Consider the following 57,671-nt stretch of genomic DNA (forward strand, 5'->3'; position numbering starts at 1 on the left):
TGCGCACCCGGTCCGACCCGTGTCGCTCGGCCAAGTCGGCGATCTTGCCCAGCGTGGCGCCGTCCACCCGGCCCACGCGCGGGGCGAAGCCGACGTAGAAGCCGCCGCCCTTTTGCGCACGCACGCCGACGTGGTCGCGCCACACCTGCGCGGGCGCGTCCGGCGCGGGGCCGTCGATCAGCTTGCGCTCCAGGTATTCGCTCTCCAGCACCTCGCGGAAGCGCTCCGGCCCCCAGTCGGCGACCAGGAACTTCAGTCGAGCGCGGTTGCGCAGCCGGCGGTAGCCGTAGTCGCGGAAGATCGAGATGACGCCCTCCCAGACCTGCGGCACCTCCTCCAGCGGCACCCAGGCGCCCAGTCGGACCGCGAGCTTGGGGTTGGTGGACAGCCCCCCGCCGACCCAGACGTCGAAGCCCGGACCGAACTCGGGGTGCACGACACCCACGAAGGAGACGTCGTTGATCTCGTGCGCGACGTCGAGCAGCGGCGATCCGGAGATGGCGGTCTTGAACTTGCGCGGCAGGTTGGAATATTCGGGCTTGCCGATGTAGAGCCGGTTGATCTCGTCGATGGCCCAGGTGCCGTCGATGATCTCTTCCTCGGCGATGCCCGCCACCGGGGAGCCGAGCACCACGCGCGGGGTGTCGCCGCACGCCTCGGTCGTGGACAGGCCGACGCCCTCCAGGATCCGCCAGATCTCCGGGACGTCCTCGATCCGGATCCAGTGGAACTGCACGTTCTGCCGGTCGGTGATGTCGGCCGTGCCGCGCGCGAACCGCTCGGAGACCTCCGCGATGGCGCGCAGTTGGGCCAGGTTCAGCCGGCCGCCGTCGACCCGCACGCGCAGCATGAAGTATTCGTCGTCCAGCTCGTGCGGTTCGAGCACGCCGGTCTTGCCGCCGTCGATCCCGGGCTTGCGCTGCGTGTACAGGCCCCACCACCGCATGCGTCCGCGCAGGTCGTTGGGATCGATCGAGGCGAAGCCCCGGTGGGCGTAGACGTTCTCGATGCGGGCTCGCACGTTGAGACCGTCGTCGTCCTTCTTGAACTGCTCGTTCCCGTTGAGCGGTTCGCGATGGCCGAGGGCCCACTGACCCTCGCCGCGATGGCGAGCGGTCTTGCGGGCGCGGGGACCGCTGCCGGCGGTGTCGGTAGTGGCGGCCATGGGGAGCGTCCTCCGGGCGGATCGGTGGGGGACGCACGGGGGAGCATCCGGCCGCACCCTCGCCGGACCGGCCGTGAGAGTCGTGGTGCCGGTGCGACCGCGCGCCCGGCAGGCTGATGCGGCGGGCGGGTCGTCAGACCGGCGAACAGACGGCGCTGGACATGCGTCCGAGGTCGACGTGGAGTCGACCTACGAGAGCAATACCGGCGCGAGACATGTCGCAAAGATTGACATGGAGCCAGATACCCGTCCATCGGTGTCCGGGATGCGAACAGCCATCTCATATGTCGAACACGCATGCCCATAATGTGGGATGAGATGATCTTTCGCGGTCGGCCGCGGCATGGATCGTCGCCGCGGTTGGTTACGGTACGGGTGGTCGGATCACGCACCCCCGGGCGGTATCACGACCCACGCACCACAGTGGACGAGGAGCTGATCGGTATGCCAGGCGAGATTCTGGGTGTGCCTCGGCGCAGAACGCGCTCCGTTTGTGTGGTCGAGGCCGGCGCCGCGCCCGCCGCCGAGCGGCCCGAGCCGCGGCGCGAGGAGGCGGTCGAGACGCTGCGCTACGCGCTCAACGGCTTCCTGTCCGCGATCCGCGCCGACCGCGCCGGGCGGGCCGATCCGGTCGACGCCGACGCCGCTCGCTATCGCCTGCTCGCGACGCTCGCCGACGAACTCGACCTGGACAACGAGCGGCTGGGCCGGGTGCTCGGGTTGGCCCCGGCCGCGGTGCGCGACCTGCTGGACGTACACGGGCGCGAGGGCCTGGTCGAGGCGGTGCGGGCCGGGCGCGGGCGGGGCGGCTCGGTGGCTCGGCTCACCCCGGCCGGGCGGCGCGAGCTGTACCGGCTCGACGCGCTGTTCCGGGAGAGCTGGGAGAGCGCTTTCGCCGACCTCCCGGCCGAGGAACTGCGGACCGCGGCCAGGGTGCTCAGCCGGCTTTCCGGGGTGCTGATCCCGAGTCGCTGACCAGCGCGGACCGGTCCGCGCGGCGGTCCGGCGCGACACCCCGCACCGGGGGTGGTTCACCCGGACGACGACTTGGCGAATGGCGGGCCCCGGGCCGGATACCTTAAAGGGGTGGCAGCGGACTACCAACAACGACCTCGCCTGCGAGGGGCCGGTCGCATCCGGTTGCGGAGCGCACTGTGGCGGATACTCCGCGAAACGGTGATCTCCTGCTTCAACCACCGGGTGACCGGCCTCGCCGCCGAGGCCGGGTTCTTCATGCTGCTGTCCCTGCCCCCGCTGCTGCTCGGTCTGGCCGGCACCGTCGGCTACCTGCACGGGCTGATCGGCGGCAGCACCGTCAACGACCTCAAGGCCGACATCATCAAGGCCTCCGGATCGGTGCTCTCCGACAAGAGCATCGACCAGGTGGTCGTCCCGCTGGTCAACGACGTCTTCGACTCCGGCCGCGCGGACATCATCTCGGCCGGCTTCCTGATCGCGCTGTGGTCCGGCTCGCGCGCGCTCAACGTCTACGTCGACACCATCACGATCATGTACGGCCTGTCCGGCAAGCGCGGCATCGTGCGCACCCGCCTGTTGTCCTTCACCCTCTATGTGGTCGGGCTGCTGCTCGGCATGTTCCTGATCCCGCTGCTGGTGGCCGGCCCGGAGTTGGTGGTCAAGGCGTTCCCGCACTTCGAGGGAACGGTGCACATCCTTTATTGGCCGGTCCTGGTGGTGCTCTCGGTCTGCTTCCTGACCTCGCTCTACCATGTGTCGGTACCGGTGCGGACGCCGTGGCGCGAGGACATACCGGGTGCGCTGGTCGCACTGCTGCTGTGCATCGTCGGCAGCTTCCTGCTCCGGGTATACCTGGCCACCACCATCGACGGGCCCACCGTCTACGGCTCGCTCGCGGCCCCGGTCGCGGTGATGGTGTGGATGTACTTCGCCGCCATGGCGGTATTGATCGGCGCCGCCGTCAACGCCGCGATCGACCAGGTGTGGCCGAGCCAGGAGACCGCGCAGGCTCGCGCGGAGCGGGACAAGGAGAAGGCCGCCGAGGAGATCGCCGCCGCGATGGAGCACCTGCGCTCGGGGCGGCATCGGGGCACCCCCGGCGACTGGACGCCCGCGGGCGAGCACGACGAGATGGAGGACACCGTCATCCACGGCGAACTCCCCGACCTCGGCGAGCCGCCGTCGGAGTTCCCCGAACGCTGGGCGATCCACGCCCGCGACGCCAAGCGCGGCGACGCGGGCACGGTCAACGGCCGGGCCAACGGCGCCCGGCGCGCGGCCGAGCCGCAGAACCGCATGCCGTCCCGCCCGCCCCGCCCACCGGGGCCGCCGCCCACCAACGGTCAGCCGCCCAGCCTGCACATGCCCGCCGGCCAGGAGTTGCCGGGCCTGCCGCTGGACGACACCGCGTGGCCGCCGCGCCCGACCCGACCGGTGCTCGGCGAGCAGGAACACGCTCGACGCGAGCGCCCGTGATGACCTAGGATTTTCCGAGCGGTCCGCGGGCCGTGAGAAGCGGTGCCCGGAGCGCGGCCCAGAGCCGCACGAGACAGGTGGGAGGTGGATGTCGTGACCACGACCTTGATGACGGTCGCCCGGACGGGCTGGACCTCATACCCCACCCCCATCCTCAGGGTCCGCACCGCGTAGTCGCGCCACGTCGTTCGTCGTGACGGCACGCAGGTCGGCGGATCCGCCCCTCGAAGGGCCACCGGCTTGTCTTCCCAGCAGCACCCCCGTTCCACCTCTTCCTCTTCTTCCTCCCTCCCGCCCTCCGACGTGCTCGCCGGCTACGGCTGGGATGCGGAGCGCGACACCGAATTCGCCCCCTACCGCGGGCACGGCCTGATCCCGGGCCGGATCGCCCGGGTGGACCGCTCGCTGTGCGAGGTGGTCACCGCCGACGGCACCGTGCGTGCCGCGCACGGCGGCGGCGACCTGCCCTGCACCGGCGACTGGGCGGTCCTGGAAACTCCCGACGACGGTCGCGAGCCGTTCGTCGCGGCGCTGTTGACCCGGCGCACATCCCTGGTGCGCTCGCAGGCGTCCGGGCGCTCGGCGGGTCAGGTCCTCGCGGTCAACGTCGACCTGATCGGCGCCGTCGTCCCGCTGGACACGCCCCCCGACCTCGGTCGGTTGGAGCGCTTGCTCACCCTCGCCTGGGAGAGCGGCGCCCGGCCGCTGGTCATCCTCACCAAGGCCGACCTCGCGGCCGACGCCGACGATCTGCGTGCGGACGTCGAGGCGGTCGCGATGGGCGTCGACGTGGTCGTCGCCAGCGCCGTCACCGGCGAGGGCCTGGACGTCCTGGACGCCTACACCGCCGGGCAGACGGTCGCTCTGATCGGCACCTCCGGCGCGGGCAAGTCCACCCTCACCAACGCGCTCGCGGGCACCGAGGTGACCGCGGTCCAGGCGGTGCGCGGCGACGGCAAGGGCCGACACACCACCACCTGGCGCGAGTTGGTACCGCTGCCCAACGGCGGCGTGCTCGTGGACACCCCCGGAATGCGCGGGGTGGGCATGTACGACGTCGGCGAGGGGCTGGATCGCACCTTCTCCGACATCGACGCGCTGGTGGCCGACTGCCGGTTCACCGACTGCACGCACGACAGCGAACCGGGGTGTGCGGTGCTCGCCGCGATCGAGTCGGGTGAACTCCCGCAGCGCCGCCTGGACAGCTATCGCAAGCTGCTCCGGGAGGCCCGGTGGATGGCCTCGCGCGAGGACCACCGCATCCGGGCCGAACGCGCCCGGGAGTGGAAGCTGATCCACAAGGAGATGCGCCGCTCGCCGTCGCCGAAGAAGTGACCCCGGGTCGGGGCGGGCGCGAGCCCGCCCCGACCACCGGTCAGCGCGGTCGCCGAGCCGGCCGTGCGGGCGGTACCGGGTCGAATCCGCCGTTGCCGGGCCGGCAGCGCAGCAGTCGGCGGGCGGTCAGGTACGTACCGCGAAGCGCGCCGTGGCGGTGCAGCGCCCGTTTGCCGTAGGTCGAACACGTGGGCGTGAAGGTACAACACGGCGCGGTCTTCGGGCTGATCTCGGTGCGGTAGCGGTCGACGGCGGCACCGAGGCGGCGGGCGGGGGCGCCTGCGCGCGGGCGGAGCAGGCTCGTGAGCGTGATCCACATCAGGCGGAGCGAGAGCAGGTTGAGCAGGCAGGGGTCGCAGCCGCCGCAGCCGTCGCCCCCGCCGCTGCCGCCGCGACCGCCGCCGCCTCCGCCTCCTCCGCCTCCTCCGCCGAAGCAACCGCCGTTGCCGTCGCGGCTGTCGCGGCTGCGGTCGCCTCCGCCTCGACCGAAGCAGCCCCCGCCCCCGCCCCCGCCGCCGGAGCCGCCTCCGCCGTCACCCCCGCCGCCGCCTCCGGGCAGGTCGCCCAGGCTCTCGCCGGCGCCCTCCGCGAGGTCCTCGCGCCGTTCGCGCCGGCGGCGGTCCTCCTCTTCCTGTTCGAGTCGGCGACGGCGCTCCTCGGGCGTCTCGTCGTTCGGCCCCGTCGCCCCCGCGAAGAGGGGATGCGGTTCGGGCGGCGGCTCGGTCATGGTGGTGCTCTCCCGTGTTCCGGATCTATGTTCGGGGCAATCTATCGAGGCCCGTCCGACACCGCTCGGGTCTCCCGAACAGCCCAGGAGGCACCCGCATGGCCAAGGCACCCGCGTTCGACCCGGCCGACCCGCTCGGCATCGACGACCTGCTCGATGCCGAGGACCGGGCGATCCGGGACACCGTGCGGCGGTTCTGCGCCGACCACGTCACGCCCTACGTGGCGGACTGGTTCGAGCGCGGCGAACTGCCGTCGGTGCGCGAACTGGCGCGCGGCCTCGGCGGCATCGGGGTGCTCGGGATGACCCTGGACGGTTACGGCTGCGCTGCCACCAGCGCCGTGCAGTACGGCCTGGCCTGTCTGGAGTTGGAGGCGTGCGACTCGGGGCTGCGTTCGCTGGTGTCGGTGCAGGGGTCGCTGGCGATGTACGCGATCCACCGCTTCGGGAGTGAGGAGCACCGGCAGACCTGGCTGCCCCGGATGGCCGCCGGCGAGGCACTCGGCTGCTTCGGCCTGACCGAGCCCGACCACGGCTCGGACCCGGCGTCGATGCGTACCCACGCCAAGCGCGACGGCGACGACTGGGTGCTCAACGGGCGCAAGATGTGGATCACCAACGGTTCGGTGGCCGAGGTCGCGGTGATCTGGGCGCGCACCGAGGAGGGCGTGCGCGGTTTTGTGGTGCCCACCGACACCCCCGGGTTCGCGGCCGTCGACATCCGGAACAAGATGTCCCTGCGGGCCTCGATCACCAGCGAGTTGACGCTGGACGACGTGCGGTTGCCGGCCGACGCGGTATTGCCCGACGTGGTGGGCCTGCGCGGTCCGCTGAGCTGTCTGGGCGAGGCCCGCTACGGCATCGTGTGGGGATCGGTCGGCGCGGCGCGCTCCTGCTTCGAGTCGGCGCTGGACTACGCCCGCACCCGGGAGCAGTTCGGCCGGCCGATCGGCGCGTTCCAGCTGACCCAGGCCAAGTTGGCGGACATGGCGGTGGAGATCGGCAAGGCGCAGTTGCTCGCGCTGCACCTGGGGCGGCGCAAGGACGCGGGCGGGGTACGGCCCGAGCAGATCAGTTTCGGCAAGCTCAACAACGTCCGCGAGGCGATCGCGATCGCCCGCAGCGCGCGCACCATCCTGGGCGCGAACGGCATCTCGCTGGAGTATCCGGTGATCCGGCACATGAACAACCTGGAATCCGTGTTGACCTACGAGGGCACCTCCGAGATGCACACGCTGGTGATCGGCAAGGCGCTGACCGGCCTGGACGCCTTCCACTGAGCCGTCGCGCGCGCCTAGGCGTGAGCGTCCGTGTCCAGGGTGACCCGGATGCTCTTGCCGGCGCCGCAGGGCACCACGTCGATTCGGCCGCCGAGTTCGGCCACCATCAGTTTCACGATCATCAGACCGCGCCCGTCCTCGGACTCCGGCCCCGTCTCCAGGAGCGCGTGCGGGCGGAAGGGGTGTCCGTCGGCGACCTCGAGGCGGATCTCGGCGCCGCCGTGGGCCGCGGTGATCCGGATCCGGTCGGTGCGGATCGCCGCGTGGCGCACCGCGTTGGACGTCAGTTCGGTGGCGATCAGAAGCAGGGTGTCGGTCAGCTCCTCGGCGACCCCCCAGCCGTGTAACAGGTCGCGCAGGCGGTGCCGGACCTCCGGTACGCCCGCGACGGTGGGTGCGATGGTCCAGCGCACGAACACCGGCCCGGGCGGGTGTTCGGGTTCGGGCTCGCGGTGGTGGTTCGTCGAGGTGCGCCGCTCGTACCGAGCGCGGGCACGGGCCCGCCCGACGGCGGTCACGGATGACTCCACGAGTGGTACGCGACGGGAGGGAGCGTGGGTCGCGGTGGGTGTGGCGCACGTGCGGGGGAGGGCATCCCGGAGTCCTTCGCTTCGTTCGCTGCGGTACGCGGCACTGGCCGGCGTTCGAAGTCTGCGATGGCGAATCGTGCTCATGCGCCGGTTTTCCGGGTGTGATCCGTAATGCTTCGGTAAGCGACGCTTCATCTCGACTTTGGGTCCGCTTCGGAGCCTGTTCGGACCCGGGATCAGTCTCCGGTCGAGCGGCGCAGTCGTTTGATCTCACTGCGATGGTGCTTGTTGCGCAGCCGGCGCTCGCGCATGCCGCGCGTGGGTTTGGTCGGTCGCCGGGGCGGCGGGGGCGGTGCCGTGGCCTCGACCAGAATGTCGGCCAGCCGCCGGGCGGCGGTTTGTCGGTTCATCAGTTGCGAGCGCTGCTCGGACGAGGCCACGGTGAGCACGCCGTCGACCAGACGCCCCTCCAGGCGGCGCAGCGCGCGCTGCTTGAGGACGTCGGGCAGCGCGGTGGTGGCGCCCAGGTCGAAGGACACCTCGGCGCGGCTGTCCGTGGTGTTCACCGACTGTCCGCCGGGGCCGGAGGAACGGGAGAACCGCCACGACAGCTCGGCGGCGGGTATCGGCACGCCGCGAATGTCGAGATCTGTCGTCATACGCACATGATCCCGCCTGCACCCGGCCGGGGTCGACCGGGTTTTCCGGGGTTTTCCCGGGGGTCGCCGGGTGCTTTCCCGGCGTGGGACGGCGAGGATCGTGGGATGAGTGCCGACATGAACGCGGAACAGACGCAGGCATACGGTTCCTGGCCCTCGCCGATCACGGCCGAGCGGTTGGTGGAGGGGGCGGCGAGTCCCGGGGAGATCCGGGCCGACGGGGAAGAGGTGTGGTGGGCCGAGGCGCGGCCGACGGAGGGCGGGCGCGTGCAATTGGTGCGCCTGCGTCCGGGCGGGGCGCCGGAGGACGTGCTGCCGGAGGGTTTCTCGGCGCGGACCCGGGTGCACGAGTACGGCGGCGCGGCCTGGACGGTGCGGGCCGGCGTGCTGGTCTTCGCGAACTGGACCGACCAGCGGTTGTACCGGCTGGGGCCCGGCGACGACACGCCGGTGGCGATCACCGCCGAGCCGCGGGAGCCGGCGGGGCTGCGCTATGCGGACTTCACCGTCGTGCCCGCGGGGCAGTGGGGGGCGGGGGAGTGGCTGGTCGCGGTGCGCGAGAGTCACGAGCCGGCCGCGATCGAGGCGCACGGCGAGGCGGTCAACGAGATCGTCGCCCTGCCGCTGGACGGTACGCAGCCGGCGCGGGTCCTGGTCACCGGGCCGGACTTCGTCTCCTCGCCGCGACCGGCCGCCGACGGCTCGGCGCTGGCCTGGACCCAGTGGTCGCACCCGGACATGCCGTGGGACGCGGCGGAGTTGATGGTGGCCGCGATCGAGGCGGGACCGCGCACGACCGGCGCGCAGGCGGTCGCGGGTGGTGGGCGCGAGTCGGTGGTGCAGCCCGAGTGGGGTCCCGACGGGGCGTTGTGGTTCGCGTCGGACCGCACCGGGTGGTGGAACCTGTACCGGGTCGGCGCGGGTGGTCAGGTGGAGGCGGTGGCGCCGGTCGAGGCCGAGATCGGCGGCCCGCAGTGGGTGTTCGGCGAGCGGTACTACGCCTTCCTCGACGACGGCCGGATCGCCTGCACGGTCAACGCGGGCGGTTTCGTGCACCTGGGCGTGCTCGATCCGACCCGTCCGGAGGAGGCGCCGACGCGGGTGGAGACCGGGCTGACCTGGTTGTCCGACCTGGCCGCGGTGTCCGGCGGGGTGCTGGTGATCGGGGGCGGTCCGGACGACGAGGATGCGCCGCGCCGGGTCCGGCTCGCGCCCACCGGGGGTACCGCGCTCCAGATCGAACGGTTGCGTCCGGCCCGGGACTTCGGCTTCGACGCCCGGTGGTTCAGCCCGCCGCGGCCGATCGAGTTCGACTCGCCGGCCGGGCGTACCGCACACGCGCTGTTGTACCTGCCGAAGAACCCGAATGCGCAGGCGCCCGCCGGCACGTTGCCGCCGCTGATCGTCTCCATCCACGGCGGCCCGACCGCGCAGGCGCCGGCGGTGCTCAACCTGCGGATCCAGTACTGGACCAGCCGCGGGTTCGCGGTGGCCGACGTGAACTACGGCGGCAGTACGGGATACGGCCGGGAGTACCGCAACCTGCTGTACGACTCGTGGGGCATCGTCGACGTCGAGGACTGCACGGCGGTGGCCCGGCACCTGGCGGACACGGGTGTCGTGGACGGCACGAAGCTGGCCATCCGGGGCGGTTCGGCGGGCGGGTACACCACGCTGGCCGCGCTGGTGGGCAACGACGTCTTCACCGCCGGCGCCAGCCACTTCGGCGTCGCCGACATCGCGGCGCTGGCCCGGCACACGCACAAGTTCGAGTCGCGCTACCTGGACCGCCTGGTCGGCCCGTATCCGGAGGCCGAGGCGGTGTACCGGGACCGTTCGCCGATCAACCACACCGATCGCCTGTCCAGCCCGCTGGCGGTCTTCCAGGGTCTGGAGGACGAGGTGGTGCCACCGGCGCAGGCCGAGATGATCGTGGCGGCCCTGAGGGAGAAGAAGCTCCCCTACGTCTACCTGGCGTTCGAGGGCGAACAACACGGGTTCCGTCGGGCGGAGAACATCATCCGCGCGCTGGAGGCCGAACTCTGGTTCTACGGACGGGTTTTCGACTTCGACCCGGCCGACCCGATCGAGCCGCCGCCGGGCGGCGGGTTCTGATCTCCACGCCGACGGCCCCCGCCGGACCGCGTGGTGCGGTTCGGCGGGGGCCGCTCGTGGGGGTTCGACGACTACCAGGTGCCCGGCGCTGTCTGCCAGGCGGGGAACGATCCGTCGAAGCCGCCGTCGGGGCGGGCCTTGAAGACGTATGCGGTGGTGGCGCCGTTGCCGTAGTTGTACATGATCGAGATGTCGGCGCGGCCGTCGTTGTCGTGGTCGCCCGAGACGGGTTGGCCGGCGTAGCCGCTCGCCCACCAGTTCTCGGGGGTGTCCCAGGATTTCACGTCGTTGCCGAATCCGCCGCTGCCGTCGGTCTTGGCGGCGAAGGTGAACAGCGCCGCGCGGTCGTTGTCGTAGCGGTACATGGCTGCGACGTCGGCTTTGCCGTCGCCGTTGTAGTCGCCGGCGGTGAGTTTGACCCGGGTCCAGTCCCAGTTGTACGGCGTCGCGCGCCAGGACTGGAGAGGCGCGGTGAATACGCCGGTGGGGTCGGTGAGCAGGGTGTGGAGGGTGACGCTGGCGTCGGACCAGCCGTACATGGCGGCGATGTCGGCGCGTCCGTCGCCGTTGAAGTCGCCGGTGACGTACTTGGCGGAGTTCGCGTCCCAGGTGTTGGGGGCGGCGCGCCAGCCGGTCAGCGGGTCGTTGAAGGTGCCGTCGGGTTTGGCGATCCAGGTGTAGGTGCCGATGGAGTTGCCGCCCTGGTCGTAGATCATGGCGGTGTCGGCGCGTCCGTCGCCGTTGAAGTCGCCGGAGAGAAAACGGGCGTTGTTCGCGGTCCAGTTGCCGGCGGCGACGTACGCACTGTCCAGGCCCTCGGTGAAGGTGCCGTCCGCTTTGCTGAGGAAGGTGAACAGGCGGTTGCTGCCGTTGGGGTAGCCGTAGAGGGCGGCGACGTCCGTTTTGCCGTCCCCGTTGAAGTCGCCGGTGGTCCACTTGGAGTGTTGGTAGCTGAACCAGCCGTGGTGCGCCGTCCACGCGTTGCGAGGCGGTTCGTATCCGCCGGTGGGCCGGGCGAGCAGGGTGTACAGCGCGCTGGTCTCCTCGCCGTGATCGTAGACGGTCAGCATGTCGGCGCGCCCGTCCCCGTTGAAGTCGCCGGTGAGGTCGGTGCGCAGGTGAGCGGTGCGGTCGTCGGGGTGGTGTTCCGCGGTGATGCCGGTGACCGCGTTGAAGCGCACGTAGCCGCCCTGGAAGCTCTCCCGGATGTCGCCGTTGGCGACGGTGAACTCGTCGGACGTGGGATAGCCGAGCCAACCCTGTTCCCAGCTCAGCTGCGACCAGCGGGTCCGGATCCAGCCTTTGACGGACCAGGCTTCGTTGGTGGTCCCGTTCCAGTAGATGGATGCCGAGTCGGCGGCGTCGGAGAGCTTGCGGAAGTGGTTGTAGCGGCCGGTGTTGCCGGGTACGTCGCTTTCGTCGGTGGTGGGGAAGCCGAGTGCGGCGGGGCCGCCGAGCGCGAGGTACTTGGTGTAGATGTTGCCGTGGATGGACCAGGTGCCGTACTCGGGTGTCCAGTAGATGGCGCCGTAGCCGCCGTCGCCCTGGAAGGTGTTGAACCATGCCTCGCCGATGCCGACGAGGGTGTCGTCGGCGGTGGGGTAGCCGAGGATGCTCGTCTCCCAGCCCAGTTCCGCCCACTTGAGACGGATGCCGCCGCCGATCAGGGTGGCGCCGGTGGCGGGGTGCCAGTAGATCGACCAGTCCAGGCGGTTCGGCGTCTTGAAGTGCGCGTAGCGGCCGATCCCGTCCGGGGCGATGCTCATGTCGATGGCGGGATAGCCGGTGGCCACGCCGCCCGCCGCGCGGAACTTGGCCAGGACCGGGCCGCACAACTCGTGCCGCCCGGTCGCCGCCGACTCGAACGACTCGCACTCGCTCCACGGCGTGCTGCCGAGGGCGAGTTGCCGTGCCGGGCCGAAGGCGGAGCCGTTGGACAGGGCCCGGCCGGGGAATTCGACGATCCTGCCTTCACCGTCGCGTGACCAGAGGTCGGCGAAGCCGTCCTTCTCCAGATCGCCGTCGCTGGTCAGGTGCGGGTAGGCGGTCCCGGTGAAGCCGGTGCCGATGGCGCCGGCGCGCACGGCCGGGTCGCCGTAGACGGTGAGGTCGAGTGCGGTGGGGTTGCCGTCGCCGTCCGGCCCCGGGGCGGGCTTGGCGCGGCTGGTGTACTGGTGGATCCTGCCCGAGGCGGTGTCCCGGGACCAGATCTCCGGCAGCTTGTCGCCGTTGAGGTCGCCCGGGGACATCAGGGTCATGTTCTGCCAGTCGGCGTTGCCCAGGGCGATGGCGTCGCCGCGCGTGTCGATGAAGCCGGTCGGGCTGCCCAGGTAGAGCCAGAGCGCGGAGCCGGTCTTGACGAGCAGATCCGGGTAGTCGGCCTCGTCGATGACGCCGTTGCCGTCGTCGTCGTTGACGCTGCCGATCGAGACGATCTGGTCGGCGTCGGCCCAGTGGTCGTTGGTCTCGCGGTCGCGTACCCGCAGCTCTCGGCGTTGGCTGTCGGCACTCTCCAGGGAGCCGTCGCCGCGTCCCGGGTAGACGTAGAGGCGGTTGCGCAGGCCGTCCGGCGCCGGGCGCAGGGTGACCAGGTCCTCGTAGTAGTCCGCGGTCCAGGTGCCCCGGTGGGTGAGCGAGCGCACGTCGGCGAAGGAGCCGGCGACCGGCAGGGTCGCGCCGAAGGTGCCGTTGCCCTGGCCGGGTCGGGTGAGCAGCTTGCCCGAGCCCGGGTCGATGTTCATCAGGTCGGTGTGGCCGTCGCCGTTGAGGTCACCCGGGTTGTCCCGGTTCGGGGAACGCTTCGCGTAGTAGAGGTAGTTGCGCACGTCGGAGCGGTTTCCGGCGGCGTCCAGGCTGCGTACGTAGAGGTAGTTCGAGCCGGCGACGGTGGGGGTGAAGGAGATGGTCGCCGGGCCGCCGACGCTCGTCGCCGGGACGTCCCGGACCTTGGGATCGCTCTCGGTCCACCACTGGTAGCGGGTGACGTCGGCGACGCCGTTGGCGGTGAAGGTGAAGTCACCGGGGGTGCGTACCTGGGCGGCCTGGTCGGGATTGCCCGCGGGGAACTGCGGCGAGGAGACGCCGGGGAGTTCGGCGGGGCGGCTGCCGTCGACGGTGAACAGGCACTGGCCGGCCCATGGGCTGAACACGCGGCCGTCGAAGATGCGGACGTCCCAGCGGTAGGTGCCGTCGAGCGCGCTCGCCGGGATCTCGGCCCGGGCCACGGTGCCGCGTGAGATGTCGCGGTACACCTTGGTGGGACCGTCGGTCGAACCGTCCTTCCAGTAGTGGAATTCGGCGGTGAGGTTGTTGTCCTCGGCGTCGTCGGCGCGCGCGAAGAGCACAACCTGGTCGGTCCGGCCGATGATGCCGCCGGTGCACGGCGTCGAGGGGTCGGTGGCACGGTTGGCCGGCGTTTGCGGCGGGGTGTTGTACTCGGTGCTGATCCGGACCGAGTCGGGCTTGAACTTGCGCCAGGACACGTCGATCGTGTCGTTCTGGCTCTTCAGGCCGAGCGTCCAGCTGCCCCAGTGGCTGCGTGCCGCCTGGTCGATCGCGGACGTCACGTTGATCTCGATGGTGTCGTTGGCGCCCGGGCAGTTTCGCCCGCCGTAGGACTCGTCGATGCTGCCGACCCTGCGGTCCCAGCTCGGCTGGTTGTTCCAGGTGGTCGCCTTGGAGATGCTTCCGGTGTCCCAGACCTCGAGTTCACCGGACCGGCAGTTCCAGGCACCCGCGTAGGACTGTTGGAGGCGCAGGACGGAGTTGATGATCTGCTTGTCCCACAGCTCCGTCATGCCGACCTGGAAGAACGTTTTGGCGCAGACGACCGCGCCGCCCCGGTCGCCGTCTTTGGCGCAGCCGACCCGGCCGACCTTCTCCTGCATGGTGCCGCCGTTCCAGTAACTGGTGGTGGCGGAGCCGGCGATGGCGTTGTGTTTGTAGGCGAGTGCCCAGGCGAACTTCCAGTCGTCGCGCCAGACCGGGTCGACGACGACCGGGAACTTGGTGTCGGGCGCGGTCAACAGGGCCTGGTCGGTGCTCAGTTCGAGGGTCTGACCGGTGAGCTTGACGCCGAGGTCGGCGTGCTTGGCGCCGGGGTCGTAGCCGTCCGTGGGGTCGGTGGGCGCCGTCGTCGTGGGGCCCTCCGCGGTGAGTGCGCGTGCCGCCGGATCCTGGCCGGCCGTCGGGTTTGCGCCGGCCTCCCACATCTGCGGTTTGGGCGCGGTGAACACCGCTTGACCGGTCGGGTCGAGGGCGCGCAGCTCGCCGCTCTCGTCCCTGGTGATGTCGAGCCCGGTGGTCTTCAGGCCGAACTTCAGCGTGGCCAGGGCCGGATTCCGGCCGGCCTCGGGGGTCTTGATGATGACGTAATGGGCGAAGTCGTCGACGTTGGCGACGACTTTGAGGTCCACGCCGGGCAGGACCTCGGGGTAGGTCGCGGAGTCGCCCTCGACGATCGGCTTCGGGAGCGTGCCGGGCCAGGTGAGGGCGATCCTGCGGTCGTTCTTGGCGAGTTCGGCCAAGGGGCCGTTGCCGCCGGCGGAGAACGACATCCCGATCCTCGCCGCCCTGGGCGCGAGCCGGCCGTCCTTGCGAGCCGCGAGGGTGTCGTCGGCCTTGACGAGTGTGCCGTCGCGCCAGACCCGGACGGGACTCAACGCGCGCTCCGAGGTGAACGTGCCCGAGGGGTTGGCCCAGACCTCGTCCGTCTCGGTGCGCAGGGACACCACCTCGACGCGGCGGCCGGTCTTCTTGGCTTCGGCGGCTGCCGCGGCTTGGTCGTCGGCCTGCTTGGCCGGGGCCGATTTCGCGCCGGCGGGAGTTTCTTTGTCGACCCTTGTGGCCGGAGTGGTGGATGCGGCGCCGGCCGGCATGGCGGTGATCAAACCGGCGGACAATGCCGCCGTAATCACCCAGATCGCTGCCCTTTTCGGGCGAAAATACGGTGTGGACAGGGGTTTTATCAAGGGTTTCACGGCGCTTCCGGGGGAGAGAAGGAATGGGCGCTTCGAGAACCGGCGCCGAAGGAGCGGATGCGGCACCGCCGTGGCTCGAAAACGACTGGTCGGTCCGGTGCAAAGCACCGCACATGGCGTGAGTTTTAGCAGGTCACAGACGTGCTTGGCGAGCATCGTGCCTTACGGACATTTCGACCAAGTAGTTGGTATATGGATTATAAATCCTGATTCCCGATCTGTGGGAGTTCGTTTTCGAATGCCCAATTGCCCGTCGATAAATAAAAATCGATAAAGTCGCCGGAACGGTTCTGCGACTGCTAGCTTCACCGCCATCATTGGGTGGCGTGGATCTTGGGGGCCCCACGTCCGAATTCCTTGGGTGGGGTTGTGCGCAGACGTAGAGCCCGTGCGATGAGCACGGTGATCAAACGCCCGTGGCGATGGCCGGCACCGCTGATCGCGGCGGTGCTGGTCGGATCGAGCCTGACCGTGATGCCGGCCGCCGCGGAGCCGGCCGCGAAGCCTTCGTTGCCGGAATTGCAGCAGCTGACCCGGGTGCCGGGTGAGCGGGCGTCGACGAAGCGAAACGATCCGCCGCCGGCGGAGTCGCAGCTGAAGACCTGGCGGGGCGCGCCCGGTGTCGCCTGGCCCGCACCCGGCTCGGCCGAGGTGGAAGTCCCGCGTGCGCAGCGGTTGTCGGCGACCAGGTCGGCCGGCGCCCCCGCAGGTGCGCCGGCCGGATCGTTGCCGATCCGGGTGAGTTCGCCGACGGTGCCCGGAGCGGCGAACCGTTCGACGCAGACGGCCGTGGACGCTCCGCCGGTCAAGGTCAAGGTCGATCTGCTCGACCGCGCGACCGCGACGAAGGCCGGCGTGGGCAACGGGCTGGTACTGGGCGTCAAGCGCACCGACGTTGGCGCCGAGGCGGCCCCGGTATCCGTCGAACTCGACTACAGCGCGTTCAAGAACGCGTACGGCGGCGGCTGGGGTTCCCGGTTGCAGTTCGTCGCGATGCCCGAATGTGCGGTGACCACACCGCAGCTGCCCGGGTGTCAGACCCGCACTCCGGTCGAGATGCGCAACGACTCGGGCACGGGGAAGCTGACCGCGACCGTGCAGCCCGCGGCCGCCGGCGTGGCGGGTCTCCAGGCCCGCACGGCCGGTGCGCCGGCGCAGGGCATGCTGCTCGCGGCCACCCCCTCGGCGAGCGGGCCGAACGGGACCTACAAGGCGACGTCGCTGAGCGCGTCCGGGTCCTGGCAGGCCGGTGGCGCCGCGGGTGACTTCTCGTGGTCGTACCCGCTGGAACTTCCCGGCTCGCTCGGCGGACCCGCCCCTTCGCTCGCGCTCGGCTACTCCTCGGCAAGCATCGACGGCCGCACCTCGGCCTCGTTGCAGCAGAGTTCGTGGGTCGGCGACGGCTGGGACCTCGGCTCGAACTTCATCGAGCGCACCTGGGTCCCGTGCAGTCAGGACAAGAAGGACGGGTCCGGCTTCAACAACCCCAAGGACGACACCGGCGACCTGTGCCACGGCGCGCCGATGATGACGATGTCGCTCAACGGCGGATCGACGCCGCTGGTGCAGGACGACGTCACCAAGGTGTGGCGCCCGGCCAAGGACGACGGCTCGCGGATCGAGCTGATCACCGGCGCCCAGGACCTCAACGGCGACAAGGAAGGCGTGCACTGGCGGGTGACCAACCCGCAGGGCGTGCAGTTCTGGTTCGGCCTGAACAAGGTCCCCGGATGGCAGCCGGGCAAGCCCGTCACCAACTCGGCGTGGCTGGTCCCGATCTACAACAACCAGCCCGGAGAGCCCTGCTACCAGCCGGACTTCGCCGACTCGGCCTGCGACCGGGCCTGGCGCTGGAACCTCGACTACGTCGTGGATCCGCGCGGCAATGCCATGACGTATTGGTACAACAAGGAGGTCAACCACTACGGCGCGAACTTCAAGTTCGCCGGTGGTTCGACCAACCGGGCCTACGACCGCGGTGGTTGGCTCGACCACGTCTCGTACGGTCTGCGCAGCGACAACCTCTTCACCAACGCACCGGCACAGGTCGACTTCACGGTGGCCGAGCGCTGCCTGACCTCGCCCACGTTCGACTGCGCCGAGGACAAGCTGAAGCCCGAAGTCGACTGGAACATCGCCAAGATGTGGCCGGACACCCCGGGTGACCAGCTGTGCGCGGCGAACGAGGAATGCAAGGCGCGGTTCACCCCGACGTTCTTCACCCGCAAACGCTTGACCGAGATCAACACCAAGGTCTGGACGGGCGCCGCCTACCAGCCGGTCGACACCTGGGCGCTGACCCAGGACTTCCCGATGACGGGCGACGGCACCGACTATCCGCTGTGGCTCGCGTCGATCCAGCGCACCGGCAAGAACGGCACGCCGATCACGCTGCCGCCGGTCACCTTCCGCGGCAAGCAACTGCCCAACCGCGTGGACAAGGACGGCGACGCGCTGCCGCCGTATCTTCGCTACCGGATCGAGAACATCGACACCGAGACCGGCTCGATCGTCTCGGTGAAGTTCAAGGACACCGAGTGCTCGGCGGTCGACCCGGTCAAACTGCCGACGGCGGCGGAGTCGAACGCGCTGCGGTGTTATCCGGTGGTCCAGGAGATCCCGGACCCGACCGACCCGGACCGCAAGCGCAAGCTCTACGTCACGGACTACTTCCACAAGCACGTGGTGGAGCGGGTCCAGGAGCAGGACGCGATCGCCGGTACCCCGACCCGGGTGACCTCGTACGACTACCTCGGTGCGCCGGCGTGGGCATATGACGAGGAGAACGAGCTCACCGAGCCGAAGACGCGTACGTGGTCGCAGTGGCGCGGCTACGAGCGGGTGCGCACGCTGATCGGGCAGGCCCCGGACCGGCGTACGCAGACCGAGACGTTGTTCTTCCGCGGCCTGGACGGCGATCGGGCGTCACCGACGTCGGATGCCCGGCGGAGCGTGAAGGTCAAGGACTCCGAGAACGGCGAGATCGCCGACCACAAGCTGTACGCAGGCCAGACGCGCGAGGTGTTGGTCTACGACGGCGAAGGCGGCCCGCTCCAGGCGGCCACCACGTACACGCCGTGGTTGTCGGGGCCGACCGCGACGCGCGTGCGGCCGAACGAGACGCCGCCGTTGCAGGCGTTCGTACAGCAGACGACGAAGACCGCTTCGCGGGTGCTGCTGACGGACGGGCGGGGCTGGCGCCGTACGGCGACGGAAAGCACGTTCAACGCGCGGGGTTTCATCGAGACGACGTCGTCGCTGGGTGATATCGCGGATCCGAACGACGACTCGTGCACCCGGTACTGGTACGCGCCGGACGAGACCAAGTGGATGATCGACCGCCAGTCGCGGATCGAGTCGGTCGCGAAGGCGTGTGACGCGCAGAACGTACAGCGGCCTGAGGATGTCACCTCCGACGCGAAGATGTTCTACGACGGGGTCGGCAACCTGGAGCGCACGGAGTCCCTTTCGGACTACGTGGGCGGTCAGCCGGTGTATGTGCTGGACGGCACGGCCACGTTCGACGCGTACGGTCGGCCGAAGTCGGTCACCGATGTGTTGGGCGCGGTCAACTCGACCGAATACTTCCCGGCCGCCGGGCAGATCCCGACCAAGACCACGATCACGAACCCGCTGGGTCACCGGCAGTCGGTCGAGACCGACCCGGGACGCGGCGCGACGCTGGTCCAGGAGGACGCCAACAAGCGGCGCAGCGTGATGCGGTACGACGCGCTGGGTCGTCTGGTCAAGGCGTGGTCGCCGGACCGCAACCCCGATCAGAAGTCGGCGGACGCCGAGTTCTCATACACGGTGCGTCGTGACGGGCCGGTCGTCATCACCAACAAGAACCTGTTGGACGACGGCAGTTACCGCACCAGCTACGACATCTACGACGGCAGCCTGCGCATCCGGCAGACCCAGATGGAGGCGCTGGGCGGCGGTCGCATGGTGACCGACACCTTCTACAACAGCCTGGGTCAGATCTGGAAGTCGAACGGCGGCTACTACGCCGACGGTGCGCCCGAGGGGGCGATGTTCGCGCCGTTGGACACCAAGGTCCCGGCGTCGACGTTGACCGAGTACAACTCGACGGGTCAGCCGACGGTCCAGATCTCGCGCAAGTTCGGGGTCGAGACCTCGCGCACGACGACCACCTACGGTGGCGACTTCGTCATGGTGGACCCGCCGACGGGTGAGACGCCGACGAAGGCGATCCTGGACGCGGTCGGTCGCAAGACGGAGTTGCAGTTCTTCAAGGGCACGGACCCCAGCGGCGCGCACGACACGACGCGCTACAGCTACAACCGGCGCGGCCAACTGTCGTCGGTGGTGGACGAGGCCGGCAACACGTGGGGCTTCGAGTACGACCTGCGGGGTCGTCAGGTCAAGGTGACGGACCCGGACAAGGGCACGTCGACGATGACCTACGGCGCGGGTGACCGACTGGCGACGACGACGGACGCGCGTGGGAAGACGGTCGCGCCGGAGTACGACGTGCTCGGCCGGGTCAAGGCCACGCACGAGGGGTCGATCACCGGCCCGAAGCTGACCGAGTCGGTGTTCGACACGCTGCCGAACGCGCTGGGGCTGCCGGTTTCGTCGACGCGGTTCGTGAACGGCAACGCGTACAAGCAGGAGGTCACGGGCTACGACACGGAGTACCGCCCGAAGGGTACGAAGATCACCATCCCGCCCTCCGAGGGCAAGTTGGCGAAGACGTACACCTTCTCCAGCACCTACTCCGAGACCAACGGTCTGCCCGAGACCAGCACGTTCCCGGCGGTGGCGGGTCTGCCGATCGAGGACATCACGATGTCCTACAACCGGTACGAGCTGCCCACCGTGATGGGCATCAACGGGGACACGTTCGTCGACCGGGTGGACTACTCGCCGCTGGGCGATGTGCTGCGCACGCATGCGGGTCCGGCGCCGAAGCAGGTCTGGTCGACGTACGAGTACGACGAGCAGACGCGGCGGCCGACGCGCACGGTGAACGACCGGGAGACCTCGCCGTCGCGGATCAACGACGCGCGGACCGAGTACGACACGGTCGGCAACATCACCAGGATCACGGACGCGTTCGGGCCGAACCCGACGCCGTCGACGACGGACACCCAGTGCTTCGTGTACGACTACATGCGCCGGATGACGGACGCGTGGTCGGCCACGGACGACTGCGCCACGAAGCCGGGCCAGGTCGGTCCGAGCGGCGGCCGGCCGAGCGTGGGCGGCCCCGACGCGTACTGGTCGTCCTACAGCTTCGACGCCGCGGGCAACCGCAAGACGGAAACGAAGCACGACCCGGCGGGCGTGGCGGGCCAGGACGCGAACCGGGCCTACACGTACGGCACTCCGGGCACGGCGGGCGCGAACTACCTGAAGAAGGTCGACACCACGGGCCCGGGCGGAAGCCGGACCGAGTCGTATTCCTACGACGCGGCGGGGAACACCGCCACGCGGACCATCCAGGGCGATACGCAGAATCTGGAATGGGACGTCGAGGGTCACGTCTCGAAGGTCACCGAGGGTACGAAGGTCACGTCGTTCCTGTACGACGCGGGCGGCGAGCGGCTGATCAAGCGTGACCCGTCGGGCACCACGTTGTATCTCCCGGGAACCGAGGTCCAACTCGACCCGGCGGGCAACATCGTCAAGGGCACGCGCTACTACGCGCACCCGGCCGGGCCGACGCTGGTCAAGACGGTGGAGAACGGTCAGACCAAACGTTCGTACCTGATGGCCGACCAGAACGGCACCGCGAACACGGCGGTGGACGCGGACACCCAGGAGGTGACGCGTCGAAAGTTCACCCCATTCGGTGATGTTCGCGGGGTCAAGCCGTCGATCTGGCCCGGTAATCAGGGCTTCGTAGGCGGGACGAACGACGAGTCCACAGGGCTCGTCCATCTCGGCGCCCGTGAATACGACCCGGCGGTAGGCCGGTTCCTGTCCGTCGACCCGGTGGTCGACTACAACGAACCGAAGCAGATGAACGCGTACGTGTACGCGGCCAACTCCCCGGTGACGTTCAGCGACCCGTCGGGTCTGGCCATCGGCATGCCGGTGATGCCGATCAAGGACTTCTCGGACGCCGAGTTGGCCTGGGCGCACTGGGCCAAGGGCCGCAGCCTGATCGACGTCGCGATGGAAGCCGCGATGTCGGCCCTCAAGGACGCGTCCGGCTACAACGACATCCGCGACTGCATCGGCGGCGACGGCTGGGCCTGCGCGGGCATCGCGGCGGACGCGGCCTTCTCCTTCTTCGGCGGCGGCGGCGCGGCCAAGCGAATAGCCAAGGGCCTCAAGCGCGCCTACGACGCGATGAAGAAGTGGGCCGGCGTCGTGCAACGCGCCCTCGACATCATCGCGAGGGCCGAGCGCTACCAGCAGGCAATGGCCAAGTACGCCGAGGACCTGGCGGCATGGCAACGAGAACAGGAAGCAGCGGCAGCGGCAGCCCGAAAACTCGAGGAGGAGGCCGCCGCAGCCAAGAAGGCTCAAGAGGAAGCAGCAGCGGCTGCGGCCAAGAAGGCCGACGAAGCCGCCGCATCGGCTGCACGGCAAGGGAAAGAGTCAGCAACAAAGGCGAAGAGCGCCGACGGCGACGGGAAGTCTTCGAAGTCTACCGAGGGAAGAAAGGCCGAGAAGCCAAGCGGTAAGGGTGGCGGGTCCTGCTCGGCGCAGGGCGGTCGGAACAGCTTCGTGCCGGGAACCGGGGTTCTCATGGCCGATGGCACGTCAAAGCCGATCGAGGAAATCGAGCTTGGTGACCAAGTCGAGACTACGGATCCGGATACGCAGACGACAACGACCGAACCGGTAGTTGCCCTGATTTCCGGAGAGGGCGAAAAGAAGCTCATTGACATCAGCGTCGATGTCGATGGTGACGCCGGGGATGCGCAAGCCGTGGTGACTGCGACGGATGGACATCCCTTTTGGCTCCCGGAAGCCGAAGCCTGGAAAGATGCAGTCGATCTTCGTGTCGGTGAGTGGGTGCAGAGTACTCGTGGTGAACGGGTACGCGTCGTTGCCGTGCACATTCGCATGGTTGAACAGCGCGTGCACAATCTCACTGTCGCCAATGTGCATACGTACTTCGTGCTCGCTGGCGACCTACCTGTCCTGGTCCACAACTGCGGAAACCTTGACAAAGACGAGGGTGTCGCCGGAGCCCATCCAAAGTCTCATGTAGGCAAAAGCGATCAAGACCTGATTGATCGAGTGGCCAACGACTCCACCGCGAGCGCGGCTTCTTCGCTGCATGCCGAGACTGCACAAGAAACAATCAATCAGGTTATCGCCGCTAAGCGTCAGCAGATCAACAAATGGGCCACAACGGCCCGATCCGGTCATGAAAAGAACTTCACGGTCACGATGCCTACAGCGGTCGGGAGGGTGGCAGATGGCTCTGGCGTGCGTGATGCATCCACCGTGACTCTGGTTCTGAAAAAAATAGAAAAAGGCTACATGGGGCATTCGAAATCGTGGGTACTCAAAACGATAAAACTCTCGTAGTGCCGATGTCGCGGTAGAATACACAGAAGTGGGAAACGTCGGCCGATCGTCAGTCGGTCGACGTTTCCTTTCTCTCGCCTTGAAAGGATGCGACCTTGGTACCCCTCGAGCAACGCATCGCGCATCTGTTTTTGGATCTCCATGCCTATCAGGAGAAATTGGCGAATTTCACGTCCGAGCTTTATGAAACTCACTGTCTCGGGCGGTCCAGTGAGCTCGTTCATTCGATTGACCTGGTGCGTGATAATGGCAGTGTCGGAGTCTCTCTACGACATTCGTTTCGATTTCTTGAGAGTGATTATGATGAAGATTTGAGCGAACTGGAAATAGTCGTTGAACTGAGATTTCTGGAGGAAAATTGCCTGGTAAAATCAGTGATCCATGCCGCACTTCAATGTCCGATGGGTGAATTCTCCAAAGGGTTTCATCTGCTTGACTTCATGGCGGAGGAGGTGGAGAATCTGGAAAAAGCGATGGTAATTTTTAAGGATAAGGTTCGTGGTATTTGTGAAATGTCGGATCTCATGCCTCGGCTGGGACTTTAGGTGGCTCCAATGGGTTGGGGTGCTGTGTTGAACGGGTCGGCGGCGTCTGCATCGACGCCGGGTAGCCGTTGTCGGGATGAGGCGGAGAACAATTTTGCCGGCGCACCGGTATCCTGAGTTGAGGAATTGGATACCTTGCGTTAACAAGCCGCGCTTCGTGGGGTAACGCGAAGCGGGGAGTCTGTGAGGGCAACGATCGGTTCGAGGGCTTGGGACGGTTGCCACATGTTGTTGACGCCGCATGAGCGGGAGCGGTTGATGGTGTCGTATGCGGCTGAGCTTGCGCAGCGGCGGAGAGCCAGAGGGCTGCGGCTCAATCATCCCGAGGCTACTGCTGTGTTGGCTTCTTTTTTGTTCGAAGGGGCTCGGGATGGGCGGTCTGTGGCGGATCTTCAGGAGGCCGGGCGGCATGTGCTCGGGCGGGACGATGTGATGGACGGGGTCCCGGAGTTGGTGGCCGAGGTGCAGGTGGAGGCGACCTTTCCGGATGGGACGAAGTTGGTCACCGTGCATCGGCCGATTCCGTGAGTGGGGGTAGGGCCCGGCGGTCGTTGGCTGCTGTGGTGCCCGGGGAGGTTTTGCTGGGCTCGGGGGAGATTGTGCTCAATCCCGGGCGGGCTGTGGTGACGGTGATGGTGCTGAACACCGGGGATCGGCCCGTGCAGGTGGGGTCGCACCTGCATTTTCCGGCGGCCAATGATGCGTTGGAGTTCGATCGGGACGTGGCCTGGGGGCATCGGTTGCATGTGCCGGCCGGGACTGCGGTGCGGTTCGAGCCGGGTGTCGGGCGCGAGGTGGAGTTGGTGCCGCTCGCGGGGGCTCGGGTGGTGCCCGGGCTTCGGGTCGGGCGGGGCGGGGTTCTCGACGAGTTGCCCGGGGAAGCGGTGCCGGGTGCGGCTTCGGGAGTGGCTGTTCCGGAGGAGGGCTCTTCGTGACGACCGTCGATCGGCATCGGTACGCGCTTCTGTATGGGCCGACCACCGGGGATCGGATTCGGCTGGCCGATACCGAGCTTTTGGTGGAGGTGACCGAGGATCTGACGCGTCCGCTGGGGGCTGCCGGGGACGAGGTGATCTTCGGTGGAGGGAAGGTGATTCGGGAGTCGATGGGGCAGTCGCTTCGGACTCGGGCCGAGGGGGCTCCCGATACCGTGATCACCGGGGCGGTGATCCTGGATCACTGGGGCGTCGTCAAGGCCGACGTCGGGATCCGGAACGGCCGGGTGTGCGGGATCGGGAAGGCCGGCAACCCCGACACGATGGACGGGGTGCATCCCGACCTGGTGATCGGGCCGTCCACCGAGATCATCGCGGGCAACGGGCGCATCCTGACCGCCGGGGCCGTGGACTGCCACGTGCATCTGATCTCGCCGACGCAGTTTCCCGAGGCGTTGTCCGCCGGGGTGACCACCATGGTCGCCGGCGGGACCGGTCCTGCCGAGGGGTCCAAGGCGACCACCGTCACGCCCGGTGCGTGGCATCTGGCCCGGATGCTGGAGGCGTTGGACGGCGTACCGATCAACTTCGTGCTTCTCGGCAAGGGCAACACCGTGTCCGAGGAGGCCCTGTGGGAGCAGATCCGGTCCGGCGCGGGCGGGCTCAAGCTGCACGAGGACTGGGGCTCGACCCCGGCCGTGATCGACGCCGCGCTGCGCGTGGCGGACGCGGCCGGCATCCAGGTCGCGCTGCACAGCGACACGCTCAACGAGACCGGCTTCGTGGAGGGCACGCTGGCCGCGATCGGCGGGCGCACCATCCACGCCTACCACACCGAGGGCGCCGGGGGCGGACACGCGCCCGACATCATCACCGTGGCCGGACTGCCCAACATCCTGCCCTCGTCCACCAATCCGACCCAGCCGCACACCGTCAACACGGTCGAGGAGCACCTCGACATGCTGATGGTCTGCCACCACCTGAACCCGGCCGTCGCCGAGGACCTGGCGTTCGCCGAATCGCGGATCCGCCCCTCGACCATCGCCGCCGAGGACGTGCTGCACGACCTCGGCGCCATCTCCATGATCGGCTCGGACAGCCAGGCGATGGGCCGGGTCGGCGAGACCGTGCTGCGCACCTGGCAGACCGCGCACGTGAACAAGGTCCGGCGCGGTTCGCTGCCCGGCGACGGGGCCGCGGACAATCTGCGGGCCCGGCGGTATGTGGCCAAGTACACGATCTGCCCGGCGGTCGCCCACGGCCTCGACGACGAGGTCGGCTCGGTGGCCGTCGGCAAGCTCGCCGACCTGGTGTTGTGGGACCCGAGATTCTTCGGTGTGCGACCGCATCTGGTGGTCAAGGGCGGGGCGATCGCGTGGGCCGCGATGGGCGACGCGAACGCGTCGATCCCGACCCCGCAACCCGTGCTGCCCAGGCCGATGTTCGGTGCTACGGCGCGCACCGCGGCGGCCACTTCGGTGCACTTCGTGGCGCCGGCGGCCCTGGAGGACGGGCTCGCGGGGCGGCTGGACCTCGATCGTCGACTCGTGCCCACCGGCGACGTGCGGGGTCGGGGCAAGTCGGCCATGCCGCTCAATGACGCCATGCCGCGCATCGAGGTCGATCCCGAGACGTTCTCCGTCCGGGTCGACGGCGAGAAGGTGGTCGCCGCGCCGGCCGGAACCCTGCCGATGGCCCAACGTTATTTCCTTTTCTGATTGCACATGCTTGCTTCTTGACGGAGGGTCAGGGAAAGCTGACTCACCGTCAGGGGAGAGAACTGTGACTGCGGTGACCGGCCGGGACCGACATCGACACGTTACGACCAGTAAGAGGTGGTACTGATGGGTGCTGGACTGCTCCTGCTCGGGGACTCACGGTTGCCCGCCGGCGGCTACGCGCACTCCGGCGGTCTGGAGAACGCGGTCCTGCGCGGCGAGGTGCACGACCTCGACACGCTCACCGAGTTCCTGCTCGGCAAGCTCTATTCCACCGGCGCGGTACAGGCGGCCTTCGCCGCCGTCGCCGCGCTGACCGCCGGCCCCTACACGCTGCCCGAACACGGGCCCTGGGCCGAACTCGACGCCGAACTCGACGCCAGGACCGCGTCGGCGCCCGCCCGGGCCGCTTCGCGCGCGCAGGGCCGGTCGTTGCGCCGGGTGGTCAAGGCCGCCTGGCCCACCGAGCCGTGGACCGCGCTCGGGGTGTCCCCGCACCACGCGATCGTGCTCGGCGCCGCGGCCACCCGGGCCCGGTTGGACGCGCGCGAGGCGGCCGTGCTGGCTGCCACCAACGTGGTCAACGGGCCCGCCTCCGCCGCGGTGAAACTGCTCTCCCTCGACCCGATCTCGGTCACCGTGGTGCTCGCCGAGATGGCCGGGCACTGCGACCAGGTGGCGGAGGAGGCCGCCGACGCGGCCCGTACCGTCTCCGCCGACGGCGACTGGGACCGACTGCCTTGCTGGTCCGCGGTGGGCCTGGACGTCTGCCACGAACTGCACGTCCAGGAGGAGGTCGTCCACTTTGCATCTTGACCACACACCCGGCAACGGCGGGCCGTCGGCGCACCCGACACACCCGGCACACCCCGAGCCCGCGGCGCCCGGCACGCGCGCGTTGCGCATCGGCGTCGGCGGTCCCGTGGGATCCGGCAAGACGGCGCTGGTCGCCGCGCTGTGCCGAGTCCTCGCGGGGCGGTTCTCGCTCGCCGTCGTCACCAACGACATCTACACCACCGAGGACGCCGACTTCCTGCGCGCGGCCGGGGTGTTGGCGGCGGACCGGATCGCCGCGGTGCAGACCGGCTGTTGCCCGCACACCGCGGTACGCGACGACATCAGCGGCAACCTGGACGCGGTCGAGGACCTGGAGGCGGCGCATCCGGACCTGGACCTGGTGCTGATCGAATCCGGCGGGGACAACCTGACCATGACGTTCAGCCGGGGACTGGCCGACGTGCAGATGTTCGTCATCGACGTGTCCGGCGGCGACAAGGTCCCGCGCAAGGGCGGCCCCGGCGTGAGCCGTTCCGACCTCCTGGTGATCAACAAGACGGACATCGCCCCGCAGATCGGCGCCGACCTGGCGGTGATGGACCGGGACGCGGCCCGGATGCGCCCCGGCACCCCGGTGGCCTTCCTGTCCCTGCGCGAGACCCCGGACGCGGACGTGGTCGCCGCGTGGGTGCTCGACCAGATCGCCGCCTGGCGGGCGGGCACCCCCGTCCCCGCGGCGCGCCCGGCCACGGTCGGCGGGTGAGGGCGACCGCCCTGATCCGCGCGCAGGTTCGGCACGGCCGCTCGGTGGTGACCCGACTGCGCGGACAGGTGCCGTTGGCGCCGCGCGAGGTGTCCGTACCCGGGCCGATCCCCGAGGTGGTCCTCGTCGGCGGCGCGGCCGGCCCGATCGGCGGCGACGACCTGGCGGTGCGGGTCGAGGTGGGGCCGGGCGCCCGGCTGCGGATCCGGACCGCCGCCGCCGCGGTTGTGCTGATCGGCGACGGCACCCCGGCCCGGCAGCGGGTCGACCTGGTGATCGCCGCCGGCGCCGTCCTCGACTGGTCGCCCGAGCCGGTCGTGGTCGCCGCGCGGGCTACGTTCCACACCGTCGTGCACGCCGAACTCGCCGAGGACGCACGTCTGTTCGCCCAGGAGACGCTGATCCTGGGCCGGGCCGGCGAACCCTGCGGCGACGTGCTCTCGCGCTGGGACGCGGTGGTGGCCGGCCGGCCGGTGCTGCGGCAGCGGAGCGCATACGGCCCCGCCGCGCCGCCGGGGTGGCGGGGACCGGCCGGCACCGCCGGCGGGACCGTGGTGGGCACCCGGCTGACCCTGCCCGCCCCGGCCGAACCGGCGTCGAGCGCCCCCGGACGCGCGGTGTGCGCGTTGGCGGGCGGCGGCCGGCTGATCACGGTGACCGCGGCCGACGTGCCGGCCGCCCACACCGCGCTCGCCGCCGCGACCCGGACCGATCAGGTCTCCAGCGCGACCAGTTCGGACCCGGCCGTACCCAGGAGCAGCACCTTGCCGGCCCCCGCCGGGGCGGCGGTCAGGTAGGTCGGCAGCCCGTGTCGCCAGTGCCGCCCGCCGGTGACCGGGTCGAACGCGTACAGCGTGTCGGTGCCACCGGCATAGGCGGTCCCGTTCACCAGGGCCACCGGACTGGGCACCCGCGCGCCGGTGGGCTGCCGCCAGCGCTCCCGGCCGGTACGCGCGTCGAGCGCGTACAGCGCGCCGACGTCGGTGGTGTAGACGAGATTCTCGGTCACCACCGGGACGGTCATGTCCGGGGCGCCCTGGAAACGCCACCGCACCTCGCCGGTCGACCCGCTCAGCGCCACCAGCGTGAAGCCCGACACCACAAAGACCAGATCGCCCATCGCACGCGCCGGACGGGCGATCGGCGAGTCGAGCCGGGTCGACCACCTCGGCTCCCGGCGATCGTCGCGGATCGCGCCGACCGTACCGTCGCTGTGGGTCAGGTACAGGAAATCGCCGCCGGTCTCCGAGACGGCCGGCATCACCCCGCCGTGTGGGGTGCCCTCGCTCCACTGCCAACTCTGCGCGCCCTGCGTCATGTCGATGCCCACCACCCGGTCGTCCCGGGTGCCGACCACCAGGGACGAGCCGTACAACACCGGCGCGCCGAGGATCTGGTCGCCGGCGTGCTGCTGCCACAGCCGCTCGCCGGTGCTCGGATCGAGCGCGGTGACCTGTCCGGCCACGCAGGCCAGGAACATCGCGGTGCCGGAGACCACCGGCTGGGACCAGACCATCGACTCGGTCCGCGCCGTCCACAGCGCGACCCCGGTCTCGGTGCCGACGGCCATCACCACGTTGTCCGTCGTGGTGCAGTAGGCGACGTTGTCGAAAACCTGAAGGGTGGTCACCCGACCCTCCACCGAACGCCGCCACCGCATCCTGGGGCGCGAGCCACCGCCCCCGGCATAGCGCGCGAAGGCGACGCCGGCGGAGGTCACGGTGGCCGCGGTGAGCGCGAAGCCGCCCCCGACGAGCAGGCGCCGACGGGTCAACCCGCGCCCGGTCGGCGGCTCCTGCGCGCGAGCCTCCTGCGGTACGTCGGCGCTGTCGTCCACCCCGGCGGGCACCGTCAGCACGGCCGGCCTCGGGGTGAGCACCCGGTCCACGTCGACCGCCGTCGGGCGCCGCCCGGGATCGGGGTCGAGGCAGCGGCGCAGCAGCGGGCCGAGTTCGCCGGAGGACGCCCCGCCGCCGGCCAGGGTGATCAGGGTGCCGAAGGCGTACACGTCCTCCGACGGATCGCCGCCGTCGTCCGTGTCGGCGCGGCCCGCGAACCCGGTCACGCGCGGGCCGTACGGGGTGAGCAGGACCTGGTCCGCACCGAGCCGGCCGTGCACGAGGCCGATCGCGTGCACCCGGGCCAACGCATCGGCGATACCCGCCGCGACCTCGCGTAACGGCCCCTCGGCGAGCGGGCCGTCGTGGTCGAGCACTTCTTCGAGCGTGCGCACCCCGGGCATCGCCCACGCCCCTTCGGGACCCGTCGACGTGCTTGCTGGAGAGCAGAGTAGGACCTGCGGCACGGCACGGGTAGAGCGGGGAAAAACGATCCGGAAACGGTTCGTGCGCCCGCGCCGCGCACACCCGCCGCGCGGGCTCGGACCGGCGCGGGATTCGGGCGAAGAGGCGGTATTCGGGCAAAAGAAAAGGAGGCGCCCGGCCAAAGGCGCCTCCTTCGCGAACCGCACAGCGTTTCGCGAGCGAGACGATCATAACCCGACGGCGCCCGGAGTCCCGCCCGTTGCCCCGTCCGCTCCGTCCGCCGCCGCGTCCGGTGCTCTGCCGGCCGCCCCGCCCGTCCCGTCCCGAGCCGTCAGTCCCCGGCCGTGGCGAGCGTGTCGTCCCACACCCGGTGCCAGTGCGCCACCGCCGACTCGCCCATGCCCACGACCATCGTCGGCAGCCCCCCGTCGAACCCGCGCTGGCAGGACTCGGCCCCCGGGAAGTCCTCGGTGACCAGCACCCGCTTGTTGGTCTCGTGGTTGGCCCTGGCGGTGGCGATGCTCTGCTCGCCGAGCGGCTCCCAGGTGCCCTCGGTCATGTGCACGACCGACCGGTTCGGCCGATCGCCCGGGTAGATCCGCAACATCGTGGTGCTCAGCGGGCTCTCGATCAGCACGGTCGAGGGCAGCACGGTCTGCACGTTGACCATCGGCAACCGCGCGGGCCACGACTCCTCGGGTACCTCGGCCAGCTGCTCGAAGCCGACGATCGGCACCGCGAAGCGGGTGTGCGGTCCCCACGTGTCGACGATGCCGTGGTTGAGCACGATGCCGTCGATGGTCGCGGTGTGCAGGAACGGTACGTGGTAGGCCTCGACGTTGACGTCGACGGTGAGCTTCCAGTTGCAGTCGAGTTCGAACCGCTCGCTCACCACCGCCCGGGTCCGGTCGTAGGGGAAACCGGCGTAGGCGTCGGCCAGTTCGTCCAGCGCGCCGGTCACCTCGACCTCCGGCCGCAGGCCGACCACGACCAGGCCCGCGGACAGCGCGACCGGGAGCCGGCGCAGCCCGAACCGCTTCGGGTCGATGCCGGGGAACTGCGGACGCGATGGCAGGCCGGTGAGTTCGCCACCGTTGCCGAACGTCCACCCGTGGTAGCCGCAGCGGAACCGCTGCGCGCTGCCGCACCCGGTCCCGGACAGCCCCTCCGTTTCGGGCGTGTCCCGGCTGACCCGCATCCCCCGGTGGGTGCACGCGTCCAGGAACGCGTGCAGCTCGCCGTCCCGGTCGCGGGTGACCAGGACCGGCACGCCGTCCACGTCGCGCGCGATGAAGTCGCCCGGTTCGGCGACCTCGCCCGCCCACCCGATCACCTGCGGCGTGCGTCGGAACAACACCTCACGCTCGCGGGCGTGTCGGACCGGATCGGTGAAGGCCGAGCCGTCCAGGACGACGGGGGCCGCGCCCAGGTCGAGCGTGCGGTGGGTGATGTGCTCGATGATGCGCCGCCCGGTGGCGACCACGTCCTGGTGCTTCAAGGGTGACTCCGTTGTCCCGTAGGGGTGAATATCCGCGACGGGTGGGCGTCCGTGCTCCGACCTCGTCTCTGTTACACCGTTACATTGTTGGTCGGGGGTGATACCCCGTCAATGTCCGGCGAGGCGATGTGGTGTCATCGGGGGGCAATCGCACGTGGAGGTCAGCACCATGCCCGGCCGGGTCGAGAACGTTGGCTATGACATCGCGGGTACGACCCTGTCGGGTCTGCTCGCCCGACCCGAGGCCGGCGTCCGCCCGCGCGGGTTGCTCCTGGCGATCCACGGCGGCGGCTCCCGCGCCGCCTATTGGCATCGCGACGGCGCCCCCGACGGCTCGCTCCTGCTGCTCGGCGCGGCGCTCGGCTGGACCGTGCTGGCGATCGACCGCCCCGGGTACGGCGCGTCGGCGGGCCTGGATCGGGCCCGTCAGGGACTCGACGCGCAGGCGGATGCCCTGTTCGCCCTCGTCGAGGAGCTGACGACGGGGGCGCTCGACACGGCGCCGAATCCAGGAGAGGTCCCAGGCGGCGACTCCGCCACGCCCGCCGACGACCCCGCCGCGCCCGCGCGCCTGCCCGTGTTCGTCGTCGCGCACTCGATGGGCGCGGTCCTGGCGCTGCGCATGGGCGCCGACAAGCGTGGCCACGATCTGCTCGGCCTGGCCGTCGCGGGCGTGCCGCTGCGGTACACCCCGGCCCGGCTCGCCGAGTTCGCCGCCGTCCCCACAGAGGGCGACTTCGTCCCTTCGACCGGAGGCGCCGCCCCGGACGCCTTCTTCGGGCCGCCGGGATCCTACGATCCCGCGCTGTTGACCCGGGCGGGTCGGGTGGTGGCGCCGGTGCCGATGGCCGAGTTCGTGGATGTGCGGGAGAGCCCGAACACGCTGCCGGACGTGCTCGCGAGGGTGACGCCGGCGGTGCACTGGACCGTCGCCGAGTTCGAGCGGTCCCACCCGTCGGGACCCGAAGTACCGGCTCTGGCACGGGAGTCGCTGCGCCGGGCGCGCACGGTGGAGACGTACACCCAGCGCGGCGTGGGACACAACATCAGCCTCCACCACGCCGCGCGCGCCTATCACCTGCGGGTGTTGACCTTCGCCGAGGAGTGCCTGCTCGCGGTCGCCGGATCGACCGCCCGCTGAGCGGGTCCGGGCCGGTGCGCGGCTATGGCGCGTCGGGCAGGGTGAACCACACCACCTTCCCCGGCGGGAGCCGGTCGGCGCCCCACGCGTGCGCCAGGCCGTCGATCATCCGCAGTCCCCGGCCCGACTCCTCGTCCCAGGCGCCGACCCGGGCGATCGGCATGCGCGGCGACGAGTCGCGCACCTCCACCCGCAGCAGGTCGCCGTCGTGCAGCAGGGTGAGCGCGTGCCAGGCGCCGGGACCGACGTGCACGAGCACGTTGGTCAGCAGTTCGGTCAGCAACACCTCTGCCACGTCGACCAATTCGGCCAGGCCCCAGTCGTGCAGGACCTTGCCGGTGGTCCGGCGGGCACGGCCCACCGCCGGTGCCGAGGCGGCCAGCTGAACGCAATAGTGACGGACGTCCTCCGCCATCACCGGCATGTCGACCTCCGGACGTGCGGCAGGGGGTCGCACGATCCGGAACACGCACCCAGAGCGACCCGTGGACAACATTAAGTCATGACCGGCATGGAGCGTGCCCGGCCGACAACGAGTGTGCAACTCCCACTCTTGGATGCACGGGAAGATTCCGGTAGTAACCACACTTCCACGCCCAGTAGGGCACACTGTCCCCCGATCGGACGCGCCGACGTTCCGCTTCGGTGCGTCAACAGCGTGTACATGGAGGTGCGGCGTGGCCATGGCGCCCAATCCGACCGTTCGGCAGCGCAGACTCGGGACCGAGCTGCGCCGGTTGCGCGAAGCGCGCGGCCTGAGCCTCGAAGACGTCGCCGTACGTCTGGAGTGCTCGGATTCCAAGGTCAGTCGGATCGAGTTGGGGCGCAGCGGGGTACGACCGGTGGACCTGCGAATCCTCCTCGACCTGTACGAGGTCGCGGACGAGCGGGAGCGGGATTCGTTGCTCACCCTGGCCCGCGAGGCCAAGAAGCGCGGCTGGTGGCACAGCTATTCGTCGATCCTGCCCAGCTCCTACGCCGAGTTGCTCAGCCTGGAGGCCGAGTCTTCGGGTATGCGTGGCTTTGAACTCTCGCTCATTCCGGGCCTGTTGCAGACGCCCGACTACGTGCGGGCGGTGATCGCGGCGGTCCGCGACGACATGCCGGCCGAGGAGGTGGACATGCTGGTGCGGGTGCGTCAGGAGCGGCAGGCGGTGCTCGACCGGGTCGGCGCGCAGGGCGAGGCGACGTTTCGGCTCAGCGTGGTGATCTCCGAGTCGGTGCTGCGCACGGTGGTGGGCGGGCGGGAGACGATGCGGGCCCAACTGGAGCATCTGATGGCCGCCGCGGCCCGGCCGCACGTGCGGTTGCAGATCCTTCCGTTCGCCGCCGGCGCACACCCCGCGATCGAGGGTTCATTCGCGATCATCGGATTCCCCGAACTTTCCGATCTGGATGTGGTCGTCCTCGACACGCATACGAGTAGCCTCTATCTCGAGGAGCCCGAACACGTCAGTGTCTATGAGCGGATGTTTGAGGACATCCGCGCGACCGCACTGTCGTACGGTGAATCCTTGTCCATGATCGAGCTCACAGCAAAGGAATTGTCTTGAGCAACACAAAGCAGGGATCGCATTTCCCGTCCGTTTCCCAAGAGGCTGCGATCGATTCCCACTCCGGTGGGAAAGTCGCAGGTCACGAGGTTGCGACCGGCCACGCCTGGCGGCGCAGCACCTACAGCGGGGCCACCAGCAATTGCGTCGAGACGGCCCCCGACACCGACGCCGTCCTGGTGCGTGACTCGAAAGTTGCCGCCGGTCCGGTCCTCGAACTGGAATCCGGTGCGTGGCAAACGTTTATCGGTCGTATCGGCGCCTGAGTCGGATCCGATCCGATACCGAACGGTTGATTTGTTCGGGGCGCTCACTCCCACGAGTGGGAATTAATCCCACGAACGAGTGAATTCTCCAGATGATCGTCCCGGGTTCCCGTGCCCCGGGGCGCTCCCAATGCGCAACTCCCCGTCGCCGACCCCCACCGCGCTCCGCGCGCCGCCGGCCGACACCCCCGGGCGACCCGTCGGGGTGGAAGAGTGGTGGGGTGTACATCTCGGTGCTTGGCCCGCTCCAGGCGTGGGACGACGACGGTCGATCCGTGACGATCGGCGGCGCGCGCCTGCGCGCGCTGCTGATCCGCCTGTCCCTCGACCCCGGCAGACCGGTCTCCGCCGACCGGTTGATCACGGCCGTGTGGGGTGAGGACCCCCCTTCCGGTGCGGGAAACGCGTTGCAGTCGCTGATCTCCCGACTGCGCCGGCAACTGCCCGTCGGGCTCGACTCGGGGCCGGCCGGCTATCGGCTCGACATTCGCCCCGACGACCTGGACGCGCACGTGTTCGCCGAGCTGGCGGTGCGAGGACGCCGGCAACTCGACGAGCGCGACCCGGCCGGCGCGGCCGAGACGCTCACGCGCGCGCTCGCGATGTGGCGCGGCCCGGCCCTGGTGGACGCCGCCGACGCGGGCTTCGCGCTGGGGCCCGCGGCGCGGCTGGCCGAGCAGCGGTTGGGCGCGATCGAGGACCGGGTCCAGGCGCAGCTGATCCTGGGCCGCAGCCAGGGGTTGGCCGCCGAGTTGGAGCAGCTCACCCGCGAGCATCCGCTGCGCGAGCGGCTGTACGGCCTGCTGATCCGCACGCTGCACGAGGAGGGCCGCCGGGCGGACGCGCTGACGCTGTATCAGGACCTGCGCGAGCGGCTGGCGGACGAGCTGGGCATCGATCCCTCGCCCGATCTGGAGGCCGCGTACCTGGCCGTGCTGCGTGGTGGCGATTCGCGGCCCGCGCCGGCGCCCGCGCCCGCCGCCTCCGGGTCGCCCGCGCCCGCCCCGCCGGTCGCCGTCCGCCCGGCCCCGGGCAATCTGCCCGCCCGGCTGACCACCTTCGTCGGTCGCGAGGACGAGGTGGATCGGGTCGACCGGCTCCTCGGCCAATCGCGCCTGGTCACCGTCGTCGGCCCCGGCGGCGCGGGCAAGACCCGACTGAGCACCGAGGCCGGCAGCCGGATCGCGACCCGCGGCGTGGGCGTGGACGGCGGCATCTGGTTCGTCGAACTCGCCCCCGTACTCGACCCGTTGGATGTACCGCAGGCGGTCCTGGGGGCGCTGGGCCGCCGCGAGGTGGGCCTGCTCGACCCGCATCTGGCCGGTGCGCGCGATTTGGTCGACCGGATCGTCGACGCGTTCACCGGCCCGCCCAGCCTGCTGATCCTGGACAACTGCGAGCACCTGATCGCCGCCGCCGCGAGCTTCGCCGGCCGACTGCTCGCCCGCGCGCCGTCGCTGCGCATCCTCACCACCAGCCGCGAGCCGCTGGGCATCGACGGCGAGATGTTGTATCCGCTGGGCCCGCTGGCCCTGCCGCCGGTCGGCGTCGACGCCGCGGACGCGCTGGGCTACGCCTCGGTGCGGCTGTTCGCCGACCGGGCCCGCGCGGTGCGGCCGGGTCTGGCCGTCGACGCCGACACGATCGGCGCGGTCGGCGAGATCTGCCGCCGGCTCGACGGCCAGCCGCTGGCCATCGAACTGGCCGCCGCCCGCACCCGCTCGCTCACCCCCGCGCAGATCGCGCACCGCCTCGACGACCGCTTCCGGCTGCTCACCGGCGGCAGCCGTACCGCGCTGCCCCGCCACCAGACGCTGCGCGCGGTGGTCGAGTGGAGCTGGGATCTGCTGGAGGAGCGCGAACGCACCGCGCTGCGCCGGTTGTCGGTGTTCGCCGGCGGCACCACCCTGGAGGCCGCCGAGGCGGTGCTGCCCGGCGACGACTTCGACCCCGCCGACGTGCTCGACCTGCTCGCCGGACTGGTGGACAAGTCGCTGGTGGACGTGATCGGCAGCACCGAGACCCGCTACCGGCTCCTGGAGACCATCCAGGCGTACGCGAGCGAGAAACTGGCCGAGGCGGGCGAGGCCGAGGCGACCTCCGAGCGGCACGCGCGCTGGTTCATCGACTACGTCGAGGCGGCCGGCGCCCGGCTGCGCGGCCCGGGACAGATCGAGGCGATCAACCGGATCACCGCCGAGCACGACAATCTCGCGCTCCTGCTGCGTTACGCCGTCGACCACGCCGACGCCTGGCTGGCGACCCGGTTGGTCGACGCGCTCTCCTGGTATTGGGCGATGCGCGGCACCCACGCCGAGGCGTACTCCTGGGGCCACGAGGCGCTCGCCCTGCCCGGCCCCGTGCCGCGGGCCCGCCGGGCCGCCGCGCTCGCCTTCCACGCGCTGCACTCCTTCTCCGCGGGAGAGCGGGGCAACGCGCTGCGCTCCTACGCCAGGGCCCGGCTGATCACCCGTCGGCTCGAACCCGACGAGGTGCCCGAACTGCCGGTTTTCATGGAGCTGTTGGCGTCCGTCATCCGCACCGACCAGGCGGCTTTGCGGGCCGCGCTGCAGGACGCGGACGAGATCGACGACCCGTGGGTCCAGGCCATGGCCCGGCTCATGCGCGGACACTTCGCGGTCAACCTGGGCAGCCCCAAGGAGGCGGTGACCTTCCTGACCGACGCCCGGGATCGGTTCGCGGCGATCGGGGACCGCTGGGGCCGGGCCTCGGCGATCTCGGGACTGGCCGAACTGTTGATGTACATGGCCGACTACGACGCGGCGCTGGCCGCCGTGGACGAGGCGCTGGGCCTGCTGGGCGCGCTCCAGGCCGAGGACGAGATCCCGCAACTGATGGTGCGTCGCGGGATGATCCACGCGCGGGCCGGCGACATCGCCCTCGCCCGGCAGGTGATGGAGGACATCTCGCGCCGGCCGGGCGCGCCCGGCGCCTCGCTCACCACCGGCCTGGGCACCACCCTGGGCCTGGCCGAACTCGCCCGCTTCGTCGGGGACTTCGACGAGGCGGGAGGACGCTACGACGAGGTCATCGCGGCGCTGCCGCCGGCGCCGCGACTGCGGCAGTTGCCGCCGCAGTTCATCTGCAGCCTGTACGTCGGCCGGGCGCACGTGGCCTGTGCGCGAGGCGACGTGGCGGCGGCGCGCGCCGACCTGCGGACCGGGCTGCCGTTCGCGTTGGAGAGCCAGGACATGCCGATCCTGGCGGGCTGCGTCGAGGGATTCTCCGCGCTGGCGCTGCTCAGCGGCGATCCGGAGCAGGCCGCGATCCTGCTCGGCGGGGCGCAGGTGGTGCGCGGCCATCCCGATCTGGGCGACGTCGACGCGGACCGGGTGGCCGGGCGGATCCTGGAGCGGATGAGCGTGGAGGAGTACGACCGGGCCCGGGCCATCGGCACGGCGATGACCCGGGAAGAGGTGGTTTCCCTGGTGACGGCCGACCTGCCCGTCGCGCCGCCACCGCTGTGGGTGGCGGGCGACGGGTGGTCGAGCCAGGAGCGGCAGGTCAGGCCCGCCGGTTGTACTGACGCACCGTCAGCGGAATGAACACCAGCATCAGACCCAGCGCCCACAGCAGCGCCACGATCGCGTGGTGCGCCACCGGCCCCCCGGTCAACAGCCCGCGCGAGGCGTTGGTGACCGCGGTGACCGGATTGACCTTCACCCACGCCTGCAACCAGCCCGGCATGGTCGAGGTCTTGGCGAACAGGTTCGAGCCGAAGGTCAGCGGAAACATCATCAGGAACGAGACGCCCTGCACGGTGCGCGGCTGCTTCATGCTCACCCCGAGCAGCGCCACGACCCAGCAGAACGCGAACGCGAAAACCAGGACCAGACCGACCGCGGCCGCCACCGCGAGCACATTGGTCTGGAACCGGAAACCGATGATGGTGCCGAACACGAACACCGACGTGATGGCGACGAAGAAGCGCAACACGTCGCCGAGCACGGTGCCGGCGAGCGGCGCGAGACGCGATATCGGCAGGCTGCGGAACCGGTCGAACACACCCGTGGACATGTCGGTGCACAACCCGACACCGGTGCCCACCGACGCGAACACCACGGTCTGCACCATGATGCCGGGCAGTACGAACTGCAGATAGTCGTGCGTGCTGCCCTCGATCGCGCCGCCGAACAGGTACACGAACATCACGATGAACAGGATCGGCTGCAGCGTCAGATCGATCAGCTGCTCGCTCTGCTTCTTCAACTTCACCAGGCTGCGCCAGGTGAGGGTGAGCGTGTGCCGCACCACGGCGCTCGGGTCGTTGCGATGTGCCCCGGGCGTGCCGTGGGCGGGAGGCGGGACGGCGCTCTTGTCGGCCGGGCGGACGGTGGTCGTGGTCATCGGGAGGCTCCAGGGATGAGGGCCAGGTGGGAGACGATCGTGAGGAGCAGGGCGAGCATCGGCATCACACGTGTGCCGTAACGGTCCGGGAGTCGGTTCACGCGGCCTTCCTCTTCGGGTCCGCGCCGTCGTCCTGTTCGCCCGAGTCCTGGCTGCGGTGCCCGGTGATGGTCAGGAACACCTCGTCCAGACTGGGCAGTTGCAGGGTGAACTCGTTGACCCGGATGCCCGCCTCGTCGAGCCGACGTACCACCACCGGCAGCACGTCCTCGTCGCTCACCGCGACGGTGACCTGACCGCGCTCGTGCTCCACGAACGGCTCCCGGCCGGCGAGTTCGCGCAACAGCTCGACCACGTCGGGCAGTCGACTCGGGTCGACCGGGCGCACCTCCAGGCTCCGGCCGCCGATCTGCGCCTTGAGCTCGTCGGAGGTGCCGCTCGCGATCACCCGGCCGTGGTCGATCACCACGATGTCGTTCGCCAGGTGATCGGCCTCGTCCAGATACTGCGTGGTCAGCAGCACGGTCACGCCCTCGTCGCGGACCAGGTCGCGGATCATCTGCCACACGTCGCCGCGGCTGCGCGGGTCCAGGCCGGTGGTCGGCTCGTCCAGGTAGAGGAAGGACGGGCGCCCGACCAGCGAGGCGGCCAGGTCGAGGCGGCGCCGCATACCGCCCGAATACGTGTCGGGGCTGCGCCCGCCCGCCTCGGTCAGGTCGAACCGGGCGAGCAGTTCGCGCGCCCGCGCCTTGGCCTCGGCACGGGGCAGGTCGAGCAGTCGGCCGAGCAGCAGCAGGTTCTCGAACCCGGTCATCTCCTCGTCCACCGACGCGTACTGCCCGGTCAGCCCGATCAGCCGGCGTACCTCGTGCGCCTGGCGCACCGTGTCGAACCCGCCGACCCGGGCGATGCCGGCGTCCGGTTTGATCAACGTGGCCAGCGCCCGCACCATCGTGGTCTTGCCCGCGCCGTTGGGGCCGAGCAGGCCCAGCACGGTGCCCGCCTCGGACCGCAGATCGATCCCGGCCAACGCGGTGGTGTCGCCGTACCGCTTGACCAAGCCCTCGGTCTCGATCGCGTATGTCATGGGTTGCTCCCCGTAGGTATCCGTCGCATTCGTCCGGCGGGCGCTCGTCGACGGATCGACGGGGCTCGCCGTGTATGGATCCCAGAGTCACCCGGGGCGCCGGCATCGCGCGCACACGCCGCCGGCACCGCCGGCAGCGGGCTGATCCGCCGGCCGGCCGCCCGGCCGATCGGAACCGGTCTCGCGCTCACGTGGGCCGCCGGCAGCGGTAGTGTCCTGGCCCTGAGGGGTCTTGTGGGGAGAACGAGGGAAGACCATCGGGAGCCGTGACACGCTCGCGATAACTTCTGGGTGACGGCGTTCACCGGGCACCTCGGCGGTCGATGTTCGGCGTTCGACGAAGACGGCAGGGTGTGTCGGGTCGACCGGCAGGGGGCACACGCGACAGTGGGGGAGGCAAGGCGTTGGCGGCAGCCGTTCCGATTTCGCAAGCACCGGGTCCGGGGACGCCCGCACGGGCGGCGGGCCGTTCTCCCCGTGCGTTCAGGCCCCGCCGGATATCCGTGGGCCGGCTGATTCGGGTCGGCAACACCACCCCGGGGCTGATGCTCGTCACGGGCGTGGCCCTGGTCCTGATCAGCCTGCTCGCCGGACTGTTCGCGGTCCTGGCGGTGGGCCAACGCGCCGACGCGGCCAAGGCGGTGGCCACCGGCAGCGAACCACTCGGGGTCAAGACCCAGGACATCTACCGGGCGCTCGCCGACGCCGACGCGACCGCGGCGGCCGGACTGCTCGAAGGCGGCGTCGAATCGGTGGACGTGCGCGAGCGCTACCAGCAGGCGATCGAGACCGCGTCGCGCAAGCTGATCGAGGCCACCGCCGCGGGCGCCTCCGGCGAGGTGGCCGACAAACTCGCGGTGATCGGCGTGCAGTTGCCCGAATACGCGCGCCTGGTCGAGCGGGCCCGGGCGGAGACCCGGCAGGGCAACACCGTCGGCGCCGCCTACCTGCGCTCGGCCTCCAAGAACGTGATGCGGGCCAAGATCCTGCCCGCCGCCACCGCCCTGCACGACATCGCCGAAAAGCGCCTCGCGGGCGATCACCGCGACGCGACCTCGACCCCGTGGACACCGCTGTCGCTGCTTCTGCTCTCCCTCGCGGCCTGCGCCGGGGCGCTGTGGTTCTTCGCCCGGCGCACCCACCGCCGGATCAACATCGGCCTGCTGATCGCGGGCCTGGCCACCCTGGTGTCGATCGGCTGGTTGTGGGCGGCCTCCGGCGACTCGCGCGACCACCTCGACCGCAGCCGCAGCGACGGCTGGGGACCGGTCGAGACGCTGGCCCAGGCCCGCTTCCTGACCCTGCAGGCACACGGCGACGAGAGCCTGACCCTGGTCATGCGCGGCAGCGACAACGGCCAGTACGAGGCCGACTTCAACGAGGTGTGGGGCAGGCTCGTCGGCGTCGACGCGCGCGACGGCCGACCCGCGGTGACCGGCATGCTGGCCACCGCCGAGCGGGTCACCCGCTCCGACGCCGGCACGCTCGCCAAGGTCAAGGCCGCGCGGGCCGCCGCCGCCGACTGGAAGAAGGCCCACGACGACGTCATCACGCTCTACGGCAACGGCCAGTTCGAACAGGCCGTCGCCAAGGTGACCAAGGCCGACGGCGCATCGCGCACCGCCTTCACCCGGATCGACGAGGCGCTGGCCGCCGCGGTCACCGAGGACCAAGGCGACTTCGCCCGCTCGGTCCGCCAGGGCCGCGACGCGCTCGGCGGCCTCGGCGTCGGCATGGGCGTCCTGGCCCTGATCGCCGCCGCCGCGACCGTGGACGGCGTCCGTCGCGAGGTCGGGAGGTACAACCGGCCATGAGCACCCGCATCGCCCTGCCCGCACTGGTGTGCGCCCTCGCGCTGACCGTCGCCGGGTGTGGCGCCGGGTCGGCCGAGCGCGACCTCGCCCACCCGGCCGCGCCCCCCGCCGGCGCGCCGCGCGCACCCGCCGAGGCCCCACCGGGGCCGGACACCTCCTGCCCGAACGTGCTGGCCAGCCTGCGCCCCACCGGCTCGCTGCCCGCCCCCACCGCGCTGCCCGCCGGCAGCACCATGGACACCCTGCGCAAACGCGGCTTCCTGATCGCCGGCATCGACCAGAGCAGCTTCCCGTTCGGCTTCGTCGACCCCAGGAGCAACACACTGCGGGGCTTCGACATCGACCTGCTCCGCGAGGTGGCCAAGGCGATCTTCGGCGACGCCGGCCCCAACCGCATCCAGTTCCGAGTGGTGCGCAACGAGGACCGCACCGTGGCGATCGCGCGCGGCGACGTGGACATCGTCGCCGAGACCATGACGATCAACTGCGAGCGTCGGCAGAGCGTCGAGTTCTCCTCCGTCTACTTCCGCGCCGGCCAGCGACTGCTGGTGCAACGCGACGGCACCGCCGACCGCGCCGACTACTCGGGCGGACTGGCCGCCCTGCCGCGCGGCATGCGGGTGTGCTCGGTGCCCGGCTCCACCTCGATCGGCATGCTGCGCCGACAGGCCCCGCAGGTGAACGTGATCGAGGGCGACACCTGGGCGGGCTGCCTGGTCCTGCTCCAGCAGGGCCAGGCCGACGCGGTCACCACCGACGACACGATCCTGGCCGGGCTCCAGGCACAGGACCACGTCTTCACCGTCGTGGTCGGTGACAAGCTCACCTTCGAGCCGTACGGCATGGCGATCGCCAAGAACCGCGGCGACTTCGTCCGGTTCGTCAACGCGGTGCTCGAACAACTGCGCCGCAACGGACGATGGGGCGAGCTGTACCGGGAGTATCTGGGCACCTCGCTCGGGGCCGACACGCCCGCGCCGCCCGAGGCCGAATATCGGGACGCCCCGTGAACCGAGCCCCCCGCGTGCTCGGCCGCGACGAGATCGACGAGTTGATCGTGCGTCACGAAGGCGAGTACGACGGCATCACCGCCGGCCTGATGGAGCTGGAGAGCCACCCGGGCCGGCAACTGCTCGAAGGCGGCACGCTGACCGGCCGCACCGCCGAGCGCTGGGAGATCGGCCGCCGTGCGATCGCGCTGCTGTGGGGACACCGCGAGGCGTACGGCGCGGTTTTGGACCGGGCCCGGACGTTGCGTGGACGGCGCGGCAAGCCGCAACGGCCCGAGCTGGAGGAGCTGTCCTTCCTGCTGCTCGGACAATCCGCCGAACTCGCCGCGCGCGACGTGCCGATCGGGCAGCGCGGCCTGCTCGACCCGGCCATGCACGTACACCGGATGAGCCTGGGCGAACTGGTCGCCGACATGGCGCCGGCCTGGAGCGAGGCGACCGCGGTCGTGGAGGCCGCGGACGCGGTCTGGACCCGTCTGGTGCCCACCTTGGACCGGGTCGACGCGGGCATCGCCGCCGCCGAGGCCGGGATCGCCGAACTCGGCGGCCCCGACACGATGCCGGAGCAGACCGCCGCCTTGGACGGGGTCCGCCGCCGCCTGGAGACGGCCCGCAGCCTGGTGGCGAGCGACCCGCTGGCGCTGACCACCGGCGACGACCGGCGCATCGGCGGCGTGGACGTCGACGCCCTGGACGCCGAACTGCGCCGAGTCGCCGACGAGGTGCGGCACCTGACCATCGTCCGGGCCCGCTTCGAGGAGCGGGTACGGCGACTCGCGGGCGTGCTGGAGGAGTTGGACTACCAGGAGGGCGACACGATCCGGCGGCGCGCGCACGTGCTGACCCGGATCAGCGACAAGCGGGTACCGGAGGTACCGCTGCGCGCCGCCGGCCTGCGGGAGCGGGTGACCACCGTCTCCGGGCTCGGCGCGCAGGGCGACTGGGTGCGCGTCTCGCGCGAGTTGAGCGCCCTGGAGAACGACGCGCAGGGTGCCCGGGACCGACTGGCCGCCACCCGCGGGCACATCGACGCGCCACTGGCCCGGCGGGACGAACTGCGCGGCCTCGTGCAGTCCTACCGGGCGATGGCCGCGCGCAGTGGACACGGCGAGGAGGCCGTGCTCGAGTCGCTGTACGACCACGCCAAGGAGCTGTTGTGGCGAGCACCGTGTGAACTCGACGTGGCGGTACGGGTGGTGACCCGCTATCAGGAGGCGGTCATCGCCGCGCAACGCAAGGATCGTCCGGACGACAAGGGGGACCAGAGATGATCAAGTGCAATCGCCCGCCTTGCCCGGGCGAGATCGACGACGGCTTCTGCAACGCGTGCGGCAACGAGCCGCTGCCGACCGGCGCGCCGGTGCCCGACCCGAGGACCGGGCGGTCCGGGGTCTCCGGGACGGCGGGCACCTCCGGTACGTCGGGCACGGCCGGCACCGCCGGTTCGTCCTCCTCGCGCAGCGCCTCCGGGCGCAGTTCGCGACGCGGCAGCACCGGGACCAGTCGGCGGCTGGGCGGCGGTCTGGTCGAGATGCCGAACGTGCCGCGCCGCAACCCCGAGAGCGCGCTGGCCCGCAATCCGGTCATCCCGGAGGAGAAGCGCTTTTGCCGCAAGTGCGAACAGCCCGTCGGGCGCGGGCGCGGCGGCCGACCCGGGGTGGCCAACGGCTTTTGCCCGCGCGACCGCACGCCGTTCTCCTTCGCGCCCAAGCTCCAGCGCGACGACATGGTCGGCCAGTACCGGATCATCGGCTGCCTCGCCCGCGGCGGCTTCGGCTGGGTCTACCTCGCCCAGGACACCGCCGCGCACAACATGTGGGTCGTGCTCAAGGGCCTGCTCGGCAGCGACGACGCCGACTCGCGCGCCGCGGCCCTGGCCGAACAGCGCATCCTCACCCAGATCCAGCACGCCAACATCGTGCACATCCAGACCGTCGTGCAGCACCCCGACCCGCTCACCGGCCAGGACGAGACCTACCTGGTGATGGAGTATGTCGGCGGCCTGTCGCTGATGGACCGGCTCAAGCAGATGCGCGAGGTCGACCCCAAGGCCGTGCTGCCGGTCGAGCAGGTCCTCGCCTACGCGATCGACATCCTGCCCGCGTTCGGCTACCTGCACCAACAGAACCTGGTCTACTGCGACTTCAAGCCGGACAACGTGATCCAGACCGAGGACCAGCTCAAGCTGATCGACCTCGGCGCGGTCACCGACCTGGCCCGGCCGGGCAAGTTCACCTACGGCACGGTCGGCTACCAGGCACCCGAGATCGAGACCGTGCGGGCCGAACCGTCGGTGGAGTCCGACCTGTTCACCATCGGTCGCACGATGGCGGTGCTCAGCTTCTACTTCGCCGGTTACACCCGCAAGTACAAGGCATCCCTGCCGCCCGCCGCCGACGTGCCGCTGTTCACCGAATTCGAGTCCTACCACCGCCTGTTGCTGCGGGCCACCCACCCCGACCCGGAGCAGCGCTTCGCCTCCGCGGCGGACATGGCCGAGCAGTGCGTCGCGGTGCTGCGCGAGGTGGTCGCGATCCGCTCCGGCGAGCCGCGCCCGGGCGTGTCCGGCCTGTTCGGGCCGGAGACGCGGGTGGTGCACGCCGAGGTGGCCGCGCGCAACACCGAACCGGGCCTGCTCGCGCCCGCGCCCGATCCGGCGGTGATCGCGGGCGCGTTGCCGGTGCCCCGGGTCGACCCCCTCGACCCGGCCGCCAACCTGCTGGCCACGGTCGCCACCACCGACCCCGACGAACTGCTCTCCGCGCTCACCGCCGCGGGCATCTCCTCGGCCGAGGGCACGCTGCGCCTGGTCCGGATGTGCATCGAACAGGGCGACGTGGTGCGGGCTCGGGCGTTTTTGGCCGACATCGACGCCGACGACTGGCGACTGCCCTGGTTCGAGGGGCTGGCGGCGCTGTCCCAACACGATCTCCCGCGCGCCCACGAGTTTTTCGACGGGGTGCGGGGCGCGCTGCCCGGCGAGCCCGCGCCGCGGATCGCGCTGGGCGCCTGCCGCGAGCTGATGGGCCGCCACCAAGAAGCCGCCGCCGAGTATCGCGGCGTCTGGTCGACCGACCACGCGTACGTCTCGGCCGCCTTCGGCCTGGCCCGCTGCCTGCTCGCGACCGGCGACCGGGCGGGCGCGGTCCGCATCCTGGAGAGCGTGCCGGATACCTCGGCCAACCATGTCGCCGCGCAGACCGCGGCGTTGCGCACCCGGATCAGCGGTCGGGCCGCGGCCGAACCGCTGGGGCCGGACCTGACCACCGCGTCCGATCGGCTCGGTGCGCTGCGGCTGGAGGGCGAGGCGCACGACCGGCTCGCCGTGGAGTTGTTGGAGACGGCCCTGGAGTGGGTGAAGGCGGGTGCGAACGGGGGAAATTCGGGCGCCGGGGGCGCGGATGGAACCGCGAGGGTGCTCGGCAGCGAGTTGAAGGAAAAGCCTCTGCGGTTCGCCCTGGAAAAGTGTTACCGCGATCTGGCCCGGCATGTGACGACGCATGCGGAGCGCATCGCGCTCGTCGACCGGGCGAACGAAGTGCGACCGTGGACGTGGGTGTGATCAGAGTGGCTGGATATGGACGACTGGACGCGACCGGGCTCGGGGGCGCCCCGAACGGGGGCGAGGCCGCCCCGCCGCCCGAGCCGCCCGCGACGGCCGTCCCCGACGGGTGTCCGGCCTGCGGTCTGCCCGGCGACGCCGACGACCGCTACTGCGAGTCGTGCGGCTACGACCTGGACATCCCCCCGACCCCGGTGGCCGAACGTCCGCCGCCGCGGCGGGTACCCACGCCCAGCGGACACGGACCGGTTTGCTCCGCCTGTGGCACCGCCACCATCGGCTCGGACGGCTGGTGCGAGGCGTGCGGGCGGCCGTTCAATCCGCGCGACCACGTGGAGAGCGACCTGAGCGGCCTGGTCGCGATGGTGAGCAACCGGGGCCTGCGCCACCGACGCAACGAGGACTCCGCCGCGCTGCGGGCGTTCGAGATGCCCGACGGCAGCAAGCGGGTGGTCGCGGTGGTCTGCGACGGGGTGTCCTCCTCGCCGCGGCCCGACGAGGCGTCGGCGACCGCGGCCGCGACCGCGTGCGCGACGATGGCGGCCACCCTGATCGAGGGGTGCGCGCCGGCCAAGGCCACCAGCGCCGGGGTGGCCGCCGCCGCGAGCGCGGTGGCCCGGATGCCCGGCACCGAGGACCAAGGCAACGCGCCCGCGTGCACCCTGGTCTCGGCGATCATGGCGCCCGGCGAGATCACCGTGGGCTGGGTGGGCGACAGCCGCGCCTACTGGCTGGCCGATCCGGGCAGCGGGGCCGACGATCCGGCGGACGGCGACGACACGCTGCCCGGCGCGAGCACGCTGCCTCGCGGGGCGGTCGGCGAGTCGGACGGGGCCGACGACGAGCAGGGCCGGCGTACCCCCTCCGCGCTGCTGACCGAGGACGACTCGTGGGCGACCCGGATGATCGCGCTCGGCGCGATGACCGAGGCCGAGGCGTACGCGGATCGGCGCGCGCACGCGATCGTGTCCTGGCTCGGCGCCGACGCCGGCGAGGTGCGGCCCCGGGTGACCAGCGTGCGCCCTTCCGGGCCCGGCGTGCTGCTGCTGTGCAGCGACGGATTGTGGAACTACCTTTCGGTGGCGCCGACGCTGGCCGCGATGGTGCTCCCGGACGCGCTGGAACAGCCGTTGGCCGCCGCCCGGTTGCTCACCGGGTTCGCCCTGGACCAGGGCGGCGCGGACAACATCACCGTCGCACTCATCCCGTACCTCCCGCCCGGGGACGCCGCGCGCGGCCCCCTCCACGACTGACCCGAGACGCGAAGGAGTCGGATTCATGTCAGGCGCCCCCGAATTCACCATCGAGATCAACCAGAACGCCTACCTGCCGATGGGTGGACACGAGGTCCACGCCGTGGCGCACATCAAGGCTTCCGGACTGCCGACGGGTCTGGGCTCCGCCAGGCGCGGCGCCGAGGTGATCATGGTGGACACCTCGGGCTCGATGGACTTCCCCTCCAGCAAGCTCAAGGCGGCCAAGCAGGCCACCAAGGCGGCGATCGACACGCTACGTGACGGCACGTTGTTCGCGGTGGTCTCCGGGACCGGCATGGCGTCGATGGTCTACCCGTTCGACGAGGTGCTGGTACCGGCGGACGACCGCAGCCGCAAGGAGGCCAAGCGGGAGGTGGACAAGCTCCGCGCGCGCGGCGGCACCGCCATGGGCCAGTGGTTGCTGATGGCCCGCCGGCTGCTCGAACCGCACCGCGACGCGATCCGGCACGCGATCCTGCTCACCGACGGCAAGAACGAGAGCGAGCGCGAGCAGGACCTGGCCGAGGCGATCGCCTACTGCGAGGGCGTGTTCGTCTGCGACTGCCGCGGCATCGGCCTGGACTGGCGGGTGGACGAGGTGCGCAAGATCTCCAACGCGCTGCTCGGCGACATCGGCCTGGTGAGCGAACCGGCCGACCTGGTCGCGGATTTCACCAGGATGATGGAGAACGCGATGGGCAAGGCCGTGGCCGACGTGGCCCTGCGCGTGCGAACGATCAACAACGCGCGGGTGAAGTACGTCAAGCAGACCTACCCGGTGATCGACGACCTGACCGCCCGGCGTACCGACGTCGGACCGAACGCCGGTGACTACCCGACCGGCTCGTGGGGCGGCGAGAGCAAGCACTACCACATCTGCCTCGAGGTCGAACCGGACGAGGTCAACCCGGGCGGCAAGCGCCGGCCGTGCCAGGTCTCGGTGGTCCTGCCGGACGGCTCGGGCGGTCTGGAACTGGCCAAGGCCGGCGTCTTCGCGCAGTGGACCGACGACGAGGAACTGTCCACCCGGATCAACTCCGAGGTCGCCAAGGTCACCGGCCGGGAGAAACTGGCCAATGCCGTCCAGGAAGGCTTGGAGGCGCGCACGCGGGGGGACGAGACCACCGCGACCGCACGCCTGGTCCAGGCGCTCGAACTGGCCGACGAGGCGGGCGACGAGCACACCGCGAAGCTGCTCCGCCGAGTCGTCGAGGTCGAGGCCGACGGCACCAGCCGGCTGCGCAACGACGAGGAGGGCATGATGATCATCGACGTCGAGTCGCACAAGACCGCCCGCGTCGGACCGCCCACCAGGGACTGAGCGTCGCCGCTCGGCGACGTCGGGTCGGGTAGGGGAACAGGAAGGAGGTCCGCTCATGCACATCTGTCCGGTCGGCCATCAGTCCACCGCCGCGGACTACTGCGACGAGTGCGGGCGCACCATGACCGTCGCGGAGGATCCGCAGCGGCCCGGCGGCGGTGACTGGCGCGCCGAACAGCCGCCCCCGGGCGCGCTGATCTGTCGGATCTGTGCCACCGAGTACACGCCCGACGACCAGTTCTGTGAGGGCTGCGGGCACGAGAACCCCTCGACGGCGATCGTCTACGAGCCCATCGTGAACGTGACGCCCACGGAGCCGGACGACGGGCCGGGCGAGCCGTCATCGCCCCCCACCCGCACCCTGTGGACCGTGCGCGTCGTGCCCGATCACGACTACTTCCTGCGGGTGCTCGAATGGGACGGCCCGGACGCGCACAACATGCACTTCCCGCACGAACAGGAGCCGTGGACGCTGGAGTTGACCGGCGAGTCGATGCGGATCGGCCGGCGCGTCGCCGGTACCACTTCCGCTCCGCCCGAGATTGCGATCAACGACCCGGGCGTCTCGCGTCGGCATGCGATGTTTCTGCGCTGCGGAGACGGGACGTGGGAGGTGATGGACCTCGGCGCGGCCAACGGCACCACCATCAACTCCGGTTACGACCGGGTCCGTCGCGACCCGGTGCACCTGAAGGACGGCGACCGGGTGCACGTGGGTGCCTGGACCACGCTGGAGATCCGACGCGTGGACCTGTGAGACAGGGGGCTGGGCGCCGGTCGGGGTGATCCCGACCGGCGCGATGTGGTTCAGCCCACGTGGGCCACACCCGGGGCCAGTGCGGCGAGGATCGGTTCCGGGTCGGCCGCCGCCTCGGCGGCGGTCATCCGGGCGGTGACCCGGCCCGTGGACAGCACGGTCAGCCGGTCCGCGATGCCCTGTACGAAGCCCAGTTGCGGCGCCGCGATCAGGATCGTCAGGCCCTCGTCGGCGAGCGTGGTGATCAGTTGCCGGATCTGCTCGGCGATCACGGGGGACAGGCCCTCCGTCGGCTCGTCGAGCAGGATCAGCCGCGGACCACCGAGCAGTGCCCGGGCGATCGCCAGCATCTGCTGCTCCCCGCCCGAGAGTTGCGAGCCGCGGTTGCCGGCCCGCTCGCCCAGTCGCGGCAGCAGTTCCAACACCCGCGCGGGCGTCCACGCGGCGTGCTTGCGGTGGGCGAGGCGCAGATGCTCGGCCACGGTCAGGCTCGCGAACACCCGCCGGCCCTGCGGCACCAGGCCGATGCCCGCGTGCGAGACCCGGTGTGCCGGGCGCCCGGTGAGGTCGACACCGGCCAGTTCGACCCTTCCGCCGGAGGGCTTGAGCAGGCCCGCGACGGTATGGATCAGGGTGGACTTGCCCGCCCCGTTGGCGCCCAGGAGCGCGTGCACGGTGCCCTCGGGCACGCTCAGGTCGACCCCGTGCAGCACCGAGCCGCCCTGGTAACCCGCCGTCAGTTCGCCGATCTCCAGCACGATGTCAGCCCACTTCCTGGTGCTCGGGCTCGGACGCGCCCAGATAGGTGTCGCGCACCGCCCGGTCCTCGGCGATCTCGTCCGGCGTGCCGGTTGCGAGCAGTTGCCCCGAGGCCAACACCGTGACGGTGTCGGTGACTTCGCGCACCAGCGCGAAGTTGTGCTCGACCAGGACCATGGTCACCTCGGCGGGCAGTGCCTTGAGCACGTCGGCCAGCAACTCGATGTCGGTGTCGGTCAGACCCGCAGCCGGCTCGTCCAGGAGCAGCAGCTTCGGACGCCCCGCGAGCGCCATCGCGATGTCCAGCAACCGGCGCGAGCCGTGCGAGAGTTCGCCGGCGATCTCGTCGGCGCGCGCGGTCAGGCCGACCGTCTCCAGATGGATCGCCGCCTCGCCCGCGAGAGCGCGGTAGCGGGCCGGGCGCCACCCGATGCCGCCGCGCCGGGCGTGCCGCCAGGCGGCCAGCGTCACGTTGTCCAGGACCGACAACGAGGGCACCACCGCGGGCTGTTGGAATGCGCGCGCGATGCCCAGACGGGAGCGCCGGGCCGGGGCCAAGTCGGTGATGTCGCGACCGTCGAAGACGATGCTGCCCGAGGTGACCGGGTTCGCGCCCGCGATCATCGCCAGCACGGTCGACTTGCCCGCGCCGTTGGGACCGAGCAGCGCGTGCCGGGCGCCGCGACGCACGGTCAGGTCGAGACCGTCCACCGCGGCCAGCGCGCCGTAGCGCCGGGTCAGACCGGTGATGGTGAGCAACGCGTCGGGGTCGGGGACGACTTCGGCGCTCGGGTCCGCCGCCTTCTTGGCGAGGTCCGGCTTGCCCGCGGCCGGCTTGTCCGCGGCCGGTTCGTCCGCGGCCGGCTTGTCCGCGGCCGGTTCGTCCGCGGCCGGTTCGTCCGCGGCCGGTTCGCCCGCGGCCGACTCGCCCGCGGCCGACTCGTCCGCCTCCGACTTGCTCGCCGCCGGCTCGTCCGCTTCCGTGGACTTCCCGTCCGGCCGGATTACCTTGGCCAGACTTCGCCAGGCCGCGCGTGGCCCGCCCGCGACCACTCCGGCCAGCCCGCCCGGCAGCGTGTACACCGCGATCAGGAACAGCAGGCCGAGCAGCAGCGGCCCGTGCCCCGGCCACGGACCGGACAGCCAGTCCCGGGTGAACACGATCAGCGCCGCGCCGATCATCGCGCCCACCAGCGACGCGCCGCCGCCGATGACCACCGCGAGCAGCACCAGCGAGGACGTGTCGAAGCCGATGTGCGAGGGGGAGATGTAGCGCTGGATCGAGATCAACAGGGCGCCCGCGACACCCGCGATGGCGCCGACCCCGATGTAGGTGACGGTGAGATAGCCCGTCACCGGGTGGCCCGTCGCGCGCATCCGGGTCTCGTTTTCGCGCGCGCCGTCGAGCAGCAGCCCGGCCGGCGAGCGCAGCACGAGCGCGGTGAGGGCGATCACCACGAGGGTGGTGAGCAGTACGTACCAGTAGGTGTCCACGTCGTCGGCGAGGTCGCCCATGCCCCAGAACGGCTCGATCGGCGGGATGCCGGACTTGCCGTCGGTACCGCCGGTGACCGACTTCCACTTCTCCGCGGCGGTGCGCACCAGTTCGCCGACGGCCAGCGTGATCATCAGGACCGTGACGCCGCGGGTGCGGACCACGATCGGTGCGGTGAGCGCGTTGAACAGGGCGCCCGCCGCGGCTGCCAGCAGGGTGTGGACGACGCCGATCCGCATGCCGTGGTCGGCCAGGATCGCCGCCGTGTAGCCGCCGACCGCGTACGGCGCGACCTGGCCGAGGGAGGGCAGCCCGGCGCCACCGCCGAGCACCGCGACGCTGACCGCGAGCAGGCCCAGGGACAGCGCCTGGGACAGCAGGATGATGGTGAACAGGTCGACCATGTACGGCGCCGCGACCAGCCACACGATCGCCGCCACGGCCAGGATCCGACCGGCCAGGATCCCGCGCGGCGAGTGCAGCGCGGTACGCGCGCGCAGGACGGCCGTTGCAAGGGTGGTCATACTCGGCTCCCCGTCGGGCCGAAGCGCGCGGTTCGCGCGATCAGCATCACGGCCATCGTGGCGTACATCAGATACGGCGCGAAGTCGGGCATCAGCGTGACCCCGAGGGTCTGCACCTCGCCGACCAGGATCGCGGCGAGCAGCGCGCCGCCGACCGAGCCGAGGCCGCCGATCACCACGACCAGCAGGGACTGCAACAGCACGGTGTTGGCCACCGACGTGGACGGGCCGATGATCGGCGCGCCCAGACCGCCCGCGAGACCGGCCAGCGCGCCGGCCGCGATCAGCACGCCCGAGCGCACCCGGGCGGGCGAGATGCCGCCGGCCGCGAGCATCTCGGGGTCGTCCACGGAGGCGCGCACGGCCGCGCCGATCCGAGTGCGGGCCAGCACGTACCAGCCGCCGGCGCCGAGCGCGACGGCGACCACGATGAACGCCAGCCGATAGCCCGGGTAGTTGTGGCCCAGGATCGATACCGGCTTCTCCAGCGCGCTCGGCACCGAGACCTGCGGGTCTTCCTTGCCGAACACGGTCATCAGCAGGTCGCCGCCGACCAGGGCGACGCCGAAGGTCAACATGGCCTGCGCCATGTGCCCTCTGCCGGCGATCGGCGCGGTCATCACCGCGAGCACCCCGCCGCCGGCCGCGCCGGCGGCGATCCCCGCCAGCACCGCGAGCACCAGGCCCAGCCACGAGCCGTCGGCGACCTCGGTGGCGGTGTAGGCGGCGAACGCGTAGAGCGTGCCGTGCGCGAGGTTGAGGACCCCGCCCGAACCGAAGGCCAGAGTCAGGCCCGCGGCCACGACGAACAGCAGCAACCCGTAGGCCACTCCGTCCAGGGCCGGGATGAAATTGTCGTCGAACCAGCCCACGGCACGCTCCCTTTCGCTTTCGATCCGCCGTCAGCCCAGGGTGCCGAGTTCGCGGACCATCACGTTGCTCAGCGCGGTGCCGTCCTGCTTGACCTCACGCAGGTACCACTTCTGCACCGGGGCGTGCGACTTGGTGTTGAACTCCCAGGGACCGCGCGGGCTGTCCACCTTGCCGGTGTTGGCGATCTGGGCGTTGACCGCCTCCGGGGTGACCTTGTCGCCGGCGGCGGCGATCGCCTTGTCCAGCACGGCGGCCGCGTCGTACATCGTGGCCGACATCATCGTCGGCAGCGTGTTGTACTTCGCCTGGTAGGCCGCGACGAACGAGCGGTTGGCCGGGATGTCCAGCGTGGGCGTGTAGTTGAGCGAGGTGAACACGCCCTTGGCCGCGTCGCCCTCGGCGCCGAGCACCGCGCCCTCGGTGAGGAAGCCCGCCGCGTACAGCGGGATGTCCTTGATGTCGGACTGCTTGTACTGCTTGACGAAGTTCACCGCGGCGGTGCCCGCGTAGAACGTGTAGACCGCCTTGGCGCCCGAGTTCTTGATCTCGTTGAAGTACGGCTGGAAGTTGGTGGTCGCCGGGAACGGCGTCCACTTGGTCTTGCCGTCCGGGTTGGCCAGCTTGCCGCCGAGCTTGTCGAACGTCTCGGTGAAGCCGCGCAGCTGGTCGAACCCACCCTGGTACTCCGGGCCGATCGCGTAGACCGGACCCTGCACGGCCTCCTTGATGTACGGCGCCGCCGCCACACCCGGCTCCTCGGAGAGGTAGCTGGTGTGCCAGACGTAGTCCTGCCGCTTGATCTCGCCGGGGCGGCCGACGGCGCCGATCATGGGCACCTTGTTGTCGTTCACCAGGTCCACGTTGGCCGCCACCGTGGCGGCGTTGGACAGACCCACCACCGCGGTGACCTTGTCCTGCTTGATCAGCTTGGTCACCGAGGGCACCGAGGTCTGCGGACCGTCGCCCTCGTCGGTGATCACCAGCTCGACCTTGTGCCCGCCCAGCTTGCCGTCGTGCTGGTCCAGATAGGTCTGGAAGCCGTTCTGCAGGTCCGGCCCGAGCGCCGCGTACACACCGGTGAGCGGGATCGTCAGGCCGATCTTGAGCGTGCCCGAGGACGAGCCGCCCTTCTTGTCGTCGGCCGCGCTGCCGCTGCACGCGGCGGTGAACGCCAGCGCGCCGGCGAGGAGTCCCGCGGCACTGACGCGGAACGAGCGACGGGATATGGGACTTGCCGGGGTCATGACGTGCTCCAGGGTTCGGACGGGTACAGCGGTCGATCGGTGGGATGGGTCGCGTCGGGAGGGACGCGGGGGTGCGTCGGTCAGCTCAGCGCGCCGCGCTGCACGTGCAGGAAGCGCTCCCGTGCCGCGGGGGTCAGGGCCGGGCCGACCTGGTTGATCAGCTCGGCCATCTCGAACGAGACCTGGCCGATGTCGCACTCGCGCGAGGCCAGCACGAGCAGCGACGCACCGTCGCTGACCTGCATCGAGAACATGAACGCACCGTTCATCTCGGTCAGGTTGCTGGCCACCGGGTCGGTGCCGAACAGCCGCGCGGCACCGGCCAGAAGGCTGACCAGGCCGGACGCGACCGCGCCGAGCTGGTCGGCGCGGTCCTGCGGCAGCGTGCTGGTGTTGGCCACCACGAGGCCGTCCGCGGAGACCGCGACGGCGTGCAGCACATCGGGCACCCGGGTGGCGAAATCGTTGAGCAGCCAGCTGAGATCGGCTGCGGTGGGGTGGGTCACGATCTCTCCTTGGGATCCGGTTCGCCGCCGTCGGGACGGGGCGAGGGGGCGCGTCGGGCCCGGCTGTGCCCGATGCCCTGGGCGAAGGCCGACATCGCCGCGGACACCTGGCGGGCGTCTCGGCGGTCCGGCGTCGTGGGGTTCGCCCGGGCGGGTGCCCCGGCCGAGCCGACCAGCGGCGCGGCGGGCGCGGGGGGCGTGCCGGGGTGCACGGTCGGGGTGTCCCGGCGTACGCGCAGCGGCAGGCCCTTGTTGGTGGTGCGGCCGGACTCGGAGGGTTCCGGAGTCAAACGCGGGGGCAGGGATTCGGCCCCGCGTCCGGCGGAGCGGTCCGGCGTCGCCGGGGTCCCCGGGAGTGCCGGGTTCGCCGGGCCGGCCGGTGTGCCCGGGTTCGCCGGTGCCGCCGGGGTCGCCGGCGTGCGGATCGGCGGAGCGAGCGTCGGCGGGGTGGGTGCCGCCGGGGCGGGCGGCCGGGAGCCGGTGAAGCGCAGGCCCGAGGGCGCGGGTACCTGCGGTCCCGGAGCGCTCGCGTCGCTGACCGGTTGCGGCTTGACCGGCGTGAACACGTTCTGCACGGGCTCGAACGGACCGGGGTCGGGGTGACCGCCGGCACGTACGCCGCTGTCGATCGCGCGCGTGGGAGTCGGCTTCGGCAGCGCCGGCGCCTCGTTCTTCGGCGCGCCCGCGCGGTGCCGGCCGGGGCGATCGCGGAAGACCACGATCGTCTCGGGCAGATCCACCTCGGCGACCGTGCCGCCCTGGGGCCCGGGCCCCAGGGTGATGGTGATGCCGTAGCGCGCAGCGAGGTGCCCGGCCACGGTCAGACCCATCGTGCGCACCGCGTGCACGTCCAACTGGGCCGGCGAGGACAGGCGTTCGTTGAACGCGGCCAGTCGCTCGGGGGTGATGCCCACGCCACTGTCGGTCACGGTCAGCACCGCGCCGTCGCCGCGCCGGTTCGCCTGGAGCACCACCCAGGTCTCCGGGCGGCTGAACTTGGTCGCGTTGTCCATGAGTTCGGCGAGCAGGTGCGCGACGTCGTCGCGGGCCCGACCGGCGATCAGGATGCGCGGGTCCACCGCGCCGGGGTCGACCCGGGTGAACCGTTCGATCCGGCCGACCGCCGCGCGCGCCACGTCCAGGAGCAGGGCGTCCTCGCGCACGCGCGCGGTGCCCTCGCCGCCGAGCACGAGCAGACTGGTGTTGTTGCGGCCCATCCGCTGGACCAGGTGGTCCAGCGAGTACAGCCGCTTGAGCCGGTCCGGGTCCTGCTCGTGCGCCTCGGCCTCGTCCAGGACCTTGACCAGGCCGTCGGTCAGACGCTGGTTGCGGCGGGCGAGGGCGACCAGCACGGTCGCGATACCGGCGCGCAGGACCGCCTGTTCGGCGGCGATCTTGACCGCGGAGGTGAACATGGTGTTGAACGCCGAGCTGACCTCGGCGATCTCGTCCTTGCCGCGCACCTCGATCGGGGTGCCGGCGCGTTCGGCCATCTCCTCGGCGGTCGCGCCGTCGAGGGAACGACCCTGCTGGAGCTTGGCGACCGCTTCCGGCAGACCGGTGTAGGCCACATCGTGCGCGGTGTCGCGCAGACGCACCAGCTCACGGGTCATCGGCCGGCCGAGGCGCAGCACGAGCAGCACGGCGGCGATCAGCGCGAGCAGCACCGCGCCACCCTGGCCGATCGCCCACCAGCGGCGGGAGTCGCGCTCGTCGGTGACCGAGGACAGCACGGAGGCGTCGACCTTGCGCTCCACATCGCTCATCTTGGCGATGCGGTCGTTGGTCGCCTTGGTCCACTCGACCTGCGAGATGAAGACGGAGCTGTCCACGCGGATCCGCGAGACGGCGTCCTCGAGGAGGTGCACGGCCTGGATCTCCGGCCCGGTCTGGGCCTGTTCCAGCCAGGGGATCCAGTCGGCGTCGGCGAGCGACTCGAACGACGACTCGCTCTCGTCGTAGCCGGTGCGGGTGGCCAGGATGTCCTGCTGTTGGGCCGGCGACAGCGTCTTGGCGGCCAACGCACGCAACACCGCGCTCTGTTGCTGGCCGAGCCATTCGGTGGCGTGGGACAGAGCCGCCGCCGCGCGCAGTCGGTCCGAGTTGTCGGGACCGGCGCCGCCTGCCTGGGCCACGCTGTCACGGTAGTCGAGCGTGGCGGCGATCAGGATGCGGTAGCGGAAGACGACGGCGGTCAGCGAGGTGCCCTTGGGCTCCTGGACCTGTTTGCGCAGCGCGACCAGGTCGGTCAGGCCCGCGTCCAGCTTGCGCAACCGTTCCTTCGTGTTGCCCGGGATCGAGCCGAGGTCCTTGCGCAGCTTGTGGTAGCGCGCGGCGCTCTCGTCCGTCGCGGCGGTGCGCTGGTGGTACGCCGCCAGCGCGCCGGGGTCGGGCCACAACACTGCGGTGGCCGCGGCGCGTTCGCTCTGCAGCCGGTGCGCGAGTTCGCCCGCCTCGGCGGACACCTTGGTCAGCGAGCGCAGGCGATTCGCGTCCAGGGCTTCGCCGGTCGTGGTGGACACGGCGAGGCCCGCCGAACCCACCATCACGGTGAGCGGCACGGCGACGAGCAGGACGAGTTTGCGAGTGATGTTCAGTTTGTCCACCACCCGATCGGCGCCCGGAGGGAGGAGGGGGCGGGGGAGAGAGCCAGGGATGCGGAGTCAATTATTCCGCTTGTCAAGTACGTCATTTTCCCGATGATTCGCACTTTCCGGTCTTGCCTTTTCGGTGACGCGGATCGCGTCCTATTCCGTGCACGACGGGCAGAGCCTAGCGGCATTCGCACGTGTGCTCGCAGTTGCCGGTGGGTAATGCGCACGCCGGCCCGCATACGGTGCCGAATGTTGACACGCGTAAGTTAACTATGCGAAGGA

41 protein-coding genes (1 of these 41 running past the window's edge) are annotated in these 57,671 nt (G+C 70.7%); 24 read left to right on the forward strand and 17 right to left on the reverse strand.

Annotated features, from left to right (window positions below; all coding sequences use genetic code 11):
- Both ACFXKZ_RS04845 and ACFXKZ_RS04850 read right to left on the reverse strand, forming a co-directional pair.
- Positions 1 to 1,165, reverse strand: the 5' portion of a protein-coding gene (locus tag ACFXKZ_RS04845; RefSeq protein WP_379996411.1) for a nitrite/sulfite reductase. The gene continues 533 nt to the left of window position 1, outside the view; 1,165 of the gene's 1,698 nt are visible here — the first part of the coding sequence; the start codon lies at positions 1,163 to 1,165; its stop codon lies beyond the left edge, outside the window.
- A gap of 133 nt (positions 1,166 to 1,298) precedes the next feature.
- Positions 1,299 to 1,382, reverse strand: coding sequence for a putative leader peptide (locus ACFXKZ_RS04850; RefSeq protein WP_355541009.1), 84 nt, complete (start codon positions 1,380 to 1,382; stop codon positions 1,299 to 1,301).
- A gap of 227 nt (positions 1,383 to 1,609) precedes the next feature.
- Between ACFXKZ_RS04850 and ACFXKZ_RS04855 the strand changes: the two genes are divergently transcribed.
- From ACFXKZ_RS04855 to rsgA, 3 genes are all read left to right on the forward strand, one after another.
- Positions 1,610 to 2,140, forward strand: coding sequence for a MarR family winged helix-turn-helix transcriptional regulator (locus tag ACFXKZ_RS04855; protein ID WP_379996413.1), 531 nt, complete (start codon positions 1,610 to 1,612; stop codon positions 2,138 to 2,140).
- A gap of 111 nt (positions 2,141 to 2,251) precedes the next feature.
- Positions 2,252 to 3,619, forward strand: coding sequence for a YihY/virulence factor BrkB family protein (locus ACFXKZ_RS04860; protein WP_379996415.1), 1,368 nt, complete (start codon positions 2,252 to 2,254; stop codon positions 3,617 to 3,619).
- Between the two features lie 240 nt (positions 3,620 to 3,859).
- Positions 3,860 to 4,954 carry a ribosome small subunit-dependent GTPase A gene (gene rsgA, locus ACFXKZ_RS04865; RefSeq protein ID WP_379996417.1) on the forward strand — a complete coding sequence of 365 codons (1,095 nt, stop codon included), beginning with the start codon at positions 3,860 to 3,862 and terminating at the stop codon, positions 4,952 to 4,954.
- A 40-nt stretch (positions 4,955 to 4,994) separates the two neighbouring features.
- Here the strand turns inward: rsgA and yidD are convergent, their stop codons facing one another.
- On the reverse strand, positions 4,995 to 5,681 hold the full coding sequence (yidD, locus tag ACFXKZ_RS04870; protein WP_379996419.1) for a membrane protein insertion efficiency factor YidD: 687 nt from the start codon (positions 5,679 to 5,681) through the stop codon (positions 4,995 to 4,997).
- Between the two features lie 98 nt (positions 5,682 to 5,779).
- Here yidD and ACFXKZ_RS04875 point away from each other — a divergent pair, with 98 nt between their 5' ends.
- Complete coding sequence (locus tag ACFXKZ_RS04875) at positions 5,780 to 6,961, forward strand: acyl-CoA dehydrogenase family protein (protein ID WP_379996421.1); 1,182 nt, start codon at positions 5,780 to 5,782, stop codon at positions 6,959 to 6,961.
- Between the two features lie 14 nt (positions 6,962 to 6,975).
- Here the strand turns inward: ACFXKZ_RS04875 and ACFXKZ_RS04880 are convergent, their stop codons facing one another.
- Positions 6,976 to 7,479 (reverse strand): ATP-binding protein, encoded by a 504-nt coding sequence (locus tag ACFXKZ_RS04880; protein WP_379996423.1) that lies wholly within the window; start codon positions 7,477 to 7,479, stop codon positions 6,976 to 6,978.
- A gap of 248 nt (positions 7,480 to 7,727) precedes the next feature.
- Positions 7,728 to 8,150 (reverse strand): alternative ribosome rescue aminoacyl-tRNA hydrolase ArfB, encoded by a 423-nt coding sequence (gene arfB / locus ACFXKZ_RS04885; protein ID WP_379996425.1) that lies wholly within the window; start codon positions 8,148 to 8,150, stop codon positions 7,728 to 7,730.
- Positions 8,151 to 8,255: 105 nt separating this feature from the next.
- Here arfB and ACFXKZ_RS04890 point away from each other — a divergent pair, with 105 nt between their 5' ends.
- On the forward strand, positions 8,256 to 10,265 hold the full coding sequence (locus ACFXKZ_RS04890; protein WP_379996427.1) for a S9 family peptidase: 2,010 nt from the start codon (positions 8,256 to 8,258) through the stop codon (positions 10,263 to 10,265).
- 71 nt (positions 10,266 to 10,336) lie between these two features.
- Here the strand turns inward: ACFXKZ_RS04890 and ACFXKZ_RS04895 are convergent, their stop codons facing one another.
- Positions 10,337 to 15,181, reverse strand: coding sequence for an FG-GAP-like repeat-containing protein (locus ACFXKZ_RS04895; protein WP_379996429.1), 4,845 nt, complete (start codon positions 15,179 to 15,181; stop codon positions 10,337 to 10,339).
- A gap of 456 nt (positions 15,182 to 15,637) precedes the next feature.
- On the opposite strand from ACFXKZ_RS04895, the gene ACFXKZ_RS04900 reads away from it, so the two are divergent.
- From ACFXKZ_RS04900 to ACFXKZ_RS04935, 8 genes are all read left to right on the forward strand, one after another.
- On the forward strand, positions 15,638 to 22,759 hold the full coding sequence (locus ACFXKZ_RS04900; protein WP_379996431.1) for an RHS repeat-associated core domain-containing protein: 7,122 nt from the start codon (positions 15,638 to 15,640) through the stop codon (positions 22,757 to 22,759).
- A gap of 95 nt (positions 22,760 to 22,854) precedes the next feature.
- Positions 22,855 to 23,304, forward strand: coding sequence for a hypothetical protein (locus ACFXKZ_RS04905; RefSeq protein WP_379996433.1), 450 nt, complete (start codon positions 22,855 to 22,857; stop codon positions 23,302 to 23,304).
- Positions 23,305 to 23,529: 225 nt separating this feature from the next.
- Positions 23,530 to 23,832 carry an urease subunit gamma gene (locus ACFXKZ_RS04910; protein WP_379996435.1) on the forward strand — a complete coding sequence of 101 codons (303 nt, stop codon included), beginning with the start codon at positions 23,530 to 23,532 and terminating at the stop codon, positions 23,830 to 23,832.
- Between the two features lie 32 nt (positions 23,833 to 23,864).
- The gene (locus ACFXKZ_RS04915; protein ID WP_379997306.1) at positions 23,865 to 24,239 is read left to right on the forward strand and encodes an urease subunit beta; all 375 of its coding nucleotides are present in this window, start codon (positions 23,865 to 23,867) and stop codon (positions 24,237 to 24,239) included.
- Positions 24,236 to 25,957: an urease subunit alpha gene (locus tag ACFXKZ_RS04920; protein ID WP_379996437.1), complete on the forward strand. Its 1,722-nt coding sequence runs from the start codon at positions 24,236 to 24,238 to the stop codon at positions 25,955 to 25,957. Before ACFXKZ_RS04915 ends, ACFXKZ_RS04920 begins: the two co-directional genes overlap by 4 nt.
- Positions 25,958 to 26,083: 126 nt before the next feature.
- Positions 26,084 to 26,773: an urease accessory protein UreF gene (locus ACFXKZ_RS04925; RefSeq protein WP_078974844.1), complete on the forward strand. Its 690-nt coding sequence runs from the start codon at positions 26,084 to 26,086 to the stop codon at positions 26,771 to 26,773.
- The gene (gene ureG, locus ACFXKZ_RS04930) at positions 26,763 to 27,497 is read left to right on the forward strand and encodes an urease accessory protein UreG (RefSeq protein WP_379996439.1); all 735 of its coding nucleotides are present in this window, start codon (positions 26,763 to 26,765) and stop codon (positions 27,495 to 27,497) included. Before ACFXKZ_RS04925 ends, ureG begins: the two co-directional genes overlap by 11 nt.
- Positions 27,494 to 28,294: an urease accessory protein UreD gene (locus tag ACFXKZ_RS04935; RefSeq protein ID WP_379996441.1), complete on the forward strand. Its 801-nt coding sequence runs from the start codon at positions 27,494 to 27,496 to the stop codon at positions 28,292 to 28,294. The genes ureG and ACFXKZ_RS04935 overlap by 4 nt, the downstream gene beginning before the upstream one ends.
- Here ACFXKZ_RS04935 and ACFXKZ_RS04940 read toward each other — a convergent pair.
- Both ACFXKZ_RS04940 and ACFXKZ_RS04945 read right to left on the reverse strand, forming a co-directional pair.
- The gene (locus ACFXKZ_RS04940; RefSeq protein WP_379996443.1) at positions 28,210 to 29,739 is read right to left on the reverse strand and encodes a PQQ-binding-like beta-propeller repeat protein; all 1,530 of its coding nucleotides are present in this window, start codon (positions 29,737 to 29,739) and stop codon (positions 28,210 to 28,212) included. The genes ACFXKZ_RS04935 and ACFXKZ_RS04940 overlap by 85 nt on opposite strands.
- 353 nt (positions 29,740 to 30,092) lie before the next feature.
- Complete coding sequence (locus tag ACFXKZ_RS04945) at positions 30,093 to 31,259, reverse strand: SRPBCC family protein (protein WP_379996445.1); 1,167 nt, start codon at positions 31,257 to 31,259, stop codon at positions 30,093 to 30,095.
- Between the two features lie 154 nt (positions 31,260 to 31,413).
- On the opposite strand from ACFXKZ_RS04945, the gene ACFXKZ_RS04950 reads away from it, so the two are divergent.
- On the forward strand, positions 31,414 to 32,400 hold the full coding sequence (locus tag ACFXKZ_RS04950; protein WP_379996447.1) for an alpha/beta hydrolase: 987 nt from the start codon (positions 31,414 to 31,416) through the stop codon (positions 32,398 to 32,400).
- A 22-nt stretch (positions 32,401 to 32,422) separates the two neighbouring features.
- Here ACFXKZ_RS04950 and ACFXKZ_RS04955 read toward each other — a convergent pair whose 3' ends face one another.
- Entirely contained in the window at positions 32,423 to 32,824 is a 402-nt protein-coding gene (locus ACFXKZ_RS04955) for an ATP-binding protein (RefSeq protein WP_379996449.1), read from the reverse strand.
- A 259-nt stretch (positions 32,825 to 33,083) separates the two neighbouring features.
- On the opposite strand from ACFXKZ_RS04955, the gene ACFXKZ_RS04960 reads away from it, so the two are divergent.
- The 3 genes from ACFXKZ_RS04960 (at position 33,084) to ACFXKZ_RS04970 (ending at position 37,785) form a co-directional block, all read left to right on the forward strand.
- Positions 33,084 to 33,953 carry a helix-turn-helix domain-containing protein gene (locus tag ACFXKZ_RS04960; RefSeq protein ID WP_379996451.1) on the forward strand — a complete coding sequence of 290 codons (870 nt, stop codon included), beginning with the start codon at positions 33,084 to 33,086 and terminating at the stop codon, positions 33,951 to 33,953.
- Complete coding sequence (locus ACFXKZ_RS04965; protein WP_379996453.1) at positions 33,950 to 34,219, forward strand: DUF397 domain-containing protein; 270 nt, start codon at positions 33,950 to 33,952, stop codon at positions 34,217 to 34,219. Before ACFXKZ_RS04960 ends, ACFXKZ_RS04965 begins: the two co-directional genes overlap by 4 nt.
- A gap of 221 nt (positions 34,220 to 34,440) precedes the next feature.
- Positions 34,441 to 37,785 carry a BTAD domain-containing putative transcriptional regulator gene (locus ACFXKZ_RS04970; RefSeq protein WP_379996455.1) on the forward strand — a complete coding sequence of 1,115 codons (3,345 nt, stop codon included), beginning with the start codon at positions 34,441 to 34,443 and terminating at the stop codon, positions 37,783 to 37,785.
- Here the strand turns inward: ACFXKZ_RS04970 and ACFXKZ_RS04975 are convergent.
- The gene (locus ACFXKZ_RS04975) at positions 37,745 to 38,587 is read right to left on the reverse strand and encodes an ABC transporter permease (protein ID WP_379996457.1); all 843 of its coding nucleotides are present in this window, start codon (positions 38,585 to 38,587) and stop codon (positions 37,745 to 37,747) included. The two genes, ACFXKZ_RS04970 and ACFXKZ_RS04975, sit on opposite strands and share 41 nt — an antisense overlap.
- A gap of 97 nt (positions 38,588 to 38,684) precedes the next feature.
- Positions 38,685 to 39,674: an ATP-binding cassette domain-containing protein gene (locus ACFXKZ_RS04980; protein ID WP_379996459.1), complete on the reverse strand. Its 990-nt coding sequence runs from the start codon at positions 39,672 to 39,674 to the stop codon at positions 38,685 to 38,687.
- Positions 39,675 to 40,177: 503 nt separating this feature from the next.
- Between ACFXKZ_RS04980 and ACFXKZ_RS04985 the strand changes: the two genes are divergently transcribed.
- The 7 genes from ACFXKZ_RS04985 to ACFXKZ_RS05015 are packed head-to-tail and all read left to right on the forward strand — an operon-like array spanning position 40,178 to position 49,394.
- Positions 40,178 to 41,488, forward strand: coding sequence for a hypothetical protein (locus ACFXKZ_RS04985; protein WP_379996461.1), 1,311 nt, complete (start codon positions 40,178 to 40,180; stop codon positions 41,486 to 41,488).
- Positions 41,485 to 42,498 (forward strand): glutamate ABC transporter substrate-binding protein, encoded by a 1,014-nt coding sequence (locus ACFXKZ_RS04990; protein WP_379996463.1) that lies wholly within the window; start codon positions 41,485 to 41,487, stop codon positions 42,496 to 42,498. The genes ACFXKZ_RS04985 and ACFXKZ_RS04990 overlap by 4 nt, the downstream gene beginning before the upstream one ends.
- Entirely contained in the window at positions 42,495 to 43,769 is a 1,275-nt protein-coding gene (locus ACFXKZ_RS04995) for a hypothetical protein (protein ID WP_379996465.1), read from the forward strand. Before ACFXKZ_RS04990 ends, ACFXKZ_RS04995 begins: the two co-directional genes overlap by 4 nt.
- On the forward strand, positions 43,766 to 46,060 hold the full coding sequence (locus tag ACFXKZ_RS05000) for a tetratricopeptide repeat protein (protein WP_379996467.1): 2,295 nt from the start codon (positions 43,766 to 43,768) through the stop codon (positions 46,058 to 46,060). The genes ACFXKZ_RS04995 and ACFXKZ_RS05000 overlap by 4 nt, the downstream gene beginning before the upstream one ends.
- A 5-nt stretch (positions 46,061 to 46,065) precedes the next feature.
- Positions 46,066 to 47,313 carry a protein phosphatase 2C domain-containing protein gene (locus tag ACFXKZ_RS05005; RefSeq protein WP_379996469.1) on the forward strand — a complete coding sequence of 416 codons (1,248 nt, stop codon included), beginning with the start codon at positions 46,066 to 46,068 and terminating at the stop codon, positions 47,311 to 47,313.
- 25 nt (positions 47,314 to 47,338) lie between these two features.
- On the forward strand, positions 47,339 to 48,637 hold the full coding sequence (locus ACFXKZ_RS05010) for a VWA domain-containing protein (RefSeq protein ID WP_379996471.1): 1,299 nt from the start codon (positions 47,339 to 47,341) through the stop codon (positions 48,635 to 48,637).
- A gap of 55 nt (positions 48,638 to 48,692) precedes the next feature.
- Entirely contained in the window at positions 48,693 to 49,394 is a 702-nt protein-coding gene (locus ACFXKZ_RS05015) for an FHA domain-containing protein (RefSeq protein WP_379996473.1), read from the forward strand.
- 50 nt (positions 49,395 to 49,444) lie between these two features.
- On the opposite strand, the gene ACFXKZ_RS05020 is transcribed toward ACFXKZ_RS05015, so the two are convergent.
- From ACFXKZ_RS05020 to ACFXKZ_RS05045, 6 genes are all read right to left on the reverse strand, one after another.
- Positions 49,445 to 50,152 (reverse strand): ABC transporter ATP-binding protein, encoded by a 708-nt coding sequence (locus ACFXKZ_RS05020; protein WP_379996475.1) that lies wholly within the window; start codon positions 50,150 to 50,152, stop codon positions 49,445 to 49,447.
- A 4-nt stretch (positions 50,153 to 50,156) separates the two neighbouring features.
- Positions 50,157 to 52,172, reverse strand: a complete 2,016-nt coding sequence (locus ACFXKZ_RS05025; protein ID WP_379996477.1) for an ATP-binding cassette domain-containing protein — start codon at positions 52,170 to 52,172, stop codon at positions 50,157 to 50,159.
- Positions 52,169 to 53,044, reverse strand: coding sequence for a branched-chain amino acid ABC transporter permease (locus ACFXKZ_RS05030; protein WP_379996480.1), 876 nt, complete (start codon positions 53,042 to 53,044; stop codon positions 52,169 to 52,171). The genes ACFXKZ_RS05025 and ACFXKZ_RS05030 overlap by 4 nt, the downstream gene beginning before the upstream one ends.
- Before the next feature lie 30 nt (positions 53,045 to 53,074).
- On the reverse strand, positions 53,075 to 54,289 hold the full coding sequence (locus tag ACFXKZ_RS05035) for an ABC transporter substrate-binding protein (protein WP_379996482.1): 1,215 nt from the start codon (positions 54,287 to 54,289) through the stop codon (positions 53,075 to 53,077).
- An 80-nt stretch (positions 54,290 to 54,369) separates the two neighbouring features.
- The gene (locus ACFXKZ_RS05040; RefSeq protein ID WP_078974825.1) at positions 54,370 to 54,795 is read right to left on the reverse strand and encodes a roadblock/LC7 domain-containing protein; all 426 of its coding nucleotides are present in this window, start codon (positions 54,793 to 54,795) and stop codon (positions 54,370 to 54,372) included.
- Positions 54,792 to 57,401: a nitrate- and nitrite sensing domain-containing protein gene (locus ACFXKZ_RS05045; RefSeq protein ID WP_379996484.1), complete on the reverse strand. Its 2,610-nt coding sequence runs from the start codon at positions 57,399 to 57,401 to the stop codon at positions 54,792 to 54,794. The genes ACFXKZ_RS05040 and ACFXKZ_RS05045 overlap by 4 nt, the downstream gene beginning before the upstream one ends.
- Positions 57,402 to 57,671 lie beyond the last annotated feature (270 nt).

This window comes from Embleya sp. NPDC059237 (genome assembly GCF_042754105.1).
Lineage (GTDB): Bacteria > Actinomycetota > Actinomycetes > Streptomycetales > Streptomycetaceae > Embleya.

Bases quoted from the DNA above. Each gene is read 5' to 3' on its own strand.
- ACFXKZ_RS04850 (WP_355541009.1), bottom strand. From the start codon at position 1,382: ATGTCTCGCGCCGGTATTGCTCTCGTAGGTCGACTCCACGTCGACCTC.
- ACFXKZ_RS04855 (WP_379996413.1), top strand. From the start codon at position 1,610: ATGCCAGGCGAGATTCTGGGTGTGCCTCGGCGCAGAACGCGCTCCGTT.
- yidD (WP_379996419.1), bottom strand. From the start codon at position 5,681: ATGACCGAGCCGCCGCCCGAACCGCATCCCCTCTTCGCGGGGGCGACG.
- ACFXKZ_RS04875 (WP_379996421.1), top strand. From the start codon at position 5,780: ATGGCCAAGGCACCCGCGTTCGACCCGGCCGACCCGCTCGGCATCGAC.
- arfB (WP_379996425.1), bottom strand. From the start codon at position 8,150: ATGACGACAGATCTCGACATTCGCGGCGTGCCGATACCCGCCGCCGAG.
- ACFXKZ_RS04890 (WP_379996427.1), top strand. From the start codon at position 8,256: ATGAGTGCCGACATGAACGCGGAACAGACGCAGGCATACGGTTCCTGG.
- ACFXKZ_RS04900 (WP_379996431.1), top strand. From the start codon at position 15,638: ATGAGCACGGTGATCAAACGCCCGTGGCGATGGCCGGCACCGCTGATC.
- ACFXKZ_RS04910 (WP_379996435.1), top strand. From the start codon at position 23,530: ATGTTGTTGACGCCGCATGAGCGGGAGCGGTTGATGGTGTCGTATGCG.
- ACFXKZ_RS04925 (WP_078974844.1), top strand. From the start codon at position 26,084: ATGGGTGCTGGACTGCTCCTGCTCGGGGACTCACGGTTGCCCGCCGGC.
- ACFXKZ_RS04940 (WP_379996443.1), bottom strand. From the start codon at position 29,739: ATGCCCGGGGTGCGCACGCTCGAAGAAGTGCTCGACCACGACGGCCCG.
- ACFXKZ_RS04955 (WP_379996449.1), bottom strand. From the start codon at position 32,824: ATGCCGGTGATGGCGGAGGACGTCCGTCACTATTGCGTTCAGCTGGCC.
- ACFXKZ_RS04960 (WP_379996451.1), top strand. From the start codon at position 33,084: ATGGCGCCCAATCCGACCGTTCGGCAGCGCAGACTCGGGACCGAGCTG.
- ACFXKZ_RS04975 (WP_379996457.1), bottom strand. From the start codon at position 38,587: ATGACCACGACCACCGTCCGCCCGGCCGACAAGAGCGCCGTCCCGCCT.
- ACFXKZ_RS04980 (WP_379996459.1), bottom strand. From the start codon at position 39,674: ATGACATACGCGATCGAGACCGAGGGCTTGGTCAAGCGGTACGGCGAC.
- ACFXKZ_RS04990 (WP_379996463.1), top strand. From the start codon at position 41,485: ATGAGCACCCGCATCGCCCTGCCCGCACTGGTGTGCGCCCTCGCGCTG.
- ACFXKZ_RS05000 (WP_379996467.1), top strand. From the start codon at position 43,766: ATGATCAAGTGCAATCGCCCGCCTTGCCCGGGCGAGATCGACGACGGC.
- ACFXKZ_RS05010 (WP_379996471.1), top strand. From the start codon at position 47,339: ATGTCAGGCGCCCCCGAATTCACCATCGAGATCAACCAGAACGCCTAC.
- ACFXKZ_RS05015 (WP_379996473.1), top strand. From the start codon at position 48,693: ATGCACATCTGTCCGGTCGGCCATCAGTCCACCGCCGCGGACTACTGC.
- ACFXKZ_RS05025 (WP_379996477.1), bottom strand. From the start codon at position 52,172: ATGACCACCCTTGCAACGGCCGTCCTGCGCGCGCGTACCGCGCTGCAC.
- ACFXKZ_RS05035 (WP_379996482.1), bottom strand. From the start codon at position 54,289: ATGACCCCGGCAAGTCCCATATCCCGTCGCTCGTTCCGCGTCAGTGCC.